48 protein-coding genes, 1 tRNA gene and 5 pseudogenes (2 of these 54 only partly in view) are annotated in these 57,671 nt (G+C 42.0%); 27 read left to right on the plus strand and 27 right to left on the minus strand.

Annotation, left to right across the window (positions count from 1 at the left end):
* A protein-coding gene (locus WA1_RS21990) for a 30S ribosomal protein S1 (RefSeq protein ID WP_017744536.1) crosses the window boundary here: on the plus strand, positions 1 to 672 show its 3' portion. 336 nt of this gene lie to the left of the window's left edge; only the last 672 of its 1,008 coding nucleotides appear in the window; its start codon lies beyond the left edge, outside the window; the stop codon is at positions 670 to 672.
* 542 nt (positions 673 to 1,214) lie between these two features.
* On the opposite strand, the gene WA1_RS61770 is transcribed toward WA1_RS21990, so the two are convergent.
* The 6 genes and pseudogenes from WA1_RS61770 to WA1_RS22010 all read right to left on the minus strand — a co-directional run.
* Positions 1,215 to 1,364 (minus strand): transposase, encoded by a 150-nt coding sequence (locus WA1_RS61770; RefSeq protein ID WP_158516676.1) that lies wholly within the window; start codon positions 1,362 to 1,364, stop codon positions 1,215 to 1,217.
* 99 nt (positions 1,365 to 1,463) lie between these two features.
* Positions 1,464 to 2,795: a (Fe-S)-binding protein gene (locus WA1_RS21995; RefSeq protein WP_017744534.1), complete on the minus strand. Its 1,332-nt coding sequence runs from the start codon at positions 2,793 to 2,795 to the stop codon at positions 1,464 to 1,466.
* 69 nt (positions 2,796 to 2,864) lie between these two features.
* The gene (locus WA1_RS22000; protein WP_017744533.1) at positions 2,865 to 4,109 is read right to left on the minus strand and encodes an FAD-binding oxidoreductase; all 1,245 of its coding nucleotides are present in this window, start codon (positions 4,107 to 4,109) and stop codon (positions 2,865 to 2,867) included.
* Between the two features lie 58 nt (positions 4,110 to 4,167).
* Positions 4,168 to 4,299 carry a hypothetical protein gene (locus WA1_RS60100; RefSeq protein ID WP_272819199.1) on the minus strand — a complete coding sequence of 44 codons (132 nt, stop codon included), beginning with the start codon at positions 4,297 to 4,299 and terminating at the stop codon, positions 4,168 to 4,170.
* 10 nt (positions 4,300 to 4,309) lie between these two features.
* The gene (locus tag WA1_RS22005) at positions 4,310 to 5,656 is read right to left on the minus strand and encodes an NAD(P)/FAD-dependent oxidoreductase (protein ID WP_017744532.1); all 1,347 of its coding nucleotides are present in this window, start codon (positions 5,654 to 5,656) and stop codon (positions 4,310 to 4,312) included.
* A gap of 412 nt (positions 5,657 to 6,068) precedes the next feature.
* Positions 6,069 to 6,281 (minus strand): annotated as a pseudogene (locus WA1_RS22010) (undecaprenyl diphosphate synthase family protein); the annotation flags it as partial.
* 49 nt (positions 6,282 to 6,330) lie between these two features.
* Here WA1_RS22010 and WA1_RS57155 point away from each other — a divergent pair.
* The 3 genes from WA1_RS57155 to WA1_RS22020 all read left to right on the plus strand — a co-directional run bounded on the left by WA1_RS57155 (position 6,331) and on the right by WA1_RS22020 (position 9,133).
* A complete protein-coding gene (locus WA1_RS57155) occupies positions 6,331 to 6,477 on the plus strand; it encodes an AAA-like domain-containing protein (protein ID WP_272819200.1) in 147 nt (48 codons plus the stop codon).
* 42 nt (positions 6,478 to 6,519) lie between these two features.
* On the plus strand, positions 6,520 to 7,602 hold the full coding sequence (locus WA1_RS22015; RefSeq protein WP_017744529.1) for a class I fructose-bisphosphate aldolase: 1,083 nt from the start codon (positions 6,520 to 6,522) through the stop codon (positions 7,600 to 7,602).
* A gap of 121 nt (positions 7,603 to 7,723) precedes the next feature.
* Positions 7,724 to 9,133, plus strand: a complete 1,410-nt coding sequence (locus tag WA1_RS22020) for an amidase (RefSeq protein ID WP_017744528.1) — start codon at positions 7,724 to 7,726, stop codon at positions 9,131 to 9,133.
* Between the two features lie 120 nt (positions 9,134 to 9,253).
* Here the strand turns inward: WA1_RS22020 and WA1_RS22025 are convergent, their stop codons facing one another.
* From WA1_RS22025 to WA1_RS55190, 3 genes are all read right to left on the minus strand, one after another.
* A complete protein-coding gene (locus tag WA1_RS22025) occupies positions 9,254 to 9,943 on the minus strand; it encodes a hypothetical protein (protein WP_017744527.1) in 690 nt (229 codons plus the stop codon).
* Positions 9,944 to 10,721: 778 nt separating this feature from the next.
* A complete protein-coding gene (locus WA1_RS61775; protein ID WP_081402883.1) occupies positions 10,722 to 10,961 on the minus strand; it encodes a recombinase family protein in 240 nt (79 codons plus the stop codon).
* A 209-nt stretch (positions 10,962 to 11,170) separates the two neighbouring features.
* Positions 11,171 to 11,428, minus strand: a complete 258-nt coding sequence (locus tag WA1_RS55190) for a hypothetical protein (protein ID WP_148662741.1) — start codon at positions 11,426 to 11,428, stop codon at positions 11,171 to 11,173.
* Positions 11,429 to 11,739: 311 nt separating this feature from the next.
* Here WA1_RS55190 and WA1_RS60105 point away from each other — a divergent pair, with 311 nt between their 5' ends.
* Positions 11,740 to 12,027: a hypothetical protein gene (locus WA1_RS60105; protein ID WP_272819201.1), complete on the plus strand. Its 288-nt coding sequence runs from the start codon at positions 11,740 to 11,742 to the stop codon at positions 12,025 to 12,027.
* Here WA1_RS60105 and WA1_RS57160 read toward each other — a convergent pair.
* Entirely contained in the window at positions 12,007 to 12,408 is a 402-nt protein-coding gene (locus WA1_RS57160) for a hypothetical protein (RefSeq protein WP_017744525.1), read from the minus strand. The two genes, WA1_RS60105 and WA1_RS57160, sit on opposite strands and share 21 nt — an antisense overlap.
* Positions 12,409 to 13,059: 651 nt before the next feature.
* On the opposite strand from WA1_RS57160, the gene WA1_RS22040 reads away from it, so the two are divergent.
* Positions 13,060 to 14,775 carry a protein kinase domain-containing protein gene (locus WA1_RS22040; RefSeq protein ID WP_017744524.1) on the plus strand — a complete coding sequence of 572 codons (1,716 nt, stop codon included), beginning with the start codon at positions 13,060 to 13,062 and terminating at the stop codon, positions 14,773 to 14,775.
* A 186-nt stretch (positions 14,776 to 14,961) separates the two neighbouring features.
* Positions 14,962 to 15,222, plus strand: coding sequence for a hypothetical protein (locus WA1_RS22045; protein WP_017744523.1), 261 nt, complete (start codon positions 14,962 to 14,964; stop codon positions 15,220 to 15,222).
* A 183-nt stretch (positions 15,223 to 15,405) separates the two neighbouring features.
* Here WA1_RS22045 and WA1_RS22050 read toward each other — a convergent pair whose 3' ends face one another.
* Together WA1_RS22050 and WA1_RS22055 are read right to left on the minus strand one after the other, a co-directional pair.
* Positions 15,406 to 15,981 (minus strand): DUF924 family protein, encoded by a 576-nt coding sequence (locus WA1_RS22050; RefSeq protein ID WP_017744522.1) that lies wholly within the window; start codon positions 15,979 to 15,981, stop codon positions 15,406 to 15,408.
* Positions 15,982 to 15,989: 8 nt separating this feature from the next.
* On the minus strand, positions 15,990 to 16,544 hold the full coding sequence (locus tag WA1_RS22055; protein WP_017744521.1) for an SRPBCC family protein: 555 nt from the start codon (positions 16,542 to 16,544) through the stop codon (positions 15,990 to 15,992).
* Between the two features lie 612 nt (positions 16,545 to 17,156).
* Here WA1_RS22055 and WA1_RS22060 point away from each other — a divergent pair.
* From WA1_RS22060 to WA1_RS22070, 4 genes and pseudogenes are all read left to right on the plus strand, one after another.
* Positions 17,157 to 17,351: a hypothetical protein gene (locus tag WA1_RS22060; protein ID WP_026134777.1), complete on the plus strand. Its 195-nt coding sequence runs from the start codon at positions 17,157 to 17,159 to the stop codon at positions 17,349 to 17,351.
* A gap of 44 nt (positions 17,352 to 17,395) precedes the next feature.
* A pseudogene (locus WA1_RS61780) lies at positions 17,396 to 17,737 on the plus strand (response regulator); the annotation flags it as partial.
* 78 nt (positions 17,738 to 17,815) lie between these two features.
* Positions 17,816 to 20,002: pseudogene (locus WA1_RS22065) on the plus strand (GAF domain-containing hybrid sensor histidine kinase/response regulator); the annotation flags it as partial.
* Positions 20,003 to 20,123: 121 nt separating this feature from the next.
* Positions 20,124 to 20,441, plus strand: a complete 318-nt coding sequence (locus WA1_RS22070) for a hypothetical protein (RefSeq protein WP_017744518.1) — start codon at positions 20,124 to 20,126, stop codon at positions 20,439 to 20,441.
* 78 nt (positions 20,442 to 20,519) lie between these two features.
* Here WA1_RS22070 and WA1_RS22075 read toward each other — a convergent pair whose 3' ends face one another.
* Entirely contained in the window at positions 20,520 to 20,858 is a 339-nt protein-coding gene (locus WA1_RS22075) for a DUF760 domain-containing protein (RefSeq protein WP_017744517.1), read from the minus strand.
* 173 nt (positions 20,859 to 21,031) lie between these two features.
* On the minus strand, positions 21,032 to 22,105 hold the full coding sequence (locus tag WA1_RS22080; RefSeq protein ID WP_051077061.1) for a WD40 repeat domain-containing protein: 1,074 nt from the start codon (positions 22,103 to 22,105) through the stop codon (positions 21,032 to 21,034).
* Positions 22,106 to 22,315: 210 nt separating this feature from the next.
* Between WA1_RS22080 and WA1_RS22085 the strand changes: the two genes are divergently transcribed.
* Entirely contained in the window at positions 22,316 to 22,825 is a 510-nt protein-coding gene (locus tag WA1_RS22085; protein ID WP_026134776.1) for a L,D-transpeptidase, read from the plus strand.
* A gap of 442 nt (positions 22,826 to 23,267) precedes the next feature.
* Here WA1_RS22085 and WA1_RS22090 read toward each other — a convergent pair whose 3' ends face one another.
* Positions 23,268 to 24,866 carry an Hsp70 family protein gene (locus WA1_RS22090; protein WP_017744514.1) on the minus strand — a complete coding sequence of 533 codons (1,599 nt, stop codon included), beginning with the start codon at positions 24,864 to 24,866 and terminating at the stop codon, positions 23,268 to 23,270.
* A gap of 54 nt (positions 24,867 to 24,920) precedes the next feature.
* Positions 24,921 to 25,913 carry a UV DNA damage repair endonuclease UvsE gene (gene uvsE / locus WA1_RS22095; RefSeq protein WP_017744513.1) on the minus strand — a complete coding sequence of 331 codons (993 nt, stop codon included), beginning with the start codon at positions 25,911 to 25,913 and terminating at the stop codon, positions 24,921 to 24,923.
* 504 nt (positions 25,914 to 26,417) lie between these two features.
* Between uvsE and WA1_RS22100 the strand changes: the two genes are divergently transcribed.
* On the plus strand, positions 26,418 to 26,636 hold the full coding sequence (locus WA1_RS22100) for a hypothetical protein (protein WP_017744512.1): 219 nt from the start codon (positions 26,418 to 26,420) through the stop codon (positions 26,634 to 26,636).
* A 142-nt stretch (positions 26,637 to 26,778) separates the two neighbouring features.
* Positions 26,779 to 26,952: a hypothetical protein gene (locus WA1_RS58185; protein WP_017744511.1), complete on the plus strand. Its 174-nt coding sequence runs from the start codon at positions 26,779 to 26,781 to the stop codon at positions 26,950 to 26,952.
* Positions 26,953 to 26,991: 39 nt separating this feature from the next.
* On the opposite strand, the gene WA1_RS22105 is transcribed toward WA1_RS58185, so the two are convergent.
* Positions 26,992 to 28,863, minus strand: a complete 1,872-nt coding sequence (locus WA1_RS22105) for an ATP-binding protein (RefSeq protein ID WP_017744510.1) — start codon at positions 28,861 to 28,863, stop codon at positions 26,992 to 26,994.
* A gap of 96 nt (positions 28,864 to 28,959) precedes the next feature.
* Positions 28,960 to 30,348 (minus strand): RNA-guided endonuclease InsQ/TnpB family protein, encoded by a 1,389-nt coding sequence (locus WA1_RS22110; protein ID WP_017744509.1) that lies wholly within the window; start codon positions 30,346 to 30,348, stop codon positions 28,960 to 28,962.
* A gap of 144 nt (positions 30,349 to 30,492) precedes the next feature.
* On the opposite strand from WA1_RS22110, the pseudogene WA1_RS22115 reads away from it, so the two are divergent.
* From WA1_RS22115 to WA1_RS22145, 7 genes and pseudogenes are all read left to right on the plus strand, one after another.
* Positions 30,493 to 30,645: pseudogene (locus WA1_RS22115) on the plus strand (IS200/IS605 family transposase); the annotation flags it as partial.
* 347 nt (positions 30,646 to 30,992) lie between these two features.
* Positions 30,993 to 32,729, plus strand: a complete 1,737-nt coding sequence (locus WA1_RS22120) for a S8 family peptidase (RefSeq protein WP_017744507.1) — start codon at positions 30,993 to 30,995, stop codon at positions 32,727 to 32,729.
* Between the two features lie 88 nt (positions 32,730 to 32,817).
* Positions 32,818 to 33,120 (plus strand): hypothetical protein, encoded by a 303-nt coding sequence (locus WA1_RS22125; protein WP_017744506.1) that lies wholly within the window; start codon positions 32,818 to 32,820, stop codon positions 33,118 to 33,120.
* A 153-nt stretch (positions 33,121 to 33,273) separates the two neighbouring features.
* Positions 33,274 to 34,563: a glucose-1-phosphate adenylyltransferase gene (locus WA1_RS22130; RefSeq protein ID WP_017744505.1), complete on the plus strand. Its 1,290-nt coding sequence runs from the start codon at positions 33,274 to 33,276 to the stop codon at positions 34,561 to 34,563.
* Between the two features lie 69 nt (positions 34,564 to 34,632).
* Positions 34,633 to 35,146 (plus strand): annotated as a pseudogene (locus WA1_RS22135) (AAA family ATPase).
* A 146-nt stretch (positions 35,147 to 35,292) separates the two neighbouring features.
* Entirely contained in the window at positions 35,293 to 36,294 is a 1,002-nt protein-coding gene (locus WA1_RS22140) for a DnaJ C-terminal domain-containing protein (protein WP_017744503.1), read from the plus strand.
* Between the two features lie 149 nt (positions 36,295 to 36,443).
* A complete protein-coding gene (locus tag WA1_RS22145; RefSeq protein ID WP_017744502.1) occupies positions 36,444 to 37,409 on the plus strand; it encodes a putative 2-dehydropantoate 2-reductase in 966 nt (321 codons plus the stop codon).
* Positions 37,410 to 37,770: 361 nt separating this feature from the next.
* Here WA1_RS22145 and WA1_RS22150 read toward each other — a convergent pair whose 3' ends face one another.
* Positions 37,771 to 38,307 (minus strand): peroxiredoxin family protein, encoded by a 537-nt coding sequence (locus tag WA1_RS22150; protein ID WP_017744500.1) that lies wholly within the window; start codon positions 38,305 to 38,307, stop codon positions 37,771 to 37,773.
* A gap of 217 nt (positions 38,308 to 38,524) precedes the next feature.
* Positions 38,525 to 39,136 carry a peroxiredoxin gene (locus WA1_RS22155; RefSeq protein ID WP_017744499.1) on the minus strand — a complete coding sequence of 204 codons (612 nt, stop codon included), beginning with the start codon at positions 39,134 to 39,136 and terminating at the stop codon, positions 38,525 to 38,527.
* A gap of 184 nt (positions 39,137 to 39,320) precedes the next feature.
* Between WA1_RS22155 and WA1_RS22160 the strand changes: the two genes are divergently transcribed.
* Positions 39,321 to 41,387: an amylo-alpha-1,6-glucosidase gene (locus tag WA1_RS22160; RefSeq protein WP_017744498.1), complete on the plus strand. Its 2,067-nt coding sequence runs from the start codon at positions 39,321 to 39,323 to the stop codon at positions 41,385 to 41,387.
* Positions 41,388 to 41,487: 100 nt separating this feature from the next.
* Here WA1_RS22160 and WA1_RS22165 read toward each other — a convergent pair whose 3' ends face one another.
* The 7 genes from WA1_RS22165 to shc form a co-directional block, all read right to left on the minus strand.
* Positions 41,488 to 41,802 (minus strand): hypothetical protein, encoded by a 315-nt coding sequence (locus WA1_RS22165; RefSeq protein WP_026134775.1) that lies wholly within the window; start codon positions 41,800 to 41,802, stop codon positions 41,488 to 41,490.
* Positions 41,803 to 42,808: 1,006 nt separating this feature from the next.
* Positions 42,809 to 42,882 (minus strand) — tRNA-Met (locus WA1_RS22170).
* Positions 42,883 to 43,087: 205 nt separating this feature from the next.
* Positions 43,088 to 45,607 carry a peptidoglycan DD-metalloendopeptidase family protein gene (locus tag WA1_RS22175; protein ID WP_017744496.1) on the minus strand — a complete coding sequence of 840 codons (2,520 nt, stop codon included), beginning with the start codon at positions 45,605 to 45,607 and terminating at the stop codon, positions 43,088 to 43,090.
* An 884-nt stretch (positions 45,608 to 46,491) separates the two neighbouring features.
* Positions 46,492 to 46,953 carry a tRNA (cytidine(34)-2'-O)-methyltransferase gene (locus tag WA1_RS22180; RefSeq protein ID WP_017744495.1) on the minus strand — a complete coding sequence of 154 codons (462 nt, stop codon included), beginning with the start codon at positions 46,951 to 46,953 and terminating at the stop codon, positions 46,492 to 46,494.
* Between the two features lie 391 nt (positions 46,954 to 47,344).
* On the minus strand, positions 47,345 to 48,478 hold the full coding sequence (gshA, locus tag WA1_RS22185) for a glutamate--cysteine ligase (protein ID WP_026134774.1): 1,134 nt from the start codon (positions 48,476 to 48,478) through the stop codon (positions 47,345 to 47,347).
* Positions 48,479 to 48,619: 141 nt separating this feature from the next.
* Positions 48,620 to 49,531 (minus strand): histone deacetylase family protein, encoded by a 912-nt coding sequence (locus tag WA1_RS22190; protein WP_017744493.1) that lies wholly within the window; start codon positions 49,529 to 49,531, stop codon positions 48,620 to 48,622.
* Positions 49,532 to 49,584: 53 nt separating this feature from the next.
* A complete protein-coding gene (shc, locus tag WA1_RS22195) occupies positions 49,585 to 51,501 on the minus strand; it encodes a squalene--hopene cyclase (RefSeq protein WP_017744492.1) in 1,917 nt (638 codons plus the stop codon).
* Between the two features lie 111 nt (positions 51,502 to 51,612).
* Between shc and WA1_RS22200 the strand changes: the two genes are divergently transcribed.
* The 5 genes from WA1_RS22200 to WA1_RS22220 form a co-directional block, all read left to right on the plus strand.
* The gene (locus WA1_RS22200; protein WP_017744491.1) at positions 51,613 to 52,917 is read left to right on the plus strand and encodes a glycosyltransferase; all 1,305 of its coding nucleotides are present in this window, start codon (positions 51,613 to 51,615) and stop codon (positions 52,915 to 52,917) included.
* A gap of 107 nt (positions 52,918 to 53,024) precedes the next feature.
* Complete coding sequence (locus tag WA1_RS22205; RefSeq protein WP_017744490.1) at positions 53,025 to 54,209, plus strand: FtsX-like permease family protein; 1,185 nt, start codon at positions 53,025 to 53,027, stop codon at positions 54,207 to 54,209.
* A 142-nt stretch (positions 54,210 to 54,351) separates the two neighbouring features.
* On the plus strand, positions 54,352 to 55,089 hold the full coding sequence (locus tag WA1_RS22210; protein WP_017744489.1) for an ABC transporter ATP-binding protein: 738 nt from the start codon (positions 54,352 to 54,354) through the stop codon (positions 55,087 to 55,089).
* A 256-nt stretch (positions 55,090 to 55,345) separates the two neighbouring features.
* A complete protein-coding gene (locus WA1_RS22215; RefSeq protein WP_017744488.1) occupies positions 55,346 to 55,837 on the plus strand; it encodes a hypothetical protein in 492 nt (163 codons plus the stop codon).
* Between the two features lie 120 nt (positions 55,838 to 55,957).
* A protein-coding gene (locus WA1_RS22220) for a lanthionine synthetase LanC family protein (protein WP_017744487.1) crosses the window boundary here: on the plus strand, positions 55,958 to 57,671 show its 5' portion. Its footprint extends 1,037 nt past the window's final position; 1,714 of the gene's 2,751 nt are visible here — the first part of the coding sequence; its start codon is at positions 55,958 to 55,960; the stop codon falls past the right edge of the window.

A 57,671-nucleotide genomic window follows, 5' to 3' on the forward strand; every position in this document is an offset into this window, starting at 1 on the left:
CGGCAGTTACAAGCAGAAGATGCGACTGTCCGTTCCGGTGTTTTTGCCACCAATCGCGGAGGTGCGCTGGTTCGGATTGAGGGATTGCGTGGTTTCATTCCCGGCTCTCACATCAGCACTCGCAAACCGAAAGAAGAGTTGGTAGGCGAAGAATTGCCGTTAAAGTTCCTAGAGGTAGATGAAGAGCGCAATCGCCTTGTTCTCTCTCACCGTCGAGCGCTAGTTGAGCGTAAGATGAACCGTCTAGAAGTTGGTGAGGTAGTTATTGGTACTGTGCGCGGTATTAAACCTTACGGTGCATTTATTGATATTGGCGGTGTTAGCGGTCTACTGCACATCTCTGAAATCTCCCACGAACATATAGATACACCACACAGCGTGTTCAATGTCAATGATGAAGTGAAAGTCATGATCATTGACTTGGATGCAGAACGCGGTCGTATTTCACTATCTACCAAGCAGTTGGAACCAGAACCAGGTGACATGATCAAAAATCGTCAGTTGGTCTATGATAAAGCGGAAGAAATGGCTGCTAAGTATAGGGAACAATTGCTGGCGAAACAACAAGGTCAAGCTGCAGCAGCACCCGCAGCCGTTGAAGAAATTGCTGTTGTTGCTGAGGAAATACCAGCAGCAATTGAAGAGGAAATACCAGCAGCAATTGAAGAGTAATCCATTTGTCGTTGCGATAGCGATCGCAGCATTGAAGAAAATGAAATTCTTTAGTAAAGAGGGAAAATCCCTCTTTTTTTGCGTTTATTTAAGGGGATGTTTGTAAATACTTGCCTTGGCGACTAGAAGTCGCGGCTATACAGGCAAAACCCACCTGCGTGGGTTTTGAACCCTTTGCCTTACGGCACTTTGTTTATTTAGTAGTGCGTCCAGAGAAACCAGGCGGGTTTCCCACACCCTGGGAACTGGTGAACCCCAAAGGCGAATTCTAGCGGTTTTCAGTTATCAAGGAACTGTAGCCTGTAGCAGATGAACACAGATAAATCTGTACTTCATTCAAGTGAGAACTGCTATATATTCCAATACGGTTCAGTTAAGGGTCGCGAGGGGAGCAGAAACCCGGTATCTCCAAGATACCGGGTTTCTAAATAACTGCTTAACTGAACTGTATTGCTATATATTCGCTCAGGACTGTGACACATCCTCTCAGCTAGCTGAGTGTCCCAGTTAGTGATATGGACTATAAAAGAAGTCAATAAATATTATCTAAGTGCAATGTCTTTAAAATGATATCTGTGCGTTCTCTTATACCGACTTGCTTTCAACGAGCCACAATAAGGGCACTGAGGTTGTCCCCTCCAGCGAATTTGTTCCAATAGTATAATACACTCTTCATGAGTTAAAGGTAGCACGGGACGTATTATTTAATAGCTGAGCTTCACAGAAAACCTTAGAAGCTCAACTCGCCCCTTTCTAATCAACGTTTTGGAGACTGCTGTTTTAAATATTCATTAAAGCCTCACACCCCGAATCGAATAATCCAACAACTCAATTGGGTGCGCGATCGCGATCTCCTTACCTTGAGATTGCAACGCCTTACGAATTTGCAAAGTACAACCAGGATTTGCAGAAGCAATCAACTCCGCACCAGTACTTAGCAAATTCCGTGCCTTTTGTCTACCCAATTCTTCAGCCACCTCTGGCTGCAACATATTGTAAACACCTGCACTACCACAACAAATAGCAGCATCAAGCGGCTCGCGCAACTTCACCCCAGGAATTCGCCGTAACAACTGACGCGGTTGGACGCTAATCTTTTGACCGTGCAATAAATGACAAGCATCTTGATAAACCAGAGTCAGAGGTTTATCAGTCAGAGGAGACAACTTTGCAGTGAGTCCAACACTCATCAAAAACTCCTGAACATCTCTAACCTTCGCAACAAACTCCTTAGCTTTGTCCCGATACTCCAAATCATCAGCCAATATGTGACCGTACTCCTTCAAAGTATGACCGCACCCCGCAGCATTAATAATAATGAACTCCACACCAGTATTCGCAAAACTATCAATCATTTGCCTTGCTAACGCTTTCGCCTGTTCTGTTTGTCCCTGGTGTTCGGGAAGCGCCGCACAACACCCCTGACTTTCAGGAATAACCACCTCACAACCATTAGCCGTCAAAACTCGTACAGTCGCCTCATTCACTGGAGAGAAAAACAACCTTTGCACGCACCCCAAAATCATCCCCACTCGGTAGCGTTTCTCACCCTTAGCAGGAATCTCACTTGGCAAACTATTTTGAAACGATTTTATAGTAATCTCCGGCAGAATTGACTCCATTGCAGCCAAACGAGGAGACACCCGTTTCAACAATCCAACATTCCGCACTAGTTTTTGCAAACCGAGCTTCTGGTAAACAAACAATGGAACCAGCAAAACCTTCAAAAAATTCGGATAAGGAAACAAAGAAAAAATCAGCCTCCGAAACAGTTGCTCAGGTAAACTGCGCTGATAATTCCGCTCAACCTGATGACGAGTCGCAGAAATCAACTTGTCATACTGCACTCCAGAAGGACAAGCCGTCACACAAGCAAGACATCCCAAACAACTATCAAAATGCTCAGCCGTCACAGCATTCAAAGGAATATCACCCTCATTAATCCCATCCATCAAATAGATCCGCCCCCGTGGAGAATCCATCTCCTTCCCAAGCACCCGATAACTAGGACAAGTCGAAAGACAAAACCCACAGTGAACACAACTATCAATCAACTTCGGTTCAGGAGGACGATTCCCATCAAACCCAACCTTCTTATCCAAAAAACCTTCCGAAACTTCCATCTTCTTAACTTCCTACTCTCTTTCCCCTCTCTTTCTCAGCGCCCTCTGCGCCTCTGCGGTTCAAAATTCTTAAATCCCACCCACAAAACGACCGGGACTAAAAATATACCCAGAATCAAACTGTTCTTTTATCCCACGCATTAACTCCAAAGCATTACCGCCATAACCCCACACATCCAAACTTTCCTTCACCCTCATCGACGCCACCAAAACAGTCAGAAAGCCGCCATTCCTTTCACACAGACTCCTCATCTCCAACACCTTATCAACCTTTTCACCCTCAAACCGCAACACCCCCAAACCACTCGCAACATGAATCCAACCCAACTCCGAGCGCGTCAAAACCTCAACAGCAGAAGTAGGTAATACTCCTATTTTGCAAGTCATTACAGGCGAATGAGAAAAATCATCAATTAGTTCTCGCAATCTCAACCATAGATCCGCTTCATCAGCCCCCGAATAAACCATCCCCCGCAAACCCAGTTGCTTCCCAACTTCCAAAAGTTGATTAGACTGTTCTTTCACACTCTCAGCAATACTTTGAAAACGAACTATCAAGCCCAATCCTTGACCCAAACCCAACCCAGACACCAATTGAAGCGACAATAAATCCGACTGAGTTGGTGTGAGCGCAGATCCCCGCAAAGTATCAGCGGCTTGAGATACAGCCGATGCATCCCCAACCAGCACCACTGTACCCGATGCTTCTAAAAAAGGATACAAACGAAACGTGACTTGAGCGATCGCACCCAAAGTGCCAAACGAGCCAGTAAACAACTTCATCAAGTCATACCCGGCAACATTTTTCACCACTCGCCCCCCAGCCTTAGCAATTTTACCATCAGCCCGCACAAAAGTTATACCCAGTATTTGGTCTCGCACACTGCCATAACGTTGTCGCAAGGAACCCGTATCAGCAGTCGCAACAATACCACCAATTGTTGCTGATGCTGGTGCAGTGGGATCGATCGCCAGAAATTGTTTGGAGTTTGCCAAAATTTTTTGCAGGTGAGAAAATTTCATTCCTGCTTCCACTGTAACAGTCAGATCGCCAACAGCGTGTTCGATTGGTTGGTTAATCCGTTCCGTACTGACGACAATATCTATACCCTTAGCTAACCCACCCCAGTTGAGTTTACTACCACTACCGCATAGCAATACACGCTGCTTCTTACTGTGTGCTTCTGCAATGACTGCTGCTAGTTCTTCGGTTGTGTCAGGAGAAACGATACAACTGGGAAGCCTTGAGGATGCGATCGCCTCCAAGATAGATTTTTGCCTCTCGACTGGTATACTTTCCCAAGGTTTGTTCATTGTTAGTTGTTAGTTGTTAGTTGTTAGTTGTTAGTTGTTAGTTGTTAGTTGTTAGTTGTTAAAAAGTACCACTAACCACTAACCACTGTACGGACGCAATGCCTTGCGCCCCTACCAACAATTGTACGGACGCAATGCCTTGCGCCCCTACCAACAATTGTACGGGCGCAATGCCTTGCGCCCCTACCAACTACTAACTACTAACCACTAACCAACTGTCTATCATTTGCCGATCCGTAGTACCTATTACCATCAGGTTGCATTTCCTTACCAGTAATCAATCTAGCCCCACGTTTGCGGGTGAAATAGTTCCAGCCCCACTGAATCATGACCAAGAGCTTGTTGTCAAACTCAATTAAGAAATAGATGTGAACAACAAGCCAGAATAACCATGCTACAAAACCTGTAAATTTGGCAAAACCCAAGTCTACAACGGCAGCATTCTGTCCGATCACTGCTAAGCTACCCATATCAGTATAGGAAAACTGTGGCAGTGTTTTACCTTTCAGGCGCTGTTTAATTAATGTAGCAACATACTGTCCTTCCTGCATGGCTACAGGCGCAACACCAGGTAGAGGTTTGCCATTCTGATGGGCAAAATGTGCTAAGTCACCAATCACAAAAATATTGGAAAATCCTTTGATACTTAAATCAGGCTCAACGATCGCTCTTCCAGCGCGATCGCACTCAGCCCCTGTACGTTCTGTCAGTAACTTACCCAGAGGAGAAGCTTTGACACCTGCGGCCCACAACACTGTCTTAGCGGCAATCTGTTGGAACTCATCGCCTTGCTTCAGAGTAATAATATCACCATTTATGTTCGTTACCAGTGTTTTTGTATGTACGGCAACACCTAACTTTGTGAGAGACGCTTCTGCTTCTTTTGATAATGCTGTTGCGAAAGGAGGGAGAACCCGATCCATACCTTCTAGAAGTAAAACTTGTGCTTCATTCGTATCAATGTTGCGGAAATCCTCTTTCATTGTGTGATAAGCCAGTTCTGCGATCGCACCTGCTAGTTCTACACCTGTAGGACCACCACCAACAATAACAAAAGTTAGCCAAGCACGGCGTTTTTCGGGGTCAGTTTCCTTTTCAGCCGCTTCAAACGCCGTGAAAATACGACGGCGCATTTCTATAGCATCTTCCACTGTTTTTAAACCTGGTGCAAATTCTTCCCACTGATCTTTCCCGAAGTAGGAATGTTTTGCGCCTGTAGCAAGGATGAGGGAATCATAGTGTATTGCTTCTTCGCCCAAAATAACGAATTGTGCTTGGGGATCGATATCAGTCACTTCTCCAAGCAGCACTTTCGTATTCTTGCTCTTACTTAAAATAGAACGTAGTGGTGAGGAAATATCTGCAGGGGAGACACTACCAGTAGCAACTTGGTATAACAGTGGTTGGAATAGGTGAAAATTGCGTTTATCAATTAGAGTAACTTTTACATCAGCGCGTCCCAGTGCTTTCGCGGCGTATAGACCCCCGAATCCTCCACCGACAATAACGACATGATGGGGTGGCTTACTACTATCAACAGTGTTCATCATAAGATTTACTTCCTAGGGCGATACTTTGTAATCCTTCTTAACAAATTTTCAACAATCTTGTCAAAGTAGTTCTGCTTACCACAGACATATTAAGAAATATAAATTTTTTTAGAGATACAGTCAATTGGTAAACATAATGACAGTTGTCAAAAAAATAACACCACTAGGAACTCATCCTGTGGTTTCACGAGCCAAACCCCAAGTCAATCTCTATAATAACTACTACACTTTCTAAATTGACTTTTCCAGATTTGTCAATCTTGATATTTTAATGCCTTAAATTAAGTAAATACACGTAATTTCATGGCTATTTAGACATGGGAAATGAAAAAAATAAAATATTAAGACTTATTACAAAACTCAATTAGATCCCCGACTTCTTCAAGAAGTCGGGGATCTGAAAACTTGGCTAAGCAGACAAAGAAGTTTTAACTCGACCAAAACGGCGATCGCGTGCTTGGTAACTGAGTAAAGCCTGATGAAATCCAGTGCGATCGAAATCGGGCCAAAAAGTATCACTAAAATACAATTCTGTATAAGCCATTTGCCAGAGGAGAAAATTGCTCAATCGCATTTCACCACTAGTGCGAATCAACAAATCTGGTTCGAGAGTCCCTGCAGTGAATTCTCCACATCTAAGTTTAGAAGATTTATTGCAAGAAGCGCCCACAATGACTGGAATTTATAGTGCTCACTTGCGCCGACAGTTAGCAATTTTGCAAAAGTCTCAAGAATTAGCAGGAGCATTTAGACAGGTGATTGCTGCTACTACAAGTATAGAATTAGATCGCATATTAGCGTTTCAAAAGCTATCATAAAGGCAAAGACACGCTTGTAAATTCCCTGAGGAAACTAGTAACATGATAACAACGCTGTCTGCGCCTAATTCGATTGAGTCCTTGTTGGGTAAAGAAGCTGACGACTTGCTCACCTACAAGGCAAAAGTTTCTAAAGATCTATTGCATCTACCAGGACCAGACTTTGTAGATCGAGTTTGGCTGAGTAGCGATCGCAACCCCCAAGTTTTGCGGAATTTGCAGACCCTCTATTCTACCGGACGTCTTGCTAACACTGGGTATTTATCGATTCTCCCTGTAGATCAAGGAATTGAACACTCAGCAGGTGCATCTTTTGCGCCCAATCCTATCTACTTTGACCCAGAAAATATTGTCAAGCTGGCAATAGAAGGAGGTTGCAACGCTGTTGCTACAACATTAGGAGTGTTAGGGGCTGTTTCCCGCAAATATGCTCACAAAATTCCCTTTATTCTCAAAATTAATCATAACGAACTGTTGACTTATCCCAATCAATTTGACCAGGTTATGTTTGCCTCAGTTGAACAAGCTTGGAATTTGGGTGCAGTTGCAGTCGGTGCGACAATTTATTTCGGTTCAGACCAGTCTACCAGACAAATTCAAGAAGTCAGCCAAGCTTTTAAACGTGCTCATGACTTGGGAATGGTGACTATTCTATGGTGTTACTTGCGGAATAATGCCTTCAAGCAAGACCAAGATTATCACCTAGCAGCTGATTTGACAGGACAGGGAAATCACTTGGGTGTGACGATTGAAGCTGACATTATCAAACAAAAGTTGCCAGAAAGTAACAATGGATATGGAGCCGTTGCCCAGGGAACTGGAAAGAGTTACGGTAAAACCAACGAGCGAGTTTATACTGACTTAACCACAGACCATCCAATTGATTTAACTCGTTACCAAGTTCTAAATTGTTACTCCGGGCGTGCAGGGCTAATTAATTCTGGAGGGGCTTCTGGAAAAAATGACTTTGCAGAAGCAGTTCGCACAGCTATTATCAACAAACGTGCTGGCGGAACGGGGCTAATTTCTGGCAGAAAGACATTTCAACGTCCTTTTGACGAAGGCGTGAAGATATTTCACCTCATCCAAGATATCTATTTATCTTCTGAAGTGACCATAGCTTAGGTGATTTTCTGAAAATAAATTACCGGGGAATCAATCGGTAATTTATAGGTAGGGGCGCAATGCCTTGCGCCCCTACAGATGTACAATCTTTCTCGGAAATCGCCTGAATCCTGAAAAAAAAATGAATCAAGTCGATCTAGCTTTTACCCCAGCCATAGAACAGGCAAAGTTAATTCGTCGTCGGGAAGTGTCGCCTCTAGAGTTGGTACAAGTCTACTTAGAACGCATTCAGCAATTGAATCCTCATTTAGGAAGTTATTTTACAGTTTTGGCAGAGCAAGCTCTTACAGATGCTAAAGCTAAAACGGAAATTCTTGCAAGTACTTCTGAGTTGCCACCATTTTTTGGAGTGCCAATTTCTATCAAAGACTTAAACCCCCTTGCAGGTGTCCCTTGCACTTTTGGAAATCCAGCATTATTAAATAATATTCCTAATTATGATGATGGCGTGGTTGCACGCATTAAGAACGCGGGATTTATTATTCTGGGTAAAACAGCAACTTCGGAACTGGGTGCGTGTCCTTACACCGAACCAAGGGGCTTTCCTCCTGCAAGAAATCCCTGGAATTTGGAATACACTCCAGGCGGTTCGAGTGGTGGTGCGGCTGCAGCCGTAGCAGCAGGGTTATGTGCGATCGCCCAAGGTTCTGATGGTGGCGGTTCGGTGCGGGGACCAGCTGCTTGCTGTGGTTTGGTGGGAATCAAGCCATCACGGGGACGCGTGACTCACGCACCAGTGGGCGATCGCATGAATGGCATTGCAATGAATGGTCCTTTAGGGCGTACTGTTGCAGATGCGGCTGCACTTTTAGATGTGCTGTCTGGCTATGTCACGGGCGATCCATATTGGCTTCCCGATCCCGAACCATCATTTCTGGCGGCGACTGAAGTCAAACCAGAACGTTTGCGAATTGCCTATTCTACTAAAATCCTTCCCATAGGCGAAGCAGATACCAACTGCAAGCAAGGGGTTTTGCAAACAGTCGAGTTATTAGAACAACTCGGTCATGTTGTGGAAGAGAAATGCCCTGATTTTAGTGGGATAGTAGAACCATTTCAAATTGTGTGGCAAGCTGCACCAGCTTCATCAGGGCTTCCTCCTGAGATTTTGCAACCATTTACTCGCTGGTTGTTTGAAAGAAGCGGTTCTGCTGGGGAGTACCTCCAAGCTGTTTACCAAATGCAAGCTGCATCCCGACAAATTGTGGCATTTTTTGACACGGTGGATATACTCGTGTTGCCAGTTTACCTCCATTCACCCATTCGCGTTGGAGAATGGGCAGAGTTAAGCCCCGAAGAAACATTCCAAAAAATTATTGGTTGGGTTGCACCTTGTCCACCCGCTAATGCTACCGGACAACCTGCGATCGCACTTCCTGTAGGTTTTGATAGTAATGGTTTACCTATAGGCGTGCAATTGATAGGACGCCCTGCAGCAGAAGCTACCCTAATTAGCGTTGCAGCACAACTGGAAGTTGCAAAGCCGTGGATTCAGCATCGTCCATCATTAACAGTGACCAGTGACCAGTGACCAGTGACCAGCAATCCAATGATGCAGTTAATAATTTTTTAACCAGAGGTTGTTGGGTTTAAATCTTGTAAAACTTCCTCCGCAGATTGATAACGCTGCGGATAATCCTCTTGCAGCAACTTATCCAAAATCTGCCCTTGGAGAAAGTGTATTGAAAAAAGATTCTAAATTTTCAATAGATACTAATTCATCAAACATTCCCGGTACTGTATTGCGGATTCTCAGATGGATCGCCTTACCCGATTTGTCTTCTTGAAAATCATAGATGAGATTCTTTTTAACGGCCTCTTTGAGAAGAGTATAGTGTGGCGGGAATGCAAGTAGCGCTTTGGTGCGCTGTTCTTTTGATAAAGCAAACCAGACTTTATCTTTCCTATCGGGTTTGACAAGAGCGATCGCTTCTTTAATTTGGTTCCAGTTAGCTTGACCGATGGCTGCTTCTAAGAGGACTTCAACTGCTTTAAGTTCTATTGAAGAGAGTTCGCTAAGAGGAGTTCTGAGGAGGGATTTTTCCATGGATAGATAAGCTTGGTACTGAGTAATTTTCTGTAGGGTTCTTTGGCGTTCGACACTTTCAGGGGAGGAATAGGGTGGTTGAATGGGGATGGGCATGGGTTTGGGGAGTTCCAAAACCAATTGTTTGGTTGCCTCAAACAGTATAAATTCTTGTCCCAGCCATTGTATTTTGGGGAGCGTTGGGTCTAGAGTGACGCTCAAGGATGAACTATTTTCTTCAACAACAGAAGCTTTAAGAGAAATTTCTGTAATCGAGGACTGGGTTTCTAGAACTTTAACAACTTCTTGTGACACAGGAAATTGGGATAATTCCGAAAAATCGGCTTAAATCTTACTTTCTCATCATTTCTCTGGCTCTTTGAATCCGCCATCCCTAGCATTCAAGAGACTTGCTCTTTACCAGTACGAGGTTTCAACTCTTTAGAACCAAATGGGTAGCGCCACTAACCCTGGATTAAAATCAAAGCAAGGAGCCACCTTGCAACGATGGATCTTAACCCAACCCCGCCTTTTCAGACGACCGATGGAAAGGTTCCCTGTCCGGAGGTACCATTCACGAGGCTTTTCGTCATTATTTTCGGGTTTTCAAAGTATCTACGTAAGAACTTTAACCCGACATTTCTGGAACCGTTCAAGTCAGCATTTCCTTTATGCTTAATGTTGCTTGAACAGAGGTAATTAGGAGTGCCAATATTATAAAAAACTTTTCCGTCAGAATTTATAATTGCTAGATTTACTATTTCAGCCTATGTATCCTTTCTTTCGCCTTTGTTTCTTGTTTGCCATTCGTTCAATCACCTCCTAAGTTTTATTTAAATATTAATAATATACAATACCTAATCGGTGTTTTCGTAACTTTCGGCAAACTTCATTAAATATTCATTTTTAGTAGACTCTTTGGCGACAGTCTAAGAGATGCTTTTCTCATATTTACGCAAAAAATAAAGTTTAGCGTGCTCATGAATGCAATCTTGTTAAAATGTCTTGGACTAATTCAAGCTTAGGGGATAATTTAGTTTCATTTAATACAGTAACTTGACAATCAAATTGAGCGCATAGCCAAACAATCAAATCAAATCCTGCATCGGCTAAGTCTATCATGGTACGCTACTACTAACTCCTTGACTTCACCTTTAATGACTCGCTCTAGTATTGATAGTAATTTACGACGTTTGAAATTTAATCCGGAACCAATCTCAGATATTAATTCACTCTCGGCACGATTCATTCTCAGAAAGTCAATTTGAGTTTGTAGATCATCTTTCTGAGAATGAGTAGATACTAAGCGCATAAAGAACAACCGCCCTCTCATCCTTTCCAATCATTTTTTTGAGAGTGGTTAGATCGTAACGTCTATGTCCTGTAGCAGATTTGATACAGGACAACGCCTTCATCTGCCCAATTAGCGCTCATTCTTTACATGAAACCCAGTAACTCTGGATGCTTCTTGAGGTGTAATATATGGCATAATTTCGGAATAATCGCTTTTAAGCATTATATTACGATTATTCGAAATTATTACTATATGACCGTACTAGCTAAATGGTCGCATTCAGAGTATATCTGTACCAGTTCTAAATATTCTTTAATATCTTTAGGGTTCTGTTGGCAGCGTTTTAATTCTCGGATAAATTCAATTTGGCCAGTGTTCTTTTGGATGAGAGCCAGTTCTGATGAGGCTTCCAATAGTACCAGGGTTGCTTCTTGGATTTGGGAGAGGCAAGAAGAAATATTTTTTTGTAAGGGGATCTGGCAAAATACTTCTGATGTTGCTACCATAGAACTCAGTAAAAGAATTATATATTTACTTAGTCCCCCTGGAGCCGTTAACTCTTTGGGGGAATTTTTATCTATTATACAGCAACACCAGATCTTTTTGTTACGCCTTAAAAAAATTAAACTTTAAAGATTGCTTTGTGGTAGGTAGTAATTATTTGGTGTTATTGAATCAATGTATGAGTCATACAAAAAGAAGCATAGATTGAAACAGAATTGCAGAGAAGAATTCTGTTGTCATGTTAAATATCAAAGATGTGGAAATACAGAATTATAGATAGTGAATGAGTATTGTTAACTAGCAATCCAATCAAATGGCTAATTTTAAAACTGTCTCTCCGGGCTGGAAATTAGCCCATTTGAGTCATTGCTCTGTTGCTAATCGACCACCTGGACGTAAATATTTTTTACCTGCAGCAGCTAGCATTTGGTATCTAGCTGCTGTTTGGAAATTGAGGGTAGCATTGCTCATATCTTTAACTCCTGATTTAAGATTTAATGCTATCCCTACTTTGTCAAGAATTTCTTCTCTTGTCTTTGAGGTACCTCATGATTACTGGTCACTGGTCACTGGTCACTGGTCACTGGTCACTGCTCACTGATATGGTGGATATTTTGTTTTTCTCAACGCGCACTTTTTCTGCAATAGTGTCGGATTGACGACATTCTTGCGCTACTGACGATAAATTCACGAAAGCCCCCGAACGGTTCCCATCTCCCATATCAGATAACGCCCGCCCCACACCTTGCAAACAGGTACTCATGATCGCAATATCAGAATTTTTTTGTTTGAGTCGCTGTTGCAGAATTTGGATTTGTTGCTCGCTATCCTTCAGCTGCTTCTGCGCCTCTTGAAGCTGCTGTTGCTTATCTTGCAATTCAAATTTGACATTATCTAAATCCTTTGGAGACACACATCCACATAATGTCAAGAGTATACTGATACAAATTGTACCAAATTCTCGCCGAAAACAGTTCTTCATAATAGGGATGCTCTTATTCAGACATAAATTATCTTTTACCGTAGAATTATCTGTATAAAAAGCTTTTTTTCCAAATTTTTATAAAAGTTACGTTTGTGATGTGATGTACTTAGCTAATACAGAAACGTATCTGTATGTCTGTATAGCCTCTAACTTTTTAGAGGATTTTAACAATAAGATATTAATGTTTATTGTAAACTTTTGGTATGGGAGGTCTTATGTTATTCTGGCTCACCGTAGTCTATTTATCTAATTTAAATTCATATAAATTTGACAAAATAAGGAAACAAAAATATGTCTAGGAATTGAATTTGCTTTTGGGCAAATATGCCAAACTGGCAACAATGGTTTATTAGATTTGATATTCATTTATGTACTGGGGTCGTTTTATTGATATCTACCTAAATAAGCGACACTAAAGCACTTCAAAAAATGTGCTACAAACCACAAAAATCTATTCTCAATTTTGATTTCCCTATTTTTTAGAAAAATATGTTAGATAAAGTGTGAAGTCTCAAGTGTAAAGTATGAAAAGTCGTTATTTATGACCCTTGATTCTTCATTGTTCTTTTCATCCTTCATCCTTTATCCTTTATCCTTTCTTTACGTGGGGAATCATTGGAGCAATCTTTTTACAATCACCGTCACAACATGATTGGGCAGTTACTAGCAGGACATTACAAAGTCCTTGAAGTATTGGGTGAAGGAGGCTTTGGGCAAACTTACATTGCTGAGGACAGCCACCTCCCTGGAAACCCTAAATGCGTCCTCAAACATCTCAAATCTTCTAGTACCGACCCTGAAATTTTAGAAACTGCTAGAAGGCTATTTCAAAAAGAAGCTGAAACGTTGCAAAAGTTGGGTAGCCATGACCAGATACCCCGACTGTTTGCATACTTTGAAGAGAATCAAGAATTTTATTTGGTACAAGAATTTGTTGATGGATACTCTCTTAACAAAGAAATAACTTTGGGGCTTAGATGGACGGAAAGCCAAGTTATCCAATTGCTCATTGAGGTACTGAGCATTTTGGAGTTTGTCCACAGCCAAGGGGTGATTCATCGCGATATTAAACCTAGCAATCTCATTAGACGCGCTTCAGATAACCAATTAGTTCTCATTGACTTTGGCGCAATTAAACAACTGCGGAGTCAAACGGCAACTCGGACGGGACATAACAATCTCACTCTGATCGTCGGAACTCGCGGATATATGCCTTCCGAACAAATTAGACGCTTACCCCGTCCTAGCAGTGATATCTACGCCTTGGGAATGATGGGGATTCAAGCGCTAACAGGGATGTATCCGCACAAACTCCAAGACGATCCGAATACAGGAGAAATTTTGTGGCAGCATCTAGCTTGTGTCAGTCCGGGATTGGCATCTGTCTTAACTCAAATGACGCGCTATCACTTCAAGGATCGTTATCAAACAGCAACTGAGGCTTTGTGTGCGCTTCGAGAATTAGCGGCTTACCCTAATAACCAAATTTCAAGCGTTGAGGCGACTGTGACAACTACGACTCTACACGAACTGACTTTGGAATGGGAAGAAGGAGAATTAGCTAAGAATCGCAAAATTACCGAGAAGCAACACAGTAAAAAGTCCGGTAGAGTTCGTATTGGTCGCAATCCCGAAGAGTGCGATATTGTCTTGAACGATCCAACTGTATCAGGTCTACATATTGAAATCTTTTTTCATCTAGCTAAGGAAAGATTTTATTTGCGGAATTTACGCCAAAGGAACCCTCCTATTGTTGATGGTCAATTGCTTTTGGCTGGTGAAATACCACTTTTTATTGGCAGCAGTATACGTTTAGGACAACTCAATGTTAGGGTGAGTGCGATCGCAAGCAAGGATTATCCTGCAGGGTATGTTCCAATTGAATTCGCACTTGTACCGATAACCCCACAACAGCCTGTTGTAAAAACTATACGCATGCCCAAGGTTCACAGCTTTAAAGAACATTCAAAGATTATTTTGCGATCGGGTCGATCTACAATTGCCTCAATACCTAGCAAAATGCCACGCCTCTTAGGAGTGAGTTTTGCCGCCTGTGCGAGTGCGATCGGTGGTTTGGTCTTTTTTAACGCTGACAATACAAGCGGAAGTAACGCACAACAGAGTTGGTTATCCGAAAAACCCCAACTTTGTCGTATTATTTCCCCTCCAGGGGGTAGGTTTATGGCTAAATTACGCCCCGAACCAGGAACGGAAGTTGGCGCAATGAAACAACTCAATTTAGGCGAACGGGTTTTGTTTTTGCGATCGCGCGGTGATTTTACAGAAGTTCAACTACCTGATGGTACTCAAGGCTGGCTTTTTGGCGATGAGCTTCGACCTTGTATTGCATCAAATAAAGGATGAAAGATAAAGGATGAAGGATAAAGTAGAAGTATCTTTCATCCTTTATCCTTTACACTTCATATTTTTTCTAAATTTATCCTTGCCAGAACTCAAACCTTTTGAATAATGTATGTAACCAGAATTAACTGGTTGATCTGTGTAGCTTTTCTAGATGCTACAAATCATACTAAAGGGGGATGAAATGCTATGGCACTAGAGCAAGTGAATGGTTTTTATGACACGTTGATGTCGGAGCAAGCAATTTACGAGCAATACTACCGTCAGTGCTGCGTTCGGGGATTATTTGGTATATGGGATTGGGATAAAACAAAGATTGTTAATTTTGCTGCTACTTTAGGCTATTCTTTCACGGAAAGCGAACTAGATGCAGTTTTATTTAACAGTGAACCAATAGTTTTTCAAGATTCAAGAAATTTATCAGAATATAAGCAGTATGTATTTCAGTAATCAGTGACCAGTGACCAGTAATCAGTAACCAGTAACCAGTGACCAGTAATCAGTAACCAGTGACCAGTTACCTATATGGTATAAGACCCTAAATTTATTTATGAAAAAAAAGGAATTGATTCATGATTTAAATCCCCTACCTTTAAATATGGGGATTCATTGGTCACTGGTCACTGGTCACTGTTAAAAAGAAGAACCTGCCTGTTTTAAAAACTCTTTTTCCTCTGATGTTGAGGTTCTTCCCAAAATTGCATTGCGATGGGGAAAGCGACCGAAACGCTCAATGACTTTCATATGGCGAATAGCATAATCAATACAACTGGCGCTGTCGGGATCGTTGGTGAGTTGCTCAAATAACTGAACCGACTTACGCTGATGTTCCAAGTTTTCGCTGTGTTCAAAGGGGAGATAAATAAACCAGCGTTGGACAGGTAGAAGTTTCTTGTCGTAGCCTTGGGCAACGGCGTGATGCGCTGCTGAGAGTGCTTCCCAGTCCGTTAAAAAGGCTTCGGGAGTATCTCGGAAAACGTTTCGAGGAAATTGATCGAGCAGCAAAATGAGAGCCAAACAGCTATCGGGAGCATCGATCCATTCGTCGTGATTTCCTGCCGCTGCTTTTTGATAATCGCTTAAAAATCGGATGCGAAGTTCTTCGTCAAATTCCGGTTTTTTACTAAACCAAGAAGATTTTGGTTTGCCATAACCCGGTTCATCTAGTTTGCCAAACCAAAAGTCTAAAATTTCAGTTGCCTGTGACATCACTTTTACTAACCCTTACAAAGCACTTGTCGCATTTTACGCATATTTGTTGGCAATTCAAAGTTCATTGCTTGTTGTATAAAAATTGATGGTACGGGTATAGCTGGAGTCGCTTCCACTCCATAAGTCAGTAAAGTGCCATTGCCACAATCTTTTAGCTCTAAATTAGCTGCAAAATCGTGGAAATTTCCTTTTTCCATCTGAAATTGTATTTGCTGACCAAGTTCTTCCACAACATTCAGATATATTTCTACTTGAGCCGTAAAAAATAGGAAGGCTTTTTGTGCTGCTTGATACAGACGCTTCACTTCTCCTCTTTGCAAAACTTCACTTCTGGTAACATCAGGAAAATATTGTACCCAACGGGGATAATCCGTGATTTGCTGCCACACTTGCGATCGCACCAGTGGCACATACATTGTGGCAGTCACTGCACCACCCCAGGCTGTATGCGAACGTGTCTGTAACAAAATTTCGCCTTGCATCAACAAAGATTGTTGATCTTGATTCCAAACCATATTTGAACCAGTAATAACTGTCTCTGATATTAACGATGCACTCATATTACTTTCAGTCACTCCTCAAAATAACCACTACTATAAAGGTTTAACTGCATATTGAACTCAATTGAGTCAAATATGCCAATTTTAGTTCCAATCCAATATACAAGTTTTCCGGAAATAGTCACGGATTTGCCATTATTACCAAAACTTCATACAAACCAGCCTCTTCTTATCGCTAATATTAAAATTTTTAGCATTCTAATTTCATATGATTAATTCTCTCCTCAGCGTCAGATATCCCACAAGCAACCAACATGGGTAAAAATCCACTAGTCATTGCCTTGGGGTGAATTTGGGGAAAGCCGGCGAGTTTCCCAACTTAGGGAGTTAGCATATAGCCCCATGTCCAAAGGACATCAGTGCTACACGAAGAGCGAATTATCTTCGTCCAATACTTTTCAAACATATTCTTAAATTGTTCACAAGTCTTCACCGATCGCATTCAGTGTAAATACTGAAATATTCTTTAAAATATTGATAGAAGAGAATAATGAGTTTAGCTCTGACACTACACACTTTATAAGTCTTTTAGGATTTGTAAAATCTTGTCAAGATAAAATAAAAAAAGATAAGTTAAACAAAAGTAAGCTTCTAATGTTTGGAGGACTAGGAATGAATTCGTCTAAGTTAAATCGTAGATTAAACCAATCTCTTGGAATTTTTCTTGGTGTTGCGATCGCTGTCTGGATTTTGAGAGGTTTTGGTGTGATTACTTTTCTTCCGGGAGGAATTATTTGGCTGTTGCTTCTGGGTGCGGTGGCTATGGGTATTCTAAGTTACGTGCAGAAGACTTGGTGGCGATTCTAATTTGAGTTTTTTTAATAACGTCAGAAAAGGAAAAGCTTTATTTTATGGAAAAGGATGTTCGTGATACAAAAATTTTATTTTTTGACGATCGACCAGAACAGCTACACAAGCTATTTGACATCCTTATCCATAAAGGTTACAGAGTTCAAAGAGTTAGTTTTCAACAAGAAGAGGCGCTTCATGAATTACCAGATCTGATTGTGTTAAATATTAACATACCAGAAACAGAAAGTTATACACTCTGCCAACAGTTAAAATCAGATAAGAAAACCCAAAATATTCCAATAATCTTGATGACTCTTATCAAGAAAATTTCTGAAAAATTAAAATATTTGAAATTAGGAATTTTTGATTATCTTACAAAACCAGTTAATGAAGAAGAGATTGTATTACGTATAGAAAATCAAATCAATACTCAAAGATGGCAAAAACAGCTAAAAGAGCAAAATGCTCAACTGAAAAATGAAATACAATCTCGTGAGCATACAGAAGTTGAATTAAGGGAAAGTGCAGAAAGAGAGCGAGCCATATCTCAAGTGATTCAAAGTATGCGGCAATCGTTGGATCTGGGAACCATTTTTGCAGCCACAACACAAGAATTGCGGCAAGTACTTAATTGCGATCGCGTTGTGGTGTACCGTTTTAACCCAGATTGGAGTGGAGAGTTTATCGCGGAGTCGGTGGGCAAAAGCTGGGAGTCTATCATTGAAGAACATAAAAATCACCCCAATCATACTAAAAATACTTTAGAAAACGAACGTTGTATTGTTCAATTATTTAACAGTCAAGATAATCAAGTTTTAGATACTTATATGCAAGAAACACAAGGTTGTGTATATAACCGTGGTACAAGTTTCTTGTGTGTTCCTGATATTTACAAAGCTAATTTTGACACTTGTTACATTAACCTTTTGGAACGCTTTCAAGCCAAAGCTTATATTACCGTTCCTATATTTTGTGGCGAACAACTTTGGGGACTTCTTGCCAGTTATCAAAATTCCCATCCTCGTAACTGGAAAACGGGAGAAATTAATATTGTTGTGCAAATAGGCAATCAGTTAGGAGTTGTACTACAGCAAGCAGAATTACTGGCAAAAACTCAACAACAGTCAACAGCGTTGCAACAAGCTGTTGTCGCGGCTGATGCTGCTAATCATGCCAAAAGTGAATTTCTAGCTAACATGAGTCATGAGTTGCGGACTCCACTCAATGCTATCCTTGGATTTAGCCAATTGATGAGTCGCGATCGTACATTATCTCAAGAAAATCAGCAAAATCTAGACATCATTAATCGTGCGGGAGAACACCTGCTCAACTTAATCAATGACATTCTGGAAATGTCTAAGATCGAAGCAGGTAGGACAACGCTTAACATCAACTCTTTTAACTTACATCACCTGTTAGATAACTTGCAACAAATGCTGCATTTACGTGCAGTTTCAAAAGGTTTAGAACTCGTGTTTGAGTTAGATCCAAACCTTCCCCAGAACGTGAAAACCGATGCCAGTAAGCTGCGTCAAGTGTTGCTCAATCTCTTAGGCAATGCCATCAAGTTTACTAACAGTGGTAGTGTAACGTTACGTGTAAAAATGGGGCATGGCGAATGGGGCATGGAGAATTGGGATGCTTCCAATGCCCAAAGCCCAAGGCCCAATGCCTTATTCTTTGAGGTTCAAGACACTGGGCTTGGAATTGCACCTCATGAAATAGATTTGCTGTTTGAAGCATTTGGGCAAACGGAAACTGGGAGAGAATCACAACAAGGAACGGGGTTGGGGTTAGCCATTTGCCGTAAATACGTGCATCTTATAGGTGGTGAGATTAGCGTTAGCAGTACTTTAGGTGAGGGGAGTACGTTTGCTTTTTACATCCCTATTGAATTGACTAGTCAACGCGAAAATATTATTAGCCCAGTACCAAACCGAGTGATTGGTTTAGCACCCAATCAACCGGAGTACCGTATCTTAGTGGTAGATGATGCGATCGACAGTCGTTTATTATTGGTGAAATTACTGTCAACTATTGGATTTAGCGTCCGCGAAGCAGATAATGGTATACAAGCTATCTTGGAATGGGAATCTTGGCATCCACATATAGTGTTAATGGATATGCGAATGCCAGTTATGGATGGCTATGAAGCAACAAGACAGATTAAGGCAAGGGAAAAGACACTCGCAATTGCTCACTCTCAATCTCCCATGCCCAATGCCCAGTTTCAAACCATCATCATCGCCCTTACGGCTAGTGCTTTCGAGGAACAAAAAACATCTATGATTCAGGCAGGTTGTCATGATTTTATTAAAAAGCCGTTTCGAGAAGAATTGCTACTAGAACAATTAAAACAATATTTGGATCTGCAATACCTTTATGAAGAAGAAAATAACTCTGTAGATGACGCAAATAATAAAGCATCAGAGGACATTGTGTCAACAGAGGATTTGTTTCTTGATTTATCTCAGATGTCTCCTGATTGGTTAAGAGAGTTAAATCTTGCTGCTGCTCAATGTAGTGATGAGTTGATTTTTAACTTGATAGGGTATATTCCTACTGAGTATGCTCAATTAGCATCAGCTTTAACTGATTTAGCGCACAATTTCTACTTTGAAAAAATCATGCAATTGACTGACTTGGCACTATCTGGAGATTTATAAAGAAATCATGATTTATGAAAAAATCTCAGTAGGGTGGGCAATGCCCACCCTACATATATTTCAAAAATCAAATAGGATTGCTATATAATAACTACATAGTAGCTATAGAGGGGTCGCTACCATGTCACGTTTAATACAAATCGTTCAAAATACTTTTATTCGTCTTGAAGCCTTGTTTGGATTTCTTCTGAGAAGTCTCTTTAACTTCTTTAGCAACGTCAAGAATTTTTTTGCTAACCTATTTGGGTTTTCCAATTCTCAATATTTCTTAGAACCTGATACAAAACAGGAGATAAAGCGCAGTATAACCGAGCCATCAAAAATAGAAGAATCCAAACCCGCACAAAAAATTGAAACACAAACCAAGATTCGTCCCCGCAGTCCCAATCCTCAAATGGATTACTTTCTTAACATGGCTCGGGATGTCAAGAAAAGCTAGCAAAAGTTATATTTGAAAGAAATCTCTGAAAACGATGTAGAGACGCGTTACAGCGCGTCTTTACAAAAAAATTGGTTCCTATGCTTCCGAGTGAGCATCTGCTGCTTGTAAAGCCTTTTCAAAGACCATACGATTTTCAGCGTTACGCAGAAAGTAACCATTCATCATGGCAGCAGCGAGAAGCTTTCCAAGGTTGTCGCTGCTCGTTGTGATAGTGACGGTGAAGTGTTCTGAAGGCAGACCTCCCAACATCGAGATAATCGTGCGTTCCATTGCTTGAAGCACTTCGGGAGATGAAGGTTTAGAAAGTTGGGCAATGGTTTCCGGACTCATAGATTGAACGTATTGCCACAACAAGTTACCGTTTGACACTTCACTACCAAAATATTCTGGGTTAGGATCTGACAGATTATTCATGGTAGAAACCTGTGATTTACATAGTTATGTATACTTCTACAAACTAATTTAGCAGTTTCTTGACTATTACTCAGTGAGCCTAACCGAACCCTGAATTGACGGTTCCCTCTACTATTGCCAATGTCACAATTAAAACTTGTTGACACTCACCTGCCGTCCATGCTAGGTGATTCTTAAGACATTGCCGCCTTAATATCCCTATTGCTAGGGTTCCCAGGCTCTCCGCGAAGCGGTACTAGTAGGATTTGCCAAATTTTGACAGTCTCATCCGCACTACCACTAACAATCATTTTGGTTTTGGGACGAAAAACAATAGCCCAAACCGCTTTCTCATGTCCTGTAAGGGTGTTTGATAACTCTCCAGTCTGGACATTCCATAACCTAATAGTTTGGTCATACCCACTGGTGGCAAGAGTTTGTCCATCTGTACTAAAAGCAACGGATAAGATTGCACTATCATGTCCGCTAAAAGTCTGTTGCAGTTTGCCTGTTTGAGGACTCCATAACTTAATTGTTTGGTCTTGACTGACACTCGCAAACGTTTTTCCATCAGGGCTGAAGGCGAGCGCAGATACATATTTCTCATGGGAAGTCAAGATTGTTTTTAACTTACCTGTTGAAAGTTGCCAGATGATAATTTTTCCATTTTCTGTGCCACTTACAAGAAATTTTCCATCAGGGCTGATAGCGATGGTTCTTACAGCTTCTTTCTGGTTCAAGGAGCGAACTACCCTTCCAGTTTCTACATTCCACAATCTGACTGTTTTATCCCAACTGCCACTGATGACAGTTTTTCCATCGGGGCTAAAAGCAACAGATTCGACATCGTCTGAATGTCCTGAGAGAGTGCGAATTGTTTTGCCAGTTTTGAGATTCCATAACTTAATCTGGTTATCCCAACTACCACTAGCAAGGGTAGTACCATCAGAACTAATAGCGAGGGATTCAACTGCATCAGCATGACCAGCGATGGTGAAGAGTAATTTGCCTTTGCCTGCTTGCAAATTCCAAATCTTAATAGTGCCGTCATAACTGCCACTGGCTAAGATTTCTCCATCAGGGCTAATTGCTATTGCATAAATCCAAGCTGCATGACCTTTAAGAGTGATGGACAGATTAGTCGTCAGTGCATATTGAACTGATGAAACACGTATTTTTGCTTTCAAGGGTAATTTTGACCAACCTAAACCCATAACAGCCACTGCTGTCGATATTCCTAACCCTGCTAACACTTTTTTAGAAAACATAGATTGTAAAATCATAATCATCAAGATCGGCAAACATTTCTTTTCGCTGTAGGAACATGGCATTGAGACTACAGCAGGTCATTCCTATGAGTTCAAAGTATCGTGTCCTCAGGTATGGCGTATGGTGAAAGATATGTTACAGCTATAAACTGGGCAGTATAGAAGATAGCTAAACCGTTCCCTCAACTCTATTAAGTAAGTATGTCTGCCATGAAAAGTTTGATTTCTCCTGTTTGGGTAAGTCCCTTGAAGTTACTTGCTGGTGCAGTATTAGCCTTGAATGTTTCTGTTGCAGCATCAGGTGAGGTTTTGGCACAATCAAAATCTCAAATTATCAAACAACAAATACAGACGTTACGACAATCTACTCAGCGTTGGATTCAGGTTAAGCTTTCAGAACAAAAGTTAGTTGCTTGGGAAGGCGGCAAACCTGTTTACGCAATTGTTGTTTCCACAGGTAGAAAATCCACTCCAACTCGCACTGGTGTTTTTAAAATTCAATCTAAGCACAAGTCTACCCGAATGCGGGGTAGCGACTATGATGTTCCCCGTGTCCCACACACTATGTACTATAGTGGAGGCTATGCGATTCATGGAGCATACTGGCATCGAAAATTCGGAACCCCAGTGAGTCACGGTTGTGTCAATTTAGCTCCTAATCATGCTAAATGGTTATTTAACTGGGCATCTATAGGGACACCAGTGGTAGTACAGAAGTAGTAGAGAAAAGAAAGCAACGTAAATCCTAAGTACCTCTCTATGAGGGGTGCTGCCTAACAAAAATTTGCATAAATTGTTACAATTTTAAATGTCTCTTATAAAATATGGATTTCTTCGGAAGTTATCAAGTACAAAAGCTTTCCTTTACTAAATCTTAATTTCAAGTTGTTTTTTCCGTAAAATTACATAATGGTTAGTGGTTAGTGGTTAGTTGTTAGTTGTTGGTTGTTAATGGTTACTATTATGGTTTTGTAGGTTGGATGGATGTCAATATAGATTCAGTTGATGTACTTCTTATATTTGTCCCAACTTTATCAACTGTTCACCACTAACCACTCACTGTAAGGGCGCAAGGCGTTCCGCCCCTACTAACCACTAACTACTAACCACTAACTACTAACCACTAACTACTAACCACTAACTACTAACTACTAACCCCTTTTTAACTTAATTGTGCAACAAGTTGATTTTCTAACAGCGTTTCATTGCTTAATAAATCCTCAACTGTAATCCGTAAAAAGCGCTGCTCGTCAACTAAAAAAAGAATTTTGACGCGATCGCCTCCGGGATGCCCTGGTGGTGTAAGTTGAGCAATAGTTCTTGCACCGTCTTTATCATTGAGAGGTTTGACGCTGCTAGTGGTGCTACCAAGACGGCGAGTAATCAGGCGATCGCCATCAAAATAAACTTCTGTACCACCAATTTCTGCTCCCAATTCACCCATAATCAATTCAATACTGGGTTGATTCTCTACAGAAGCACCCAAAACCAACTCCACTGGCTGCATCATCGGATACGGTTGCCCAGCCTTAATAATAGGATGCCAGTTGTGACGGCGATTACGGCGATCCCAATAGCGGACACCATAACTGTGGTAGAGAAAATCTTTGAGTTCTATACCTTGGGCTAGCTGTAAAGCCCCTTGGGCAATGGCTTCAAAAGGACGTTCGCAACGAATTTTTTCTGGAGCAAAATACTGCTTCACCCATGTTTGGACTGTCGGTAACTGTACTGTACCGCCAACTAACAAAACAGCATTGATATCTGAGACTTCTATTCCTTGACGTCGCGCTTGTTGCAACAAAGAAGTCATCGACTCATCAAGTCGTTCAAAAAAGGAATTTTCTTTAAGAATATTTTCCAAAATCTCGCGGTTGAGTTCTAATTCATAACTCTCAAACGTTTCATCGTTGAAATAAACTTCGCTAGCTTGGGTTTGAGTCGATAGTTGAATCTTTATCTTTTCCGCCAATCTAGTTGTTAAAGGACTAATTGGTATCTCTTGAGTTTTAGCAAAGTAATCAAGCAACCAATTATCAATATCAGTACCACCTAAATTTTGCCCAGCCTTTGCCAAGACGCGAGCCGTTTTTACCTTTTGTTTTGAATCTTCTGCTAAAGACTTATTACCCCACTTCAGTATAAATCCTAAAGGTTTTTGCGTCGCTTGTACGGTTTTATCCAATTGAACTATGGATAAATCTAAGGTTCCACCGCCAAAGTCAATAACCAAAAGAATTTCTTGGTCTGTCATACCATAACCTAAAGCAGCTGCGGTAGGTTCATCTAGCATTCGCACTTGCTCTACAGGAAGAGCTTGGCAGACTTTTCCCAACCAGTGACGGTAGGTTTCAAAGCTATCAACAGGTACAGTTAACACCAAAGAATCTATCCCACCTTGTAAGGACGCCAATTGTTCGATCGCTTGAGAAAGAAACCATTGCCCTACTTGTTCAAAGGTAGTGATTTGCCCATCTAATTCCGGTAAGAATCCCTGAATATCCGCACCGATACCCCGTTTGAAACTACGGAAAAACCGTGGTTCGTTTTTCAGATCGAGACCGCGATCGCGTACCTGTTGACCGACCAAAACTTGCCCCTTTGAAGCATCTTCAACATACACTAAGCTAGGAATCAAAGGGGGGTTGAGACTTTGTTGAATCGATAACCCAGGTAGGTTGAGAGTTTCTGGGCTTTGGGTAACGGGGTTCCAACGAGCAATAACCGTGTTACTGGTACCAAAATCGATTGCTATTGCCATATTTTTTCAATAATCTTATGCCGAGACACAAACTTTGCTAGCTTTTACATAAGATTATTCTCCCACAAGCCACCAAGCACGCAAATGGGCTATTGCTTCTTCCTTACGTTTAGCTTCAACCTCTATCCAAGGTGCTTCACTGTACGCACTTGGCATTGCCGTGATGTACTCACTGTGTTTTCTGTCGCCGAATGCTTCTTCTCCATTGGAAATGTGAACTAACTGCCAATCAGGGTTATCCCAAGTTTCCCGTGCAGCGTAAAACATTTCGGCAACACTTGGATCGTCATAACTCTCTAAATTTTCATGACAAATATGGTGATGGGCATCAAATACCAGTGGAATGTCAGCTTTTTGGCAAACTTCCAAAATTTCACTTGAACTGTAAGCGTTTTCGTCGTTTTCCAAAGTTAAGCGGCTTCTTATGTTTTCTGGCAATTCTGAAATTACCCCCACGAGACGATCTGCACGTTGTGATTTACCACCATGAATATTCATAAGTGACCAAGAAGAACGTGGTAAACCCAGTAAATCTAGCGTGCGAGCGTGACGAGCCAAAATTTTGATACTTGATGCCACTACTTGCGGTGAATCAGAACTCAACACCACATATTGATCTGGATGCAGCACCATTCTAATGCCTACTCTTTCTGCCCTTTGTCCAATTTTGGCTAAATCTGCACTCATACTTTCCAATACAGTTGTACCGACTTCATCTTCTAGATCGCTCATAGGGAATAAGCCAGATGACATACGGTAAAGATGAATTGAGTTTCGCAAGCAGAAAGTTAATGCAAAATCCAAGCGTTGTAGGTTTTCTCGATAAATGACTTTAAGAGCAGTTTCACGCTGGTTCTCTGGAAGTTCTAAGTAGCGCGTTCGCGTTATAGTTCGGTAGCGAACATCTTTGGAAGATGTAATACAAACAAGCCCTAAGCGTGGAGAAGCAGTTGCTGCAATGTCCCCGGTTTTTGGCAACTGCTGTGCATTAGATGAGCGATCGCCTGCAATTCGCGATCGGGATTTTGATTCCTGCACTGCTGACATAGTTTTATATCGCTATTACTCCACTCCTTCCATCTAACTCACTCCTGCCTATGGTTGCTCAGTATCTAAAGACAGAATTAACAGTGACCAGTGACCAGTAAGCAGTGACCAGTGACCAGTGACCAGTAAGCAGTGACCAGTGACAAAGATTACATCGATCTGTATCGTTCTTGACAGAAAATTTTAGAGCGTTAAGTAAATAATTGTTACATTAATTATTAAATGAGTCGTCAAAGTGCATTGTGACCGGGTTTGGCAACTATTGGAAAAAAGTACAGGGGCTAATCTCAGTCGTGAAACATTAAATTGGGTATGTGTACCTTTTGGTAGTGTTGTCAAGTATATTAAATATTTATTAATATAAGAGTAATTTAATGTCAGGAGTCAGTACCCAAAAAATTTAGCATTCGTCCAAGCGTCACACCAAGAAATGCCCAAAATGCCCCACATCAACTGGTGCATCTTCTTAAGCATCAAATTTTTTACCAATGGAACAGAAAATTTATGAATAATCAGCAACCATCAAAAGCCAATCAATTTGTTGGAAATTTTAAGAATGGGATTTGGCTATTTGGTATCTCGTCTTGGCTCTTTGGAATTACCGATCGCAGTATTGCATCGTTTTCGGATGGATATTTATCTGCCTTGGATTTAACGCAACTATTTACTGCTGCTACCTTCTTTGTCGCTTGGCTATTTCTCAAACCGATTTCTAAGGCATAATGAAGAGCATAAATTTTAAAAATCCTCATAAATGTAACACCACAAAAATGTCTTGATTGGCGTTTGCCATATTTGAGCGTTGACATTTAACGAAAGTTAGTTCAATATAATATCTAGTATACTAGATATTAGAAAAATAACTATGCCTACGCAAAAATTCCAACCTAAAGAAGGCGAAGCTTACGACAAAAGTCCAGTTCAATTCAAAGTCAAGAAAGGAGTCAGAGAAAAACTGAAAACCATACCGAATTGGCAGGATATTCTCAGAACGTTTGTCGATGATCTGATCTCAGACGCCCCCAAAAATGACCCATGATGGGTAAAGGTGGGTAAGGATTTGGGGAAATTTCCTACCCTACTTGATTGCGTCAATAATTTCGTCAAAGCGAAAGTCCTTTGTCAGTTGTTGAAGAGTATCGAGCAGAGTTGTGTGTTCTTTTGGAATTTCAGCTATCAACTGGAAAACACGTTCATCACTACCTCCAGAGGCTGCTTCATACAGCTGTTGTATCCATTTATCGGGCATCACAGCTAAATCTTGTTTGATTGTGTTGGTAGAGAGTTTTTGTGATGTTCGACCAATAGGCGCACAATCAAAGTAGATATAGTTTATATCTAAATGTTGGGCAAGTTTATCAAAAATTTCTTCCTCTTGAAATGGCTTGCGGATGAAATTATCACATCCAGCTGATAAAGACAGCGATCGCTCATCATTAAATGTAGTCGCTGTCAGAGCAATAATGACAGTGGCTTGCCCCAAAGGGGTAGCTTTGATGTGTTGAGTTGCTTCATAACCGTTCATGATAGGCATTTGCATATCCATAAAAATCAGGTGCGGTTCCCAACTTTCCCATACCTCTATCCCTTGTTGACCGTTTTCGGCTTCCCGTACCTCAAAACCCAAAGGTTTTAGGAGTGCTAGTAGAAGTTGACGATGTTCCCAATTGTCATCCACAATTAGCAATCGATAAACAGGTTTATTAGGGGTAATGCTCTTCACCCGCTTGTGGAATAATTCAGTTTGTACCTGTGTTATTTGCGGCACTTCAACTTGAATATGGAAAGCAAATACACTTCCCTCTCCCACAACACTCCTAACAGTCATCTCGCCACCCATAAGATTCACGAAAAAGCGGCTGATAGGTAGTCCCAATCCCGTGCCTTCTGCTGTTTTTCTGCCAATGGAAGTCTGTTCAAACGCTTCAAACAGTAAGTTCATTTCTACAGGATCGATACCGGGACCAGTGTCTGTAACTTCAAAATGAAGGTAATAGGGAGTTGGGAATGGGGAATTGGGAGTAGGAGAAGATTCCCCACTCACCACTCCCCACTCACGACTCCCCAGTCTTACACGTAACGTTACACTACCACTTTCTGTAAACTTGATGGCATTACTGAGCAAGTTCAGTAGAATTTGGCGCAATTTGCTTTCATCCGTACTAATGTACTGTGGTACTGATGATGCACAATCAAAAGTTAATGTCAGTTGCTTGGATGCAGCTTTGAGGTGCAGCATTTCTTCTAAGTTATCGATGAGGCGATAGAGATCGAAAGAACTAATGCTGAGCTTAACTCTCCCTGCTTCAATTTTCGACATCTCTAAAACATCATTGATTAATTCCAGCAAGTGTTGACCGCTACGATTAATAATATTGATATACTCCCTATACTCTGGAGAGAAAGAGGTATCTCGGTGCATGATTTGGGTAAAACCCAATATACTGTTGAGAGGGGTGCGTAGTTCGTGACTCATAGAAGCCAAAAACCGACTTTTGGCACGATTCGCCGCCTCAGCAGTTTCTTTAGCTTTTTGCAATTCCACTTCCACCCGTTGGCGTTCCGCTATTTCATTTTTCACTCCCTCAAATTGAGCAGCGCTAGGAATTGCCAAAACTTGTGGCACTAGTTGGACTAGCATAACAGCCGTGTACAGGGAAACCAGGGCTGTAATTGCTTTAGTGAAGCCAGATAACCAGTAGTTGGGATGCCAAAGTGTCCAAATTTCAAAAATGTGGGTTGTACCACATAAAACAATAAAAGCTCCAAACAAGAGGAAAATCCAGTTGTAAGGAATGTCGCGCCTCTTTTCAACAATGTAAGTTAACGTGAAAGGGATAGAGTAATAAGCTATTGCAGTCAGAGCATCTGAAATAATGTGCAATCCCACTAACTCTGGCTGCCAAAGATAGCAGTGTCCGTGGGGAATAAAAATTGACGCAAGTACCATAGCAATAATTTTTCAACAATTGTTATCAGTAATCTTAAGAAATCATTAATCTCTTTAAATGAGTTTGACATCTCCCCCGGTGAAACACGGGGGATTCTACATGGATGTTGCTCCGTGGTCTAAAGACACACAAAGCCCCGTTGTGCGAAATGTTTTCTTTAGATCGCGGAATAAGTCATACCGATGCGGCAGTGTCAAAACTGCACTACCCAGCTTGACTAGACTTACGCCTAGCTGTCTGGCTACTTTTGCGAGGATATTAGCGGCTCCATTGCAATCCGCGTTGACAAGTACTCCGTTTTTGGTTTTGTAAGTTCCTCGTGTAATACGAGTTCCAGACGTTTTATATCCTTCGGGTTTTTCACCAAATTTCGGTAATAAATCGCCATCCAAAAACGATGCGCGGGAAGTGTACGCCTCTTCCGTAACAGTCAAAACAATCCCGTATTCTGGACAAAGTTGTTTAAGACGTTCAATAAGTCTACCAGTTGGAATTACCACAAAATTTTGGTTCCCACGTTTTCCCATGTCGGAACCATTTTTCTGTCCTTCATTCCAACCAATAACAAGGTTGCCAACACGATCGAGTTGACAGCGATTAACAATGAATCTTGCTGCTTTATTGATGGCATCTCGCATCTGGTTATTACGTTTGCGCTGCACTCTGTCAAGATTGGAGTCCCAATAAAAATCAGACTTACCCTGCTTGTATTTGGCGACTAGGCGACAATAACCTTGATTCATTGATTTCAGCTTGCGACCATCAATAATTAGACTTCTACCCAATGTCGAAACACCTGTTAACCAATTAGTTCCACCGTGGTCAAACGACCAAGCTTGTGTGTAATCAAGATTTGGATTAAGTTCAATTGGTTCTTTTCCATCATCAATAACCCAATCAATCCACAATTCCCCGTAATATGGGCGAATTGTCACTTCTTTTACCCAATCCAAATCAATAAAATCAGGTAGATGTAATTTGATTTCAGTTAACATCTGTGGCTTGGTTTCTTTGCTGATTGATGGGTAAAAATTACCATCTCTATAATTGAGTGCTTGACGTGGGAATGTGACTGCCGCCAATCCCCCTTTCTTTCGATATTTGGGTAAAGAAGGTTTGTCAACCTCTCCTTTGTAATATGCATTGACCAGTCCATTGTAAGAAGCAATGGACTCACCCACAGATTTCAGCGTTTGCTGAGATGCTTGTGCAGCAAGAGCCTTGTAATGCGGATTATCCTTAAGAACTTTGTCAAGTTCTGGATAAGTCGTAAAACATTTGTACGTCTTCCAACCATGGCGCAATTCATCACCACGCCAGTAGGTTGTAAAAGCGCTGCCAGACTCTTCCAGTCTTACGTAATGAGCTTGCTTTGTGTGATAAATTGCACAATTAATCAAACTGTTGGCGTGTTCGCATTGATCAATCCAAAATGCCTGTTCAATGTCTGTAAATCTTGCTTTGACTGGAATTGTTCTATACAACTTGTCATTACCTCCTGTTGTTTATTATATTAGTTACTACATACTACGTCATGAGGGTCTTACACGTAGAAAAAGGGAATCCTTCCAAGGCTTACAATCTCAACTACAGCATAGATGAAGCTCCATCACAGATTGCGCTCCGAGCTGAAAGGTAGGGCATCACATCACCTGAGAAAAGAATTTCCAGACTTGAAAAAACTACCTGCTTTGTGGACTCCGACCTACTTTGTAGCATCAACCGGGAAGGTAGGTACTGAGGTAGTTAAAAAGTATATTGAAAACCAAAAAGGAAAATAAGAGATACACCGGGTTAAAACCCGTCGAGTCGCGTTTCATCCCCTCGCTAAAGCGTAGGGGTTCTCACGCTCCCGCGCTACTTTGATAGTAAATCTCTCGTTAAAATGACATCAAGTACTACCTTTTACCAAGTTCAACCCAGAGAAACGCCAAAAAATTAGATTGATTTAACAAATTTCACGAAATTTCCCATGCGGCAGGGTAGTTTATTAATATTGAAGTTGGCATAATAAACTGCGTACACCAGGACGAGGGCATGAAAATTTCTTACCCCTACTCCCGTACAGACTAAGCATGGCTAGTCTCTACAACTCCCTACTCCCCACTCCCTATTTAGTTGAGGTAAAATGAGGCACGAAAAACTATCTCCAGGACTGCTGATAGCATTTGAAGATTATCAACGGGAAGGACAAGAAGCTTTAACTCCACAGATACGAACGCTGAGCATCGTTCCCCCCAGAAACACCCTCAAGCCAACCCGCAGCGTGGTTTTTCTTTACTGTGACGAACAAGCAGATTTAAGCTCTCTATCAGAATACGGCATTGAAGTCAACCAAAATAGAGGAAGTGTTCGCACCGCTTTTTTACCTATAGATAGTTTAGATGCGCTATCTGAAGAGCCTGCCATCCAACGCATTAAGCCCTCACGCAAACTTAAACTGCGGATGGATATTGCCAAGAACGCTGTACGAGTGCCAGAGTTTATTAAGAAAAACAGCAATCTCACTGGTAAGGGAGTTATTATTGGTGTGATAGACACTGGGATCGATCCAAAACACCCTGCTTTTGAAGGGCGTATTTTACGGATTTGGGACCAGGTATTGTCTGGACCTGGAGTTGCTGAAGGTAAATATGGGGCGGAGTTAACTGGTTCGCTGCTAACCGTTTCTCAAGATACCAACGGTCATGGAACTCACGTTGCTGGTATCGCCGCCGGTAATGATGTTACCTATGGAGGGATAGCGCCACAGGCTGAATTAGTGATTGTGAGAAGCGATTTAGATGAAGGTCACATTGCTGATGGGATTCGATACATTTTCCGAGTCGCCCAGGAAATGGGGCGTCCGGCAGTTATTAATTTAAGCCTGGGTGGGCATTATGATGCTCATGATGGCACTGATTCATTATCAAAAATTATTGATACTGAAAGCGGTCCTGGGCGAATTGTTTGTTGTGCAGCAGGCAATGAAGGGAACGACAACATTCACGGTCAAGCGATCGTACCTGCAGGTAAAAAGCACACCATGCGCTTTAACGTTCCATTCAATCAGACAAACATAGCACTATTAACTGGTTGGTACTCCAGCGCGGGTCAATTAGAGGTTTCCGTGCGTAGCCCCAATGGTTTTGTGACTCCTTTCCAATCCATTATTACTGAAGGCAATTACACCCAAGAACACACTCTTAAAGATGCACGGGTACAAATAGCGACACCGGGACCAGATCCATTTAACGGTGACTACAATATAGTCGTACAAATTCGGGGTTCCGGCAAAGGCAATTTTAGTCAGCCCGTACCGGGAGGTAATTGGCAGTTACGATTGCATAACACTTCAGCCAAAGATGTGCGGGTAGACGTTTGGACTTTGGATGGTTCGGTGTTGTTTACGGGCAGCAGTGTTGCAGATTCTGTAAAAATTGGTTCTCCTGGTTGCGCTAGTAGTGCAATTACAATAGCTTCCTATACAACCAAAGCCAATTATATTGATATTGATAACCAATTACAAGAAATGGGCTTTTATTTAAATGATATTTCTGATTTTAGCAGTGAAGGACCACTGCGGAATGATGCCCAAAAACCTGATATTGCTGCACCCGGAGCAATGATTGTTTCTGCCCTTTCTTCCAGTGCTAACTGCGATCGCACTAGCATAATTAACACCAAGTTTGTAGCAATGATGGGTACAAGTATGGCAGCGCCCTTTGTCACTGGTATTGTGGCACTGCTTTTACAACGTGACCCTCACCTAGACCCAACTGCCATTAAAGATATATTGCGAAAAAATAGCTCAATTCCAGGGAAACCTGCTGGAACCTTTGATAACAAATGGGGCTTTGGATTGATTAACGTAGAAAATCTTTAATTTTTGTACGGCGAATGGTAGAAACAACTACCATCAAAGTCTGATAGCTTGGAATCAGCAAAGTTTTTAGTTTAAGGGTGAGGTCGTTATGGATTATCAAAAGTTAGATACCGCCCTGACAATGAGGCTTAACGAAGTTGAAGACCCACAAAAGCAAAGTCTGAACGTCTTCATTCACACAAATGCAGCCGCAGACGCTGCTGATGCATCTGATATGTTAAAAAACTTGGGCGTACCCGATGCGGCTTCAGGAAAAGATGTATTTACAGCCAACTTATCCCCAAATGCTATTTCCCAGTTGTCGGAACAGCCTTGGGTACAGTACATAAAGCTGTCCCAGAACCTGAATTTGTTGAATCAAAAAACTCCAGGTGGTATTAGATTAGCCTAGCCGCCAGTCCCTGGTTTTTAACCTCTAACAAAAGAAATAGTTCATAATTCTGTCAGAAGCAATACAACAATCTACCTTCACCCCCTTATCAGCTGCTACAGACAGTCCTAAACTGAAGATGTGAGTTGAAGGCAGTCGTCGGGAGAAATTAGCGTGAAAAGTGTTTTAGCTATCATTCTTGGGGGGGGTGCAGGTACCCGCCTTTATCCTCTGACTAAGTTACGTGCAAAACCAGCTGTACCTGTTGCAGGGAAATATCGACTCATCGATATCCCTGTTAGTAATTGTATAAACTCCGAGATCTTCAAAATTTACGTTCTGACACAATTCAACTCAGCTTCTTTGAACCGTCATATTGCCCGTACTTACAACTTTGCTGGCTTTAATGAAGGTTTTGTGGAAGTTCTAGCCGCACAGCAAACACCCGAAAACCTCAGCTGGTTCCAAGGTACAGCTGATGCAGTTCGGCAATACCTGTGGTTGATGGAAGAATGGGACGTAGAAGACTATCTCATCCTTTCTGGAGATCACTTGTATCGGATGGATTACCGTCAATTTGTTCAGCGTCACAGAGACACGGGAGCTGATATTACATTGTCGGTGCTACCCATTGATGACCGTCGCGCTTCTGATTTTGGTTTGGTTAAAATTGATGAATCCGGTAGGATCGTCAACTTTAGCGAAAAACCCAAAGGCGAAGCCAAAGCTGAAATGCGTGTTGATACAACTGTGCTGGGGTTGACTCCAGAACAAGCTCAAGAACAGCCCTATATTGCTTCAATGGGCATTTATGTTTTTAAAAAAGATGCTTTGATTAAATTGTTGAAAGAGTCCTCAGAAAGGACAGATTTTGGAAAAGAAATTATTCCAGCCGCAGCTATCGACCATAACATTCAAGCTTATTTATTTGAGGGTTACTGGGAAGATATTGGAACTATTGAAGCATTCTACCATGCCAATTTGGCCCTGACTCAGCAACCCATGCCACCCTTTAGTTTCTACGACGAACACGCGCCAATTTATACTCGTGCTCGTTACTTACCACCCACTAAAATGTTAGACTGCCAAGTGGTAGAATCCATGATTGGTGAGGGATGTATTCTCAAGAGTTGCCGAATTGAACACTCGGTTTTGGGTGTGCGCTCGCGTATTGAGGCTGGGTGTGTGATTCAAGATACCCTGATTATGGGAGCTGATTTTTATCAACCTTTTGCCGAACGCCAATCAGATTGCGAACGAATTCCAGTTCCTGTGGGAATAGGTCCTAATACGACAATTCGTCGTGCCATTATTGATAAAAATGCTCGGATTGGTTGCGATGTTCATATCGTCAACAAGGATAATGTCCAAGAATCTGAGAAAGAAAGTCAAGGCTTTTACATTCGTAGCGGTATCACTGTAGTGCTGAAGAATGCCGTTATTCCTGATGGAACAGTGATTTAAAATTTTGGATTTTAGATTTTAGATTTTGGATTAGAATCTAAAATCCAAAATCCAAAATCTAAAATTTCTATGCCTAAACTATTGTTACTTATAGGTCTTCCTGGTAGTGGCAAATCAACTTTAGCGAAGCACTTGCTAGTAGATTGTCCCCAGATGCAAATCATTTCTACCGATACCATCCGGGGGCAATTATTTGGTGGCGAAGCAGTTCAAGGACCGTGGCTGGTTCTCTGGCGTGAGGTTTTGCGGCAATTCCGGCAAACAGTAGTAACGGATAATACAACAATCTATGATGCTACTAATGCTAAGCGACGCCAGCGAAGAGAAGTTATTACTTCAGCCCGTGAAATAGGGTTTACTCATATCACTGGGATTTGGGTAGATACTCCGGTTTGGTTATGTTTGGCACGCAACAAGAAACGTCAGCGTCAAGTTCCAGAAGAAGTGATATTTCGCATGCACCGTCAACTCCGCGACGCACCACCAAGTTTGGAAGAAGGACTCAATTATTTACTGAGATTTTCACTTTGAATCTCTGGAGTACGGGAATTTCGCTGGTTCTAAGAGCAAAAACCGCACTTGATTTTCTTTAATCTTTGTTAAGTTAAAATCAGAATCTATAAGAGGTCTAAGATTAGTGATGCGGAAGCCGCCACTTCGCGATCGCGTTTCTGAATGCCTAAAAATGTATAAGAAAATTTAATGGGAATTTCTACAGGAGGCTGGTGAATGGCTTCAACCGATTTCAAAGACTACTACGCAACATTGGGAGTTAGTAAAACTGCCACTCAAGAAGAAGTTAAGCAAGCTTTTCGTAAATTAGCTCGCAAATACCATCCTGATGTGAATCCCGGCAACAAGCAGGCTGAGGCACGCTTTAAGGAAATCAACGAAGCTTACGAAGTTTTGTCAGATTTAGACAAACGCAAAAAGTATGACCAATTTGGTCAATATTGGAAACAAGCATCTGAAGGCTTCCCGTCTGGTGGTGCTGGTGTTGACATGGGCGGTTTTGATTTTAGCCAGTATGGAAGTTTTGATGAATTTATCAATGAATTGTTAGGGCGCTTTGGCGGAAGTGCAAGTCCTCGTGGTGGGCGACAAACTTACAGCTATCGTACATCGACAAGTGGACCTAGTGGTTTTGGTGGTTTTAGTGACTTTGGAACTCAAGATGTTGGTTCTGCTGGTGCTACCCAAGATAGCGAAGCGGCAATTACCCTGAATTTCTCTGAAGCATTTCATGGCGTGCAAAAACACATCAACCTTGGCAGTGAAGTCATTGATGTTCGCATACCCGCAGGGGCAAAGACTGGCAGTCGTTTGCGTGTGAGGGGTAAAGGACCAGTTAACCCCTTCACACAGCAACGAGGTGATTTATATCTTAAGGTGGAGCTTCAACCCCATTCTGTGTTTCAATTTGAAGGTGATAATTTGGTATGTGAAATACCTATTACACCTGATGAAGCTGTTCTGGGCGCGTCTGTTGAAGTACCAACACCTGATGGTATGGTTACTGTTAAGATTCCTGTGGGAGTGCGATCTGGTCAATCTCTGCGCTTGCGTGGTAAAGGATGGCCTCAACCCAGAGGTGGACGTGGCGACCAGTTTATTAAAGTGGCGATCGTACCACCTAAAGATATTACTCCTCAAGAACGGGAGTATTATGAAAAAATCCGTGCGGCGCGTACTTTCAATCCCCGTGCTAATTTACAGCATATTAGGTTGTAGTAGAGTGTGGATTTTAACCGCACCCTGTAGCAGATGGACGCGGATGTAATTCTGCTCTATCTGTAGCTCTCTACTAAGCACTAACTACTAACTACTAACTGTATGTATTCACCTTACGATCGTCGTAGAAAAATCTCTTGGTTAACAAAATGTCCGAGCGTAGTTACGCCATTTTAGGAACTGGTGCATTAGGTGGCTTTTATGGTGCCAAACTGCAAAAAGCTGGTTTAGATGTCCACTTTTTGCTGAAGAGTGATTATGAATATGTCAGTAAATCTGGTTTGGTTATTGAGTCAAAAGATGGTGATTTCACCCTTAGACAAGTCAACGCCTACAATGATGTAGAAAAAATGCCACAATGCGATGTGGTGGCGATCGCATTAAAGACGACACAAAACCATTTATTGCCGCAGATGTTACTGCCACTCGTCAAAGATGATGGGGTAGTGTTGGTATTGCAAAATGGACTGGGGGTGGAAGAAGAAGTTGCCAAAATAGTTGGCAATGTCCGCATTATTGGTGGGTTGTGTTTTCTCTGTTCCAATAAGGTTGGAGCAGGACATATCCGCCACCTCGACTATGGACAAATTACACTAGGGGGATATGCGAATGGCTACGATCCTACTGGGATTACACAGAAGATGCGGCAAATTGCCGATGACTTGAAGAGTGCTGGGATATCAATAGAATTAACTGAAGACTTATTACTAGGTCGATGGAAAAAATTGGTGTGGAATATTCCCTATAATGGACTGTCTGTAATTCTCAACGCTAGAACAGATGAATTAATGTCCTATGTCCACACCCGCCAATTAGTTGAACAGTTGATGTATGAAGTTGCAGCTGGGTCTAAAAGTTGTGGGCGCATCATTGGCGATCGCTTCATTCAAACAATGCTGGATTACACCGTAAAGATGAAGCCTTATCGTACCAGCATGAAAATTGACTACGACGAAAGGCGGCCGATGGAAGTCGAAGCAATTTTTGGGAACCCATTACGGAAAGCGCATTCTAGGGGTGTGGATTTACCGCAGATTAGCTGTATATACCAGCAGCTAAAGTTTTTGGATGAGATGAGAAGAGTCGGAGATCGGGAAAATGCAGAAAAACTTTAGTTGTGGTTGTTGCCATTCAAAAAAAGACGTATGTAGAGACACGCTTGCGCTTAGATGAAAGAAAACCTGCAAATGCTTTCACATCCACAGGCAGTTTTTAGTATCGTCTAGTGTAGGACTTTAAATATTTATCAATGAAAGCTTGCCAAATTATGCAGAACGCCAGCATTCAGCAATTGCGATTACCAAAGAATGGAGCTAGAAGCGGTGCTGCTCATTGGTGACAAGTTAAAAACTAATACAGTTCAGTTATGCAGTTATTTAGAAACCCGGTATCTCCAAGATACCGGGTTTGGTGCTCCCCTCGCGACCCTTAACTGAACCGTATGGAGTTAAAAATAAGTAAACTTTGTCAATACCTCTAAATATAGAAATTCAGCAACTGCTCCACGCTAGCATTATGGTCAAGGAATGAAAATAGATGTTTGTAGCAGAGTTTGCCTTCTTTGTCTAACACAAATTGTGCTGGTAACGGTGCTCCTAAAGCTTGCCCAACTTCATATGTTTGAAATACACGGCAACTGGGATCGCTCAGCAATGGCATTTTTAAACCTAAATCTTTGACTACTATCTTACTTTCCCGTTGATTTGTACTGGTAATCAGCAAAAGTTCTATACCTCGATTTTGGAATTCTTCATAGTTCTCATTTAAGGCTTTGATGTGGGGAAAGCAAAAGGGACAATAATGTTTTTCTGTAAAAATCCGAGTAAAAGCAAGTATTATTGGTTGCTTTCCTCTGTAGCTTGATATTTTTACAGTAGTCCCGTTATTGATATCTGGGAGTTGAAAATCTGGTACAAATTGCCCTACCACTAAAGTATTTGTTGCAGGTATTGGTAGAAAGTTACGAAAAAAGCGCTCGTTCAATAATCCGTTTAGATTCATTGAATTTATCATAAACTTTATCCTTAATGATTATCAATATGATTCTAAATCGGTTTACTTAGAAAATATATTTGTAAGTTAATATTTCTATAACTTCTACAGCCTCAATCAACCTAATGTTTGTGGAGTGGGCGTCCTCGCCCGCCCTACTATGCACTTTTTAACCTAGGACGGGCTAGAAGCCCATCCCACTCAATAAAGAAGTTATCTGTTGGAGATCCCTTAGGTTTTACACAGCAGAGAAGTAGACTTTGGACTTCACGGGGTCGGGAACCATTGTCTTGTCACCTGGTTGCCAACCTGCAGGGCAAACTTCATCGGGATGAGATTGAACGTATTGAATAGCTTGCAGTGTCCGTAAAGTTTCATCAACGTTACGACCAAAAGCTAGGTTGTTGATGGTTGCGTGCTGGATAACACCATCTTTGTCGATGAGGAACAAACCGCGTAAAGCAACGCCGGCTGCTGGATCGAGAACGTTGTAAGCTGCGCTAATCTCTTTCTTGATGTCAGAAACTAAGGGGTAGTTTAAGTCTCCAACTCCACCAGACTTGCGATCGGTTTGAATCCATGCGAGGTGAGAAAACTCGCTGTCAACGGAAACACCAAGGATTTCAGTGTTAATTTTCTTGAATTCTTCGTGGCGATCGCTAAAAGCTGTGATTTCTGTGGGACAAACAAAGGTAAAGTCTAGGGGGTAGAAAAACAGTACCACGTACTTACCCCGATAGTCGGAAAGTTTGATTGTCTTGAATTCCTGATCTGCCACAGCAGTTGCTGTGAAGTCGGGAGCTTGTTGACCTACACGGAGGCATCCTTCTGATGGATAACTAAGAGGCATTACAAATATCTCCTTAAAATTACATCCGTCTAGTGAAGGATAAAGTTTGAAGTATGAAGGATGAAGTGTTAACTTTACCCTTAATCCTTTATCCTTTATGTCTTGTGACTTTGTTGAAAGTCTTTAACAGTTTAATTGCAATCTGTTACGACTATATCATAGTCATAACGATTTTGAGTAGCAAATGGTTGATTTAGATACAAGAGAATGGTTATTGACAAATGGCTTAGGAAGTTTTGCCAGTGGTACAGTGTCGGATATCCGCACTCGGACTTATCATGGCTGGCTGTTTGCCGCCACCAGTCCTCCCTCAAGGCGTACCCTGCTACTATCGCATCTAGAAGCCAGCCTCGAACTTCCAAATCGAATTATGGCACTAGGGACAAATTTTTGGGGTAGCGGTCAAATTGAGCCAAAAGGTTACCAACTCCTGCGCCGCTTTGAGATTAACCCAGTGCCAAAATGGATTTGGGGAGAAGACCACTGGCAAATAACGAGGCTTTTGGTCATGCCTTGTGGGTTTGTAGGGAGTAAGGAGTGGGGAGTAGGGAGTGGGGAAGAAAATTCTCATTCTCCATCTCTTCTCAGTCATCGGATTTTGATTCAGTACCGTTATGAGGGGACAGATGCTGCTACCTTGAGGCTGCGATTGCTTGTGAGCGATCGCGATTTTCACCACCAACAAAAAGCCATTCCAGAATTACAGTTTTCTCAAATGTTAGGGCAACAACAAGTTTGCTTGCAAGCTATTATTTCTAGAAGCTTTGGCACACCTTGGCAATTGCGGTGGACACGGGGAGAGTATCAAGCTGATGCAGTTTGGTACTGGAATTACGGTTTACCTGAGGAGACACTGCGAGGATTGGGCGATCGAGAAGATCTCTTCAGCCCAGGTTATTTAACTGTACGTCTCAATCCGGGTGATGCCGTCACACTAGAAGCACGAGTGGGTTTTCCCAACGAATTGCACGGCACTCTCACCTCAGATACTTTTGTAGAAGCTGTAGAAGCAGAACAAGAGCGACTGTCTCAAATTTTTCATAGGGCAATGGACAAGAAAACAACTAATGCCCCATACCCTATACCCCAAGCCCAAATACAGCAGCAACTCCTACAAGCCGCCGATCGATTTATCGTTTATCGTGCGTCAATTGATGGACCTACTGTCATTGCTGGATATCACTGGTTCAATGACTGGGGACGCGATACCTTAATTGCTTTACCCGGTTTGGCACTTGTTCCACAACGATATGATTTGGCAAAGGGACTTTTGCAAACCTTTGGGCGTTACTGTCACGCTGGTTTGATTCCCAATGCTTTTCCCGATATCGGTGGGGAGCCATTTTATAACAGTCTTGATGCAGCGCTATGGTGGATTGAAACTTTGGGGCTTTATTTAGAAGCGACTCAAGACTGGCAATTTTTGACAGAGCAATATCCTGTAGTACAACAGATATACAAAGCTTTTATTGGAGGAACTCGCTACAACATACAAGTGGATTCTATGGATTGGCTAGTTGGGTGGTACGCACGCAGTGTAGCTTTGACTTGGATGGACGCAGTGGTTGCAGGAGAACCGGTCACTCCTCGCCGTGGTAAGCCCGTTGAAATTAATGCCTTGTGGTACTCAGCGTTATGCTGGGCAAGTCGATGGGCAGAAATCTTGAGCGAGCATGGCACACCTGAAGATTCAGCGCGTTTTGCAAAACAAGCATTACGTTATGGGCAACAGGCACAACAGGTAAAAGCTTCGCTACAAAAATATTGGAATTCCCGATTGGGTTACTTGTATGACACTATTGAGCCTGACGATCGCCGCAATTGTCAAATTCGCCCAAACTCAGTTATAGCGCTTTCTCTTTCCCATTGTGCATTTTCTCAAGAACAGGGACGCCAAATACTTGACGTAGCTCGTTCTCACCTGCTCACTCCCTATGGATTGCGTACTCTTGCTCCTACTGACTCTGAGTATGTAGGTCAATACACGGGTAATCCCCAACAGCGAGATCGCGCATACCACCAAGGTACTGTTTGGAGTTGGCTCATCGGTCCTTTTATTCGTGCTTGGGAACGTTTTTATCCTCAAGAGCCATTACCCTTTGATTGGCAACCTTTGATTAATCACTTTCTGCATGAAGGCTGCATCGGCTCCATCTCTGAAATTTTTGATGGTGATGAACCACATAAACCCAAGGGTGCGATCGCGCAAGCTTGGTCTGTTGCTGAGGTCGTTCGACATATTAAGTTGTAAACTACCTACAACAACCTAAATACTTATCTAATCCACGTACTTTGCCCTGAGTTCCTCAATACTATTATGTTGAAACTGAGCATTTCATTTTAGTCGATACTTACATCAATCCCACTTCTTGCAAGCGCTTAGTTATTCGGTAATTAGCATCTGGAAATTCGCTAAAGCGTTTAAGTCGAGTGTGTAAGTCAGCGATTACATCATGTGGCATCGCTGTAAGCTTTAATATGATTGTAATTGGGTCAAAGTCAGTGCCTATGCCGATTTCATTATAATTAATAGAGTTTATCGCTTTAATTATCTTAGCAGTGAAGGCAAGCACTTCACACGGTTTACCTCTTAGTGCCGCAATCATGAAATTCAATTCGGCTTCTGAGAAGTATCGTTTTAAATAAATATGAGAAGATGGATACATACACTTGACAAACAGTTAGTGGTTAAAGTCTTGGAATGATTAACAGTACCCAGAATAAACTGAATACTGTTTGACTTAGTTTTTTACCGAACTGTATAGCCGAAAAAGGGGGTAAAGCACCCAAAAGTATTTAGGAGTAGAAAAGCTTTCTCTCTTCAAGTATTCAATATATACATGAAAAGAAGATGAACAATTAATGAGAAAGTTCTCACCACCCATCAGCCAAGTGAGAAAATTTCTCGCTTAGGGTCTTTGTTAGGGCAATACCATATCTTAGGTGCGCTTGGCGATCGCACCCGGTTACAGGTCATTGAGCTACAGTCGTTGCCTAATATTTCATGATCGAAGAGACGCGGGGCGGCAGCCCCTTGGGTCTAAAACCCCAATTTCTATAAGTTGTCAACTAGGTTGAGGTTCAATCCCCATCTGAGATATCCCCGTGTCCCCGCGTCTCTTTCTTGAATTGAGCCTCTCTCCCAAAATGAATGGTTTTAGCTGGCAAGAGCAACCTGGTCAACTATTCTGATGCGATCCCCAGTATTTGCACCTCTTGTCTTAGTCAACTTATTTACATTAAAAACGCCAATTTATACAACTGGCGTCAAAATTTGTTTTCTGCTAAAAGCCTAACCAGATACGAAAGTCTTATGTTGTAGCATTGTTTTGAGCGTTAGAGGCGTACAAATCAGAAAATAATTTCGTATCTCACAGTAGCCTGTTTATCTCTTACTACATCACTTTAACAATTTCCCGTTTCATCATTCATATTTCTTAAGGGATTTCCAAGAAATAAATTATCCAATCTTGTGGTACGGGCGTCCTCGCCCGTCCTCTATAAGTCAATACGGTTCAGTTAAGAGTCGCGAGGGGAGCACCAAACCCGGTATCTTGGAGATACCGGGTTTTTAAATAACTGCTTAACTGAACTGTATTGCTCTATAAGTGGCGGGCGGGACGCCCACACCACAAGAGAAAGTTGGATATTTTTTATTTGGAAGTCCCTAAATGGCTCAGGTCGGAGTTGAACCAACGACCCCAGGCTTATGAGTCCCGTGCTCTAACCAACTGAGCTACTGAGCCTTAACGTTCCTTACGCTTTCTCAATATAACATACAGATTTTTTCTTGACTACTCACGCAGGCAATTAATTTTTGAGCCAATGGCTAATAGCTAATGGTAAGAAACAATTAGCTATTAGCAATGAACCATTAGCAAAAAAGTTTAATAGAGGGAGACTAACTCCCTCTGTTAGCAAAGTTTTCATCTAGTTACAACCCGCCCCTTATTACAGGCGTTCTTTGGGAAGGAAGGCAATGGGATTCACTGCTCCCTTACCCGACGGGTGAACTTCAAAGTGTAGGTGGGGACCTGTGCTAAAACCGGTGCTGCCCATTGCAGAAATTTGTTGTCCCTGTTGGATGGGTTGACCTGGTTGCACCATAATACGGCTGTTGTGACCGTAGCGAGTCAAGGTGCCATCAGAATGGCGAATATCTACTAAGTAGCCGTAACCACCGTTATTCCAACCAGCCCTTTCAACAACACCTTCAGCGACGGCATGAATTGGCGTACCAGTTGCGTTAGCGATGTCAATCCCCCGGTGCATTCTTCCCCAGCGAGGACCGTAACCAGAAGTAAGGACACCCTTGGCTGGCCACATATAACCAGTGGTGGAAGTCGATGGAGGGGCTAGAGTTTCATCAATCGGTCTGGGTAGATATCTATCTACTGCTGCCAAAGGTGGTAACTGTGGAGTAACGGTTGTTCCCTGCATGGTTCCCAACACTTCGGAAGCATTCATCCCTCTTGAAGGAGTTGCCACCCGAGGGGCGCGCAGTAACTCTGGATTAACAGGTTCGTTTGCGGGTCTGCGATTGCCAACTATGGGTTTAACGGGTTGACGGTTCCCGTTACCAGTCATTGGCTTTGGCACTGGAATGGATATTGCACCATTCACTCTAGGTGATGAAAACTGTAACGACGAACTGTTTGGCGTGGGAACCTGAATTTGTACCGCGCTCTCATTCTCATTGGATTGAGACACTGTTACTGGCGTACTATCTGTTTCAGAGACTGCTGGAACGACAACACTGCCAGATTGCTGAGCACGGTATTTTTCCCGCAGTTTGTTAATTTCTGCTTGTAAACTACGAAGACGTTGAGAGTCTTTGACTTTTCTTGCGGCTGAGGAATGAGATTTTTGGGCTTCTCTCATTTCGGCAAAAACTGTTGGTACTGGGCTATCACCACCAACACCAAAAGAAGAAGCAGCCGAAGAGTTTGTTTCAGAGTTTGTAGCAGAAGTTGCCGATCGCTCTGTTGTTGATTCTGTCTTAATCGAACTATCTGCAATGACTGCTGTTGGGACGGTGACATTGCTATTGTTAGGAACCAAGCTGTTGGTGTTACCTTGTGCAACTTGATTTTTCCGAACGGAATCATCAGCCACAATCGGTGTGTTTACAGGAACACTGGCATTGTTCTCAATCGATTTATCAGCAGTTGTTCCCGCAAGCCTGTTTTTCCAAGTGGAGTTGTTTGGAACAGCTGGTGTCGGAGTCGTGACACTGCTGCTGTTGGCAATTGAGTTACTAGCACTCTCTTGTGAAGTACTCGCAGTATTGCCAAAGACAACAGGACTTTGGGGAGTCGCGTTTGCAGATCGCGGACGGGCGATCGCTACTGAACTCGAAGTGCTGCGGTTTTCTGTGACAGGAACTGTCAGTTTTTGGTTAATCCGGAGTTGATTTGGATTGTTGAGATTATTGACCTTAACGAGTTCGGAAACTGAAGTGTTGTAATTGCCAGCAATCTCAGCTAGCGTATCTCCAGGTTTTACTTCGTAGGTTGCAGATGCTTGTACTGATGGATTGACACCTGCGGCAGTTGGTACTTGTGTTGGTACCTTAGTTGTTTCCAACCTCTGCCTTAACCTCGATAAGAGTTTTTCTCTTTCTACATTGCTTGCTGTCTCTGATGGCTCTGTTACAGTGTTTCTCGATTCTATTTGTGGCTTTTTCTCAAGCACTGTTACCTGTGGCACCCCTGCGGGCATAACTGGCAATGCTTCTTGAGCTTGATTTGACCGCAACTCCTTTAAACTTTTTCTTAGACGGTCTGATTTTTGCTGTAATTGGTTCAGCGCGAACTCTTGCTGCGCCTTCAGTTGAGCATTGACTTCTGGCTCTACTGGATCTTCTGTCTGCACTGCTTCTTGTTGAGCAGGTGCTGACATAGCTTGAGTTCCAACAAAACCTGAAGCATTAGAGAGCGTTTGTACGGTCTCTTCCTGCTTGATGGTTTGTTGTTGAACGGTGGTTGTTTCCAAAGAAACGCTCCGATCCTCTACCGCTTGAGATGAGTTGGAAACTACCACTGGCAAAGACACTGGCTGTAAGGGCGTGACCTTTGACGAACCTTGCCACTTAGCTCTTAGCTCAGCGACTTGGGAAATTGCTGTAGGTTCAACCACAGCAGGGCTTTCTGGCAGACTCACCGATGATACGGCTTGCACCTGCGGCTGAGTTGTGGGAGCCAATTTCACCTTGGTGTCAGAAGCCGCTGGAATTGTTGAGGCTGTGTTCTGATTGCCTACTGGCTCTGCTGCGATAGCTCGATCGCTCTGTCGAGTTACCAAAAGGCTGGTTGCTCCCATGGAGATTGCCAAACCAATCATTGCAGCTTTTGTCGGCACCCGGTGGTTGTTTAAGCGTGGATGAATTGCGTTTACCTGTTCCACCGGAACATCATCGCTTTGGTTATTTTCCAACTCAGCCTTTTCTTTCTTCTTCAATGCTCGTTTCAAAGACGACCTCCTACGATCACTAGCGCTTAACTGATCTTTTTTCCAGTTGGATACTAGTCAATGATTTAGATCACCAGAAAACTAGATCGAGATCACATACTTCAGAGATACTTACGCAAGATTACCTTGCTTCTCTGATTTAGACAAGTTCACACTATATATCAAAAATTTAAATTTAAGAGTTTACTTGTCTGTCTCATGCCTCACACCTTAAAACACACACCATATAAGTTTTTCTCTTTACAGTTGTTTTTAGCTTTTTTGTTTGAGTTAGTTGGGCTGTTTCTGTAGCCGTTGTAACCTCTTGCCACTAGATGCTGCAACTTCATCACATAAAACTCACCCTGCTGTAGATATCTTCAAAGTTTTTCCTTCCAATCCGTCTACCTCACACGCGACTTTACGTTGATTATTCCCCAAAAAACAACCGTATTAACTCGCAGGCTATTTTTCTGGGGAATCAAATTACACTCATCGATACATAACTTAAATGCTTACTTTGACTGGCTTTCCAGATTTTTGTTCCCCTGTTGCAGGGCAACCCAAATTCACAAAAATCTATCGTTTTTCTTTAGCTCTTCACCTCTAGATATATACAAATTTCTTATATATCTCTATCTCTTCTCTTAAGTATTTGCCCCTAATTTTTGAGAACTATGATAAATTTTAGTATAATTTACATCATTCTTACCGCATAAGTAACTGCAAAATCTTTTTACGTAATTTTCTCTACAGAGAATATTGATTAACTTGAAGTCCGCAACTTTACTTAGGAATTCCAATACCCGTTTTTTAGTACAGCATGGTGTAGATAAACTAACCATTAAAAATCATTTAAAAGCTTAGAATACAAGCTTTTGCGCCTTCTGCCTTATTATCGCTCTCTATTGCAAGTAACCAAGCTGACGGCGGGCTTCAAATAAACCTACGGCTACACTCACCGAAAGATTTAAGCTACGGACATTCGGTTCGTTCATGGGAATGTAGAGAGTGGTATCACAAGCCGATTTAACTTCAGGTGCTAGCCCAGTCGTTTCACTGCCAAATAGCAACCAGTCATCAGGTTGAAATTGAAAGCTAGCGTAATTACAACGCCCACCAACGCTAAAGCCCAGCCATCTTCCACCTCGCAACTGATGCACTGCTTTAAAAGCTTCCAGAGATTCATGATAGTGGAGTTTGACAAAAGGCCAGTAGTCCAATCCAGCTCTTTTCAGGTAGCGATCGCTGATTTCAAACCCCAGCGGTCCTACCAAATGCAATTCAGTACCTGTAGCCGCACAAGTACGAGCAATATTCCCCGTGTTGGGAGGGATCAGTGGGTTAACTAAAACAACCTGGGGCATTTGCGGAGAAAGAGATATATTAGAACAAACAATGTATCAAATTTTCCAAATCTATCTACAGATAGAAGTTATCTATAGTTTTTTTTTATAAATCTTTTTTAACACTTGTGATTAGAAATTTAAAATTGCTACAGAATCTTTTAAGAACAGTTTTTTATAGTTCTACAGATACATATGACGATTTTTTACAAAATGTATAGCTAAATTCAATATACAAAAAATTTATCTAAAAACCGGGCTGCTAGAAGAAAATCTGTTTTATGGGGATTTTGGATTTTGGATTTTGGATTTTGGATTTTGGATTGAGGATTGAGGATTGGGGATTAAGTTATTGTTCCTAGTCCCCTACTCCCTACTCCCTACTCCCTACTCCCTACTCCCCACTCCCCAATTAAATGACAGAAGAACACAATTTGTCTTCTAATTCAATTTCGCGTTCCTTAGCTGCGCCAATCGCTTGGGAAATAATGTGTCTTGGGCTAATACCCAAAGCATAGAGTTGCAGCCATTGTTGGGCTTCATTGCCTTCTCGCAGAATTTTTTGTAACGGTGATAGAAAACAAGCAAAACCGTGTTGTTTTGCGATCGCCCATACATCCTGATAGATTTCATTAATCCAATCTCTAGCTGAGAGAGTTCTGCCATCTTGCCAATGCCTGAGTTGAGCATCAAGACTGGTAGTGGCAGCAGCTGCTTCATTTGCCATTGAGAGAGAGATGAGTTCCTCAGGTGAGAACTTACTTTGAATTAAAGGATCTAACTGAGGGTTTTCGATAACCTGTAACAACCGTGCTTCTAGGAAAGCAGTAATGGCAAGCAAGGCGACTGGATCTATGACTAGATCGCAAATTCGTAACTCCAGACGATTTAAATCATATGGACGGCGATCGCCATTTGGTCTAACTGACATCCACAAATGACGAACATTTTGCATTGTGCCAGCTGCCAACTGACTTTCCACCCATTGAACGTGGTGGGCGTGGCTTTCAAACAAAGGCACATAAGCAGGCGTTTGTGGAAAAATGCCCCATCGAGTGGAGTGATAACCTGTTGCTTTTCCATCGATAAAAGGCGATGAAGCACTAAGAGCAAGGAACAAGGGCGCTTCCACCCTAATAATTCGGCACGCCCGCATTAATAATTCCAAATCGCTAATGCCTATATTGATATGAACGCTGGCTGTAACGACTTTTGTTCCGTAACTTTGCTCAATGTAATCGTGATAAGGATTTGTTGGATCGGAGCGAAAGAAGCGAGTACTATCACCTAAGGATAAAGAACTTCCTGGGATGACAGTATAGTCGCCCAATTGCTTGATATAATTTCGCAACTTTATACGAGGCTGTAGTAAAGCACACAACAACTGGTCGTAACTTTCTGATGGTGCCGTTGTGTATTCTACGTTGCGGTTATCTGGCTCTCGTACAAATCCATCTAAAGATGTGACAATCTTATCGGAGAGACCGACGATATCACCATTGGCTGTACCAGTGTACATCTCTACTTCAAAGCCTTTTGACAGCACCTTAATTTTCCCCTCGGCTCTCCATACTTCTAAATTGTATCTGGAATAACGAAATTTCTGCATCCTACATTTGGGTTAGTGGTTAGTGGTCACTGGTCACTGGTCACTGGTCACTGATTAGTAGCTACCAACAACTAACAATTAACAAATACGATATACTTCGCTAGCAGCACGATGCAGGAGCGAGTGACGCCATACCAGCGATTTCATATCATCAGCGTAACCACCGCCAATCACACAGGCGGTAGGGTAACCAGCTGCAACGCAGGTACTCAAAACCTGCATTTCGCGCCGAAAAATGCCTGTATCTGTGAGTGCTAATTTTCCCAAAGAGTCACCTATATGAGGGTCTACACCAGCGTCGTAAAATACCAAATCTGGCTTGACATTAGATAACAAATCTGGTAGAGAATTTGCCAACGTTTGCAAGTAAGCATCATCTTCCATTCCCACTGGTAAAGGAACATCTAAATTGCTTTTCTGTTTTGTACCTGGAAAATTGACTTCACAGTGCATTGAGAAAGTAAAAACACTATCATCTTCCTGAAAAATAAAAGCAGTGCCATCTCCTTGATGCACATCCAGATCTACAATCAAAATTTGTTGAACAAGACCGAGTTTTTGCAACACGCGGGCTGCAATTGCCAAATCGTTGAAAATGCAAAAACCAGATCCATAACTGGGAAAAGCATGATGAGTTCCGCCTGCAGTATTGCAAGCCAAACCGTTCTGAAGTGCGAGTTGAGCAGTGAGAATAGTACCGCCAACTGCTACACAGGTACGATTGACTAGTGCTGGACTCCAAGGTAAGCCGATGCGCCGTTGTGCTTTGGCATCTAAAGTACCTTCGATGTAAGCTTGAACGTACTCCGCAGTGTGAACTAACTCGATAAATTCTTTTGGTGGACGCGAGGGTTGATGAAATTGTTCTTTTTGTGCCACCCCATCATGTAGTAGCAGTTCATAAAGTAATTTAAACTTGGGCATCGGGAAGCGATGACCTTCGGGTAATGAGGCAACGTAATCGGGATGGTAAATAATAGGTAAATCCATATGACTCTATTGAAACTCGTCTCTCCTAGTGGAAAGACGAGGAGGTGTTTTAATTACAAGAGATGTGATACTTTTTGGTACTTACTCAGAGCCAGCAAAGGAAAAACTTGTTGATAGAGGTGATATTTCAAATAGAAATGTCCTGGAAAACCGGTTCCTGTAAACTCTGATTCGTACCAAGTGCCATTGGGCTTTTGTGTTTCTGTTAAATAATGGATTCCCCGTTGAATTGCGGTACGCGCAAACTTACCAGTTGCTTCACCTGCAGCTATTAATCCCAATAAAGCCCACGCTGTTTGAGATGCTGTGCTGGTTCCTTTACCTTTTAGGCTTGGGTCATCGTAGCTTCTACAAGTTTCTCCCCAACCACCATCGGTATTTTGACACCCAACTAACCAAGCTGCACCTTTTTCGATCCGAACTTGTGTTCTTTCTGGAGCTATGAGAGATAAAGCTGTCAAAACTCCACTTGTGCCATAAATATAGTTCACGCCCCAACGACCAAACCAGCAACCTTCCGGTTCTTGCTCTTGCAAAAGATAGGTAATTGCTCGTTCAAGTTTGTCATCATCAATAAACAGGTTACAGCCACCAAGCATTTCTAACACCCTGGCTGTAACATCTGCGGTATTTGGATCGATCATGGCTTTGAGATCCCCATAGGGAATGAGGTTGATCCAATCTTGGTCGTTATCCAGATCGAAAGCAGCCCAACCACCAGCCCGACATTGCATGGAAGCAATCCAGTTAACAGCACGAGTCATTGCTGCTTGTTTCAATTTTTCGTTGGGAAGTTTTACCACATCCAACGCCATGACTACGACGGCTGTATCGTCTACATCGGGATAAAAGCTATTATCAAATTCAAATGCCCATGCTCCTGGTTTGCCTTGGCGATTTTTCACCGACCAATCACCATAATCCAGAATTTGCTTGTTTAACAACCATTCTCCTGCTCTCACAAGAGCAGGGCGATCTGGTGCTAATCCTGAAGCAACAAGCGATCGCATCACCCAAGCGGTATCCCAAACAGGGGAAATACAAGGTTGTACTGTGTAGGTATTCTCTGTTTCAATGACAAAATTGTCAACGGCTCGCAATCCTCTTTCGACAATGGGGTCTGCTGCATCGTAACCCAAAGCCCGTAAAGCGAGTAGTGAATTGAGCATAGCAGGAATAATACCACCCCAATCACCTGTTGCTTCTTGTCGCTCTAATATCCATCGCTCTGCAGCCTGAATACCTTCTTCGCGGAAAGGCACTAAATTCAAGTTTTCTGCTAATTTAAAAGCATTGTCAAGTATAATGAATACATCCGTCCAATCACCTTGACGGGGTAACTCAAATTTGGCTCCCTCGACACCTTCAGTATAAAGTTCGTCTAAGGTGATAGCTGGGTTAGTGACAAACACTGGTTTGCGATCGCAAACAATCAGTAGTGGGACAGTACTTGACCTAGCCCAGCTAGACATCTCGTAGATATTAAATAAAAAATTTGAGGGTAATAACATCACCCAAGGTGGTAGCGAAGGAATACCCCGCCAGTCGTAGCATCCTATCAAAGCTAGGTGTAGCTTCGTAAAAATACGAGTTCGGCTGATACCACCACGCTCCAAGATAAACTTCCGCGCTTTCACCATCCCCGGATCTGTCTCTGAAACACCAAGCAACTTCAGTGCCATATATGCTTCAACTGAGGTACTGAGTTCCCCTCCATCTCCGTAAAAAAGTTCCCAGCCTCCGTGGTCTCGTTGTTGAGCACGCAGATACGCTTCAACTTTGTGTAAAGGTCTTTCGCTGTCCGTTCCCCAAATTTTATGGAGAAGGACAACTTCGGCTGTTATTGTAACATTTGATTCTAGCTCAGCCCACCAATAACCATCCGGATATTGAAGCGAAAGAAGATAATTCTGATTAGATGCGATCGCGAATTGTATACGGGAAACTGTCTGTTTGTCCTGTATTTGCATAGTTTTCCGCTTGTCCTCACAAACTCCACACACTGATAACACGTAGAAAAATTCTTTTCCTACCATGAGTTGCATTGTAATGTGTTTTTTGTGTAGAAATATGAAAATACGATGAGCATTGAAATTGGATTGTGGCTTTCGGTTCTCTCCTTAACAATTTGGATTGTACTCGTAAGTTTTTGGGGTCAGTTTTGGCGGTGCAATCAACAATTTACAAGACAGGAAACAGATTTACCCATGTTCCCCAGTGTGTGTGTTGTTGTACCTGCAAGAAATGAAGCCGACGTACTACCAATCTCTTTGCGATCGCTCCTCACCCAAGATTATCCTGGTTCTCTCTCTTTTGTTTTGGTAGACGATGGAAGTACAGATGGGACAGCTAGTGTTGCTTTTAACATTGCCCAAGAACTCAACAAATCTGACCAATTGAAAGTTTTGAGTGCAGAACCACTGCCTTCCGGTTGGACGGGTAAGTTGTGGGCGCTACACCAAGGTATTCAGTATACTCAAACTCTCAAGGAGCCACCAGATTATTTTCTTCTCAGCGACGCCGATATTGAACACGATGCGTTGAATGTCCGTTCTTTAGTTGTAAAAGCACAACAAGAAAATTTAGAGCTTGTTTCCCTGATGGTAAAGCTGAGGTGCGAGCATTTTTGGGAAAAACTACTCATTCCAGCCTTTGTCTTTTTCTTTCAAAAACTTTATCCCTTCCCTTGGGTTAACGATCCCACGAAACCCACAGCAGCTGCGGCGGGTGGATGTATCTTGATAAGCCGTGAAGCTTTAAACGAAATTGGCGGTATTGAGAGCATTCGGACTGCACTCATTGATGATTGTACCCTAGCGCAAGCGGTGAAGAAGAGAAGACTGGGGATTGGGGACAAGGGAGAACATTCTATTTTGTCTTCCCCTACTCACCACTCCCCACTCACGACTCCCCCCCAAATGTCTTCCCCTACTCACCACTCCCCACTCACCACTCCCCCCAAAAAAGGTCGAATTTGGCTGGGGCTAACTCACTCAACCTACAGCTTGCGACCTTATACATCCCTAGAAACAATTTGGAATATGGTAGCCCGAACTGCTTTTACACAGCTACATTATTCTTTAGGGATGTTAATAGTCACTCTATTCGGGATGATACTTGTTTACATGGTGCCACCTCTATGTGCAATTACCGGAGCGATCGCCGGAAACTGGATTGTAGCGATTGTGGGTTTATTTGGTTGGCTTTTGATGTCTTACGCCTACTTCCCCACAGTGAAATTTTATAGTTGTTCCCCTTTATTCGCATTTTGCTTAAGTGCGATCGCATTCCTTTACACGCTGATGACATTAGATTCTGCATTGCGTCATTGGCAAAAGCGCGGAGGAGCCTGGAAAGGACGAGTATATTCTGAAACTTTAGGTTAGTTGTTAGTTGTTAGTTGTTAGTTGTTGGTTGTTAGTTGTTAACTACTAACCACTATCCACTAACCACTATCCACTAACCACTATCCACTAACCACCAACCAAATTTTATGACTTCTATCGCTCGTAAAAATTTACTTGAAGATATTCCTCGCTTTCTTGTAGCGCAAGCAGGAATCATGTTTGCCGTTAGTTTAGTCACAATTCAAACGGGTCTGCAATACGGCTTTTCCCAATCCTCTTCCCAGTTGATTTCTCAATCTCGTGCTGATATTTGGGTAACTTCCAAAAATATGCAGCATATAGGGCTAACTACACCGATAAATTACGAGCAACTGGCAAAAGCTCGTCAAGTAGCAGGTGTAACCCAAGCAGAAGGAGTTATCATTCGTGGTGGGTTATGGCACGAACAAGAATCAGACAAAATCAGCTCGATTACAATGGTTGGTGCAGTATCGGGAGGAATGTTGTTTCCTACCTCAAATATTATCAATGGAAGTTTTAGCGATCTCAAGGAACCCTACAGGTTTATCATCGACCAAACGAGTTTAAAATCCCTTAATTTACAAAAATTGGGTGAGGTCGGAGAAATTAATGATATACCAGCAAAGTTGGTAGGATTTACGGAAGGAACTCAATCAATTGTTTTTGGGACTTTAATGTTCACCTCTTTAGAAAGCGCGAACACCTATGCTAATTACAGTTCACAGAAAGCTCCTATAAGTGACATTGGTTCGGTTCCCAAACAGCTAGCATCCACAGATCCGATTAGCTTTATTTTGATTCGAGCAAAACCGGGTCAAAACATAGAACAACTCAAGCGGAAGTTGGAAGAGACTTTGCCGGATACCCGTGCTTATACTCGTGAGGCGATGGCTGAAGTCACACAAAGTTACTGGCAAGAACGATCTGGAATTGGATTTGTTCTCGGTATTGGTGCTGTCGTTGGGATTGTTGTGGGATCGGTGGTTGTGAGCCAAATTCTTTATGCCTCTGTCTCAGATCATATCAAAGAGTTTGGAACGCTTAAAGCCATGGGAGCGTCTGATTGGTTTATATATAGTGTCATTATTGAGCAAGGACTTTGGATGGCAATTATAGGTTACATACCGGGTATGGCTGTTTGCCTGGGGGTAGCAGCTTGGACAGCAACGTCTCAGGGAATAGTGATTCTCATTACACCAACATCAGCAGCTGTTGTTCTAGGTATTACAGCTTTGATGTGTGTCTGTTCGGCTATCTTTGCCATTCAAAAGGTGACTCGCGTAGATCCAGCCATTGTATTCAAAGGATAGCTTTCTTGCCGTAGTTCGACCTACACAAAATATTGTGGTGTTTGCTACAAAATATTAAGGAGCGATTGTGTCAGCAATTTAACGCACAAAACAATTTTTCAAGAAAAAGTTGATATGTATAATATGCTAATAATAGGAGAAAATGGCTGAATTTAAATTGAACTCTGATGAGTTAACGAATAATAGATATCAAAACTATACTCCTTCAGTAGCGGCGATCGCTGCTGAAGGCGTGGAAATGACTATTCAATCCAAGCAAGATAATTTTCAAATTCTTAAAGGAATTAACTGGGAAATTAAAAAAGGTGATATAGAAATTTTGATGGGACCCTCTGGCTCTGGCAAAACGACATTACTATCGATTTTAGCAGGGTTGTTAACGCCAACATTTGGTAGGGTATACCTACTTGGGCAAGAGATTACCAAAATGTCTCGAACTCAGTTATCACGCTTTAGAAGAGAGAACATTGGTTTTATTTTTCAAGATTTCAACTTGTTCCCCGCACTAACAGCGCTTGAAAATGTGGAAGCAGCTTTGAATGTAAAAGGGTTTCGAGGAAAGCAAGCGCGCACGCAAGCTCAAACGATGCTGGAACTTGTGGGATTGGGAGATAAAGCAAAGCAACTTCCCCGCGATTTGTCTGGAGGGCAAAAACAACGGGTGGCGATCGCACGTGCTTTAACCGGTCATCCACAGTTAATTATGGCAGATGAGCCAACAGCTGCTTTAGATTCTCATAGCGGACATGTGGTGATGGAGTTACTAAGCGGACTGGCAAAAGAACAAGGCTGCACGGTTTTGATTGTAACTCACGATCCCCGAATTTTGGACTTGGCTGATGGAATTGCCCATATAGAAGATGGATACCTCAAACAGTAACGGCGATTGAAATCTCAGAATTTCTCGGTCATAGTTTTCGGGAAGGGCTAACTGCTGTATGGCATTTTGCATACTGCGGCGTAACTTGGGAACTGTGACCCAAACAGGGAAGCGATCGTCAGCAAATTCCAAAAAAGTGGAAAAAAGTTCAAGAGTGTTGTTTCAAGGGTGCATAAAACTACGCAAGCAGATCTATAGAACGAGTGAAGGGGTTAAAACCCACAACCAAATTAACAACTACAAGGATTTCTAAATTATGCAATTTCCAAGGACTTTTTCTACTCGTTTTATTCTTGGTTTGATTGTAACTGCTCCTACAGTTTTCCTATCTACTTTTGGTAGCGCGATCGCACAACCCGTTTTCCAACCTACATTGTCAAAACCCCAGGGAAACCTTGAAATCAAAAAACCAAGCTCTAATCTAACTCATCCTGGAGTTGCCAAACTTTTACAGCAAGCAAAAAATGACCCCGTATTTTTCCGCGCTCTGACTTCCAATCCAGAGCAGGCGCTTGCTAATATCAATTATCTCGATCCAGCGACTAAGGCTGCATTAGCTAAACTCATTCCTGAAGAAATTGCTACGGGCGGTCTCTCAGAAGCCGCAAGTGGTTGTGTTTGCACGGGTTGCTGTGTTACGAAGATTGGTAAACCCGGTCAAGCGGAAAGACTAGATCCCATACGCAATTTACCATCTGGCGGATTTAATCGAATTAATATACCTGCTAAAGGTATCAACAATCGCTAGTAGTTTACCACATTTAAGTTGATTTAGATCCCCGACTTCGCAGAAGTCGGGGATATGGTAGCTATACAATCTCTAGTTTTTGCTATAAAAATTTGTTAATTACAATGGAGAAAATTTTAAATGTTTGGCAATGCTTTGCTGAAAAAAAATTCATATTTTCAACAAGAGTTGATTGATTTTGATAGAAATTATTATGATATTATCACATCTTTTGGTCTTAAGGCTAAAACATCCTTTCCATGGGTTATGGTTGGCGAAACCAACCAAGTTCAAGGTTGGAAACTACATATTTCATCTATTCCTATAGAAGCAGCTAACCTTCTTGCAAGAGTTGTTCCCTTCTTAAAAAAACACCAATGTGTCTTTAAAGTCGCTCTTGATATGAGTATTTTATATGAACTTAATGAAGGAAATTTAGGTTCAACTCAAATTGGTAAGTTTATTACTGTTTATCCCAGGTCAAATTATGAAGCTAGATTTTTAGCTGAAACTTTGGTAGAGATCACTCAATATTTTTCCGGTCCAGTTATTGTCACGGATCTCCGGCTTGGTGATGTTGTTTATACGAGATACGGCAGTTTTAACTCTATTCAAAGTCAAGACCGTTTGGGATTGAGTGTATCAGCAATATATACCTCAAACGGCTCTTTAGAGAAGGATTCTTATAGCGTACCGTTTGTTCCTCCTCATGACGTTGCCAATCCATTTACGGATTTTTTCATCTCATCAGAACCATATCACAGTTTGGTTCTAACAGGAGAATCTCCGTTATCCCATGAATCTGACAAACTCTTTGGACCGGGCTATTTATTTTTGGAAGTTATTAAACAGCATCCTAAAGGAGCGGTATTTCGCGGTATCGATTTGCGGAGTCAAGAAAACGTTAGTATCAAAATCATTAAGCAGGGACGACAGCATTGTGTTTCAGATGAGTACGGGCGGGATATCCGGACGCGTTTGCAACGTCAAGAAAGTTTACACAATTTTCTTTATGGTTTAGTTCCGATTCCCAAAGTCGATCCTTATTTCGAGGTCAAAGGTGATGGTTATCTACCTATTGAATATATTGAAGGTCAAAGTCTGGATTCATTGGTAAGTTCTTCTTTAACCAATCGTTCATGGCGTAGTTTGTCTCTGAGTGCAAAAACTCAATTACTGTCTTATCTAGAGAAATTAATTTCTGCTGTTCAAGCATTGCACGGTGCTGGATACGTTCATCGCGATTTAACAGGAGCCAATATTTGGATTGGTGCTGATGAAAAAGTTTATTTGCTAGATTTAGAACTGGCACATAATATAAAAGATAACACTCCAGCTTTTATTTTGGGAACTCCAGGTTTTATGTCCCCCGAACAAGAGGCTGGAGAACCACCAGCTTTTACGGATGATATATACGCTATAGGTTGTCTCATAATTTTACTTTTAACTGGACTACCTCCACACCTGCTTCTTTTTGCTAATGAACAAAATAGAGTTAATCAGTGGTTAGAGTTAACTCATGATGTGCCTATTGAGTTAGTGGAAATAGCAGCACAATGTGTAAAATGTAATGCTATAGAAAGACCAGATTTACAACAGATTAAAATGACAGTTTTAGAAAGTAAAGCTGGATTAATCAGCTGTATTAACACTCAGGATTTTGCAAGTTTATCGATTAGAAGTCAGATAAATGACTTCATAGTTAAAGGACAGCAAGGTCTCCTAGATGCTGTTATCAGCGATCGCACCACAGGTTTGTGGCTGTCTTCATCTGTTAACAATATGCTGCATCAAGATATCAAAGCAGTGCGGTTTTATGAAGTTCGTCGCAGTGCAAATACCGGTGTAGCAGGAG

Origin of the sequence: Scytonema hofmannii PCC 7110, assembly GCF_000346485.2 — a bacterium.
Taxonomy (GTDB): Bacteria; Cyanobacteriota; Cyanobacteriia; order Cyanobacteriales; family Nostocaceae; genus Scytonema; species Scytonema hofmannii.

Excerpts from the sequence above, each read along its gene's own strand:
- WA1_RS21995 (WP_017744534.1), bottom strand. The coding sequence starts at position 2,795 with ATGGAAGTTTCGGAAGGTTTTTTGGATAAGAAGGTTGGGTTTGATGGG.
- WA1_RS22000 (WP_017744533.1), bottom strand. The coding sequence starts at position 4,109 with ATGAACAAACCTTGGGAAAGTATACCAGTCGAGAGGCAAAAATCTATC.
- WA1_RS22005 (WP_017744532.1), bottom strand. The coding sequence starts at position 5,656 with ATGAACACTGTTGATAGTAGTAAGCCACCCCATCATGTCGTTATTGTC.
- WA1_RS57155 (WP_272819200.1), top strand. The coding sequence starts at position 6,331 with ATGACTGGAATTTATAGTGCTCACTTGCGCCGACAGTTAGCAATTTTG.
- WA1_RS22015 (WP_017744529.1), top strand. The coding sequence starts at position 6,520 with ATGATAACAACGCTGTCTGCGCCTAATTCGATTGAGTCCTTGTTGGGT.
- WA1_RS22020 (WP_017744528.1), top strand. The coding sequence starts at position 7,724 with ATGAATCAAGTCGATCTAGCTTTTACCCCAGCCATAGAACAGGCAAAG.
- WA1_RS61775 (WP_081402883.1), bottom strand. The coding sequence starts at position 10,961 with ATGAGAGGGCGGTTGTTCTTTATGCGCTTAGTATCTACTCATTCTCAG.
- WA1_RS55190 (WP_148662741.1), bottom strand. The coding sequence starts at position 11,428 with ATGGTAGCAACATCAGAAGTATTTTGCCAGATCCCCTTACAAAAAAAT.
- WA1_RS60105 (WP_272819201.1), top strand. The coding sequence starts at position 11,740 with ATGGCTAATTTTAAAACTGTCTCTCCGGGCTGGAAATTAGCCCATTTG.
- WA1_RS57160 (WP_017744525.1), bottom strand. The coding sequence starts at position 12,408 with ATGAAGAACTGTTTTCGGCGAGAATTTGGTACAATTTGTATCAGTATA.
- WA1_RS22040 (WP_017744524.1), top strand. The coding sequence starts at position 13,060 with ATGATTGGGCAGTTACTAGCAGGACATTACAAAGTCCTTGAAGTATTG.
- WA1_RS22045 (WP_017744523.1), top strand. The coding sequence starts at position 14,962 with ATGGCACTAGAGCAAGTGAATGGTTTTTATGACACGTTGATGTCGGAG.
- WA1_RS22050 (WP_017744522.1), bottom strand. The coding sequence starts at position 15,981 with ATGTCACAGGCAACTGAAATTTTAGACTTTTGGTTTGGCAAACTAGAT.
- WA1_RS22055 (WP_017744521.1), bottom strand. The coding sequence starts at position 16,544 with ATGAGTGCATCGTTAATATCAGAGACAGTTATTACTGGTTCAAATATG.
- WA1_RS22060 (WP_026134777.1), top strand. The coding sequence starts at position 17,157 with ATGAATTCGTCTAAGTTAAATCGTAGATTAAACCAATCTCTTGGAATT.
- WA1_RS22070 (WP_017744518.1), top strand. The coding sequence starts at position 20,124 with ATGTCACGTTTAATACAAATCGTTCAAAATACTTTTATTCGTCTTGAA.
- WA1_RS22075 (WP_017744517.1), bottom strand. The coding sequence starts at position 20,858 with ATGAATAATCTGTCAGATCCTAACCCAGAATATTTTGGTAGTGAAGTG.
- WA1_RS22080 (WP_051077061.1), bottom strand. The coding sequence starts at position 22,105 with ATGTTTTCTAAAAAAGTGTTAGCAGGGTTAGGAATATCGACAGCAGTG.
- WA1_RS22085 (WP_026134776.1), top strand. The coding sequence starts at position 22,316 with ATGAAAAGTTTGATTTCTCCTGTTTGGGTAAGTCCCTTGAAGTTACTT.
- WA1_RS22090 (WP_017744514.1), bottom strand. The coding sequence starts at position 24,866 with ATGGCAATAGCAATCGATTTTGGTACCAGTAACACGGTTATTGCTCGT.
- uvsE (WP_017744513.1), bottom strand. The coding sequence starts at position 25,913 with ATGTCAGCAGTGCAGGAATCAAAATCCCGATCGCGAATTGCAGGCGAT.
- WA1_RS22100 (WP_017744512.1), top strand. The coding sequence starts at position 26,418 with ATGAATAATCAGCAACCATCAAAAGCCAATCAATTTGTTGGAAATTTT.
- WA1_RS58185 (WP_017744511.1), top strand. The coding sequence starts at position 26,779 with ATGCCTACGCAAAAATTCCAACCTAAAGAAGGCGAAGCTTACGACAAA.
- WA1_RS22105 (WP_017744510.1), bottom strand. The coding sequence starts at position 28,863 with ATGGTACTTGCGTCAATTTTTATTCCCCACGGACACTGCTATCTTTGG.
- WA1_RS22120 (WP_017744507.1), top strand. The coding sequence starts at position 30,993 with ATGAGGCACGAAAAACTATCTCCAGGACTGCTGATAGCATTTGAAGAT.
- WA1_RS22125 (WP_017744506.1), top strand. The coding sequence starts at position 32,818 with ATGGATTATCAAAAGTTAGATACCGCCCTGACAATGAGGCTTAACGAA.
- WA1_RS22140 (WP_017744503.1), top strand. The coding sequence starts at position 35,293 with ATGGCTTCAACCGATTTCAAAGACTACTACGCAACATTGGGAGTTAGT.
- WA1_RS22145 (WP_017744502.1), top strand. The coding sequence starts at position 36,444 with ATGTCCGAGCGTAGTTACGCCATTTTAGGAACTGGTGCATTAGGTGGC.
- WA1_RS22150 (WP_017744500.1), bottom strand. The coding sequence starts at position 38,307 with ATGATAAATTCAATGAATCTAAACGGATTATTGAACGAGCGCTTTTTT.
- WA1_RS22155 (WP_017744499.1), bottom strand. The coding sequence starts at position 39,136 with ATGCCTCTTAGTTATCCATCAGAAGGATGCCTCCGTGTAGGTCAACAA.
- WA1_RS22160 (WP_017744498.1), top strand. The coding sequence starts at position 39,321 with ATGGTTGATTTAGATACAAGAGAATGGTTATTGACAAATGGCTTAGGA.
- WA1_RS22165 (WP_026134775.1), bottom strand. The coding sequence starts at position 41,802 with ATGTATCCATCTTCTCATATTTATTTAAAACGATACTTCTCAGAAGCC.
- WA1_RS22180 (WP_017744495.1), bottom strand. The coding sequence starts at position 46,953 with ATGCCCCAGGTTGTTTTAGTTAACCCACTGATCCCTCCCAACACGGGG.
- WA1_RS22190 (WP_017744493.1), bottom strand. The coding sequence starts at position 49,531 with ATGGATTTACCTATTATTTACCATCCCGATTACGTTGCCTCATTACCC.
- shc (WP_017744492.1), bottom strand. The coding sequence starts at position 51,501 with ATGCAAATACAGGACAAACAGACAGTTTCCCGTATACAATTCGCGATC.
- WA1_RS22200 (WP_017744491.1), top strand. The coding sequence starts at position 51,613 with ATGAGCATTGAAATTGGATTGTGGCTTTCGGTTCTCTCCTTAACAATT.
- WA1_RS22205 (WP_017744490.1), top strand. The coding sequence starts at position 53,025 with ATGACTTCTATCGCTCGTAAAAATTTACTTGAAGATATTCCTCGCTTT.
- WA1_RS22210 (WP_017744489.1), top strand. The coding sequence starts at position 54,352 with ATGGCTGAATTTAAATTGAACTCTGATGAGTTAACGAATAATAGATAT.
- WA1_RS22215 (WP_017744488.1), top strand. The coding sequence starts at position 55,346 with ATGCAATTTCCAAGGACTTTTTCTACTCGTTTTATTCTTGGTTTGATT.